Annotated in this window: 54 protein-coding genes and 1 riboswitch (1 of these 55 only partly in view); of the genes, 11 read left to right on the top strand and 43 right to left on the bottom strand. The window is 72.4% G+C overall.

Annotated elements, in window-relative coordinates:
• The 14 genes from ACZ3UD_RS18520 to pyrR form a co-directional block, all read right to left on the bottom strand.
• Positions 1–1405, bottom strand: partial view of a primosomal protein N' gene (locus ACZ3UD_RS18520; protein WP_465588227.1) — the 5' portion only. 680 nt of this gene lie to the left of the window's left edge; 1405 of the gene's 2085 nt are visible here — the first part of the coding sequence; the start codon lies at positions 1403–1405; its stop codon lies beyond the left edge, outside the window.
• Between the two features lie 88 nt (positions 1406–1493).
• Entirely contained in the window at positions 1494–2717 is a 1224-nt protein-coding gene (gene metK, locus ACZ3UD_RS18515) for a methionine adenosyltransferase (protein WP_465588224.1), read from the bottom strand.
• 150 nt (positions 2718–2867) lie between these two features.
• Positions 2868–4103, bottom strand: coding sequence for a bifunctional phosphopantothenoylcysteine decarboxylase/phosphopantothenate--cysteine ligase CoaBC (gene coaBC, locus ACZ3UD_RS18510; RefSeq protein WP_465588222.1), 1236 nt, complete (start codon positions 4101–4103; stop codon positions 2868–2870).
• Positions 4104–4273: 170 nt separating this feature from the next.
• Positions 4274–4540, bottom strand: coding sequence for a DNA-directed RNA polymerase subunit omega (rpoZ, locus tag ACZ3UD_RS18505; RefSeq protein WP_030240625.1), 267 nt, complete (start codon positions 4538–4540; stop codon positions 4274–4276).
• Between the two features lie 37 nt (positions 4541–4577).
• Positions 4578–5135, bottom strand: a complete 558-nt coding sequence (gene gmk / locus ACZ3UD_RS18500; protein ID WP_465588219.1) for a guanylate kinase — start codon at positions 5133–5135, stop codon at positions 4578–4580.
• Positions 5136–5184: 49 nt separating this feature from the next.
• Positions 5185–5511, bottom strand: a complete 327-nt coding sequence (gene mihF, locus ACZ3UD_RS18495) for an integration host factor, actinobacterial type (protein ID WP_030290269.1) — start codon at positions 5509–5511, stop codon at positions 5185–5187.
• A 383-nt stretch (positions 5512–5894) separates the two neighbouring features.
• Positions 5895–6728, bottom strand: a complete 834-nt coding sequence (gene pyrF / locus ACZ3UD_RS18490; protein ID WP_465588215.1) for an orotidine-5'-phosphate decarboxylase — start codon at positions 6726–6728, stop codon at positions 5895–5897.
• A gap of 53 nt (positions 6729–6781) precedes the next feature.
• Positions 6782–7885 carry a quinone-dependent dihydroorotate dehydrogenase gene (locus ACZ3UD_RS18485; RefSeq protein WP_465588212.1) on the bottom strand — a complete coding sequence of 368 codons (1104 nt, stop codon included), beginning with the start codon at positions 7883–7885 and terminating at the stop codon, positions 6782–6784.
• Positions 7886–8023: 138 nt separating this feature from the next.
• Positions 8024–11335 (bottom strand): carbamoyl-phosphate synthase large subunit, encoded by a 3312-nt coding sequence (gene carB / locus ACZ3UD_RS18480; RefSeq protein WP_465588209.1) that lies wholly within the window; start codon positions 11333–11335, stop codon positions 8024–8026.
• Positions 11328–12485, bottom strand: coding sequence for a glutamine-hydrolyzing carbamoyl-phosphate synthase small subunit (gene carA / locus ACZ3UD_RS18475; RefSeq protein ID WP_465588206.1), 1158 nt, complete (start codon positions 12483–12485; stop codon positions 11328–11330). Before carA ends, carB begins: the two co-directional genes overlap by 8 nt.
• A complete protein-coding gene (locus ACZ3UD_RS18470; protein WP_465588203.1) occupies positions 12482–13054 on the bottom strand; it encodes a PH-like domain-containing protein in 573 nt (190 codons plus the stop codon). The genes carA and ACZ3UD_RS18470 overlap by 4 nt, the downstream gene beginning before the upstream one ends.
• Entirely contained in the window at positions 13051–14385 is a 1335-nt protein-coding gene (locus tag ACZ3UD_RS18465; protein ID WP_465588200.1) for a dihydroorotase, read from the bottom strand. Before ACZ3UD_RS18465 ends, ACZ3UD_RS18470 begins: the two co-directional genes overlap by 4 nt.
• Positions 14382–15365 (bottom strand): aspartate carbamoyltransferase catalytic subunit, encoded by a 984-nt coding sequence (locus ACZ3UD_RS18460; protein ID WP_465588197.1) that lies wholly within the window; start codon positions 15363–15365, stop codon positions 14382–14384. Before ACZ3UD_RS18460 ends, ACZ3UD_RS18465 begins: the two co-directional genes overlap by 4 nt.
• Before the next feature lie 5 nt (positions 15366–15370).
• Complete coding sequence (pyrR, locus tag ACZ3UD_RS18455) at positions 15371–15994, bottom strand: bifunctional pyr operon transcriptional regulator/uracil phosphoribosyltransferase PyrR (RefSeq protein ID WP_380614063.1); 624 nt, start codon at positions 15992–15994, stop codon at positions 15371–15373.
• 331 nt (positions 15995–16325) lie between these two features.
• On the opposite strand from pyrR, the gene bldD reads away from it, so the two are divergent.
• Positions 16326–16829, top strand: a complete 504-nt coding sequence (gene bldD, locus ACZ3UD_RS18450; protein WP_030056198.1) for a transcriptional regulator BldD — start codon at positions 16326–16328, stop codon at positions 16827–16829.
• A 116-nt stretch (positions 16830–16945) separates the two neighbouring features.
• On the opposite strand, the gene ACZ3UD_RS18445 is transcribed toward bldD, so the two are convergent.
• The 5 genes from ACZ3UD_RS18445 to ACZ3UD_RS18425 form a co-directional block, all read right to left on the bottom strand.
• Entirely contained in the window at positions 16946–17866 is a 921-nt protein-coding gene (locus ACZ3UD_RS18445; protein ID WP_465588192.1) for a hypothetical protein, read from the bottom strand.
• Positions 17867–18025: 159 nt separating this feature from the next.
• The gene (locus tag ACZ3UD_RS18440; RefSeq protein WP_465588189.1) at positions 18026–18853 is read right to left on the bottom strand and encodes a thioesterase family protein; all 828 of its coding nucleotides are present in this window, start codon (positions 18851–18853) and stop codon (positions 18026–18028) included.
• Between the two features lie 123 nt (positions 18854–18976).
• Positions 18977–19414 carry a transcription antitermination factor NusB gene (gene nusB / locus ACZ3UD_RS18435; protein ID WP_030290257.1) on the bottom strand — a complete coding sequence of 146 codons (438 nt, stop codon included), beginning with the start codon at positions 19412–19414 and terminating at the stop codon, positions 18977–18979.
• A 4-nt stretch (positions 19415–19418) separates the two neighbouring features.
• Positions 19419–19982, bottom strand: a complete 564-nt coding sequence (efp, locus tag ACZ3UD_RS18430) for an elongation factor P (protein ID WP_355669804.1) — start codon at positions 19980–19982, stop codon at positions 19419–19421.
• A gap of 79 nt (positions 19983–20061) precedes the next feature.
• The gene (locus ACZ3UD_RS18425) at positions 20062–21168 is read right to left on the bottom strand and encodes a M24 family metallopeptidase (protein ID WP_465588184.1); all 1107 of its coding nucleotides are present in this window, start codon (positions 21166–21168) and stop codon (positions 20062–20064) included.
• 224 nt (positions 21169–21392) lie between these two features.
• Between ACZ3UD_RS18425 and rpmG the strand changes: the two genes are divergently transcribed.
• Both rpmG and ACZ3UD_RS18415 read left to right on the top strand, forming a co-directional pair.
• Positions 21393–21557 (top strand): 50S ribosomal protein L33, encoded by a 165-nt coding sequence (rpmG, locus tag ACZ3UD_RS18420; RefSeq protein WP_465588181.1) that lies wholly within the window; start codon positions 21393–21395, stop codon positions 21555–21557.
• Positions 21554–21862: a type B 50S ribosomal protein L31 gene (locus ACZ3UD_RS18415; RefSeq protein WP_465588715.1), complete on the top strand. Its 309-nt coding sequence runs from the start codon at positions 21554–21556 to the stop codon at positions 21860–21862. Before rpmG ends, ACZ3UD_RS18415 begins: the two co-directional genes overlap by 4 nt.
• 62 nt (positions 21863–21924) lie before the next feature.
• Here the strand turns inward: ACZ3UD_RS18415 and ACZ3UD_RS18410 are convergent, their stop codons facing one another.
• Positions 21925–22497 (bottom strand): helix-turn-helix domain-containing protein, encoded by a 573-nt coding sequence (locus tag ACZ3UD_RS18410; protein WP_465588178.1) that lies wholly within the window; start codon positions 22495–22497, stop codon positions 21925–21927.
• Positions 22498–22648: 151 nt separating this feature from the next.
• On the opposite strand from ACZ3UD_RS18410, the gene ACZ3UD_RS18405 reads away from it, so the two are divergent.
• Positions 22649–23500, top strand: coding sequence for an EamA family transporter (locus ACZ3UD_RS18405; protein WP_465588175.1), 852 nt, complete (start codon positions 22649–22651; stop codon positions 23498–23500).
• 8 nt (positions 23501–23508) lie between these two features.
• Here ACZ3UD_RS18405 and nicT read toward each other — a convergent pair whose 3' ends face one another.
• Positions 23509–24618: a Nickel transporter NicT gene (gene nicT, locus ACZ3UD_RS18400; protein ID WP_465588172.1), complete on the bottom strand. Its 1110-nt coding sequence runs from the start codon at positions 24616–24618 to the stop codon at positions 23509–23511.
• A 32-nt stretch (positions 24619–24650) separates the two neighbouring features.
• Positions 24651–24843, bottom strand: a riboswitch (cobalamin riboswitch).
• An 81-nt stretch (positions 24844–24924) separates the two neighbouring features.
• On the opposite strand from nicT, the gene ACZ3UD_RS18395 reads away from it, so the two are divergent.
• On the top strand, positions 24925–25308 hold the full coding sequence (locus ACZ3UD_RS18395) for an ArsR/SmtB family transcription factor (protein WP_465588169.1): 384 nt from the start codon (positions 24925–24927) through the stop codon (positions 25306–25308).
• 70 nt (positions 25309–25378) lie between these two features.
• On the top strand, positions 25379–27052 hold the full coding sequence (locus tag ACZ3UD_RS18390; protein ID WP_465588166.1) for a hypothetical protein: 1674 nt from the start codon (positions 25379–25381) through the stop codon (positions 27050–27052).
• Here the strand turns inward: ACZ3UD_RS18390 and ACZ3UD_RS18385 are convergent.
• From ACZ3UD_RS18385 to mltG (ACZ3UD_RS18345), 9 genes are all read right to left on the bottom strand, one after another.
• Complete coding sequence (locus tag ACZ3UD_RS18385) at positions 27049–29040, bottom strand: AAA family ATPase (RefSeq protein ID WP_465588164.1); 1992 nt, start codon at positions 29038–29040, stop codon at positions 27049–27051. The two genes, ACZ3UD_RS18390 and ACZ3UD_RS18385, sit on opposite strands and share 4 nt — an antisense overlap.
• Before the next feature lie 88 nt (positions 29041–29128).
• Positions 29129–29938 (bottom strand): Fpg/Nei family DNA glycosylase, encoded by an 810-nt coding sequence (locus ACZ3UD_RS18380; RefSeq protein ID WP_465588161.1) that lies wholly within the window; start codon positions 29936–29938, stop codon positions 29129–29131.
• Positions 29939–30020: 82 nt separating this feature from the next.
• Positions 30021–30890: an AAA family ATPase gene (locus tag ACZ3UD_RS18375; protein ID WP_465588712.1), complete on the bottom strand. Its 870-nt coding sequence runs from the start codon at positions 30888–30890 to the stop codon at positions 30021–30023.
• 275 nt (positions 30891–31165) lie between these two features.
• Positions 31166–31594, bottom strand: coding sequence for a type II 3-dehydroquinate dehydratase (gene aroQ / locus ACZ3UD_RS18370; RefSeq protein ID WP_465588710.1), 429 nt, complete (start codon positions 31592–31594; stop codon positions 31166–31168).
• 8 nt (positions 31595–31602) lie between these two features.
• Positions 31603–32694: a 3-dehydroquinate synthase gene (gene aroB / locus ACZ3UD_RS18365; RefSeq protein WP_465588158.1), complete on the bottom strand. Its 1092-nt coding sequence runs from the start codon at positions 32692–32694 to the stop codon at positions 31603–31605.
• Complete coding sequence (locus tag ACZ3UD_RS18360; RefSeq protein WP_465588155.1) at positions 32687–33208, bottom strand: shikimate kinase; 522 nt, start codon at positions 33206–33208, stop codon at positions 32687–32689. Before ACZ3UD_RS18360 ends, aroB begins: the two co-directional genes overlap by 8 nt.
• Complete coding sequence (gene aroC / locus ACZ3UD_RS18355) at positions 33205–34389, bottom strand: chorismate synthase (RefSeq protein ID WP_465588152.1); 1185 nt, start codon at positions 34387–34389, stop codon at positions 33205–33207. Before aroC ends, ACZ3UD_RS18360 begins: the two co-directional genes overlap by 4 nt.
• Before the next feature lie 164 nt (positions 34390–34553).
• The gene (locus ACZ3UD_RS18350; protein WP_465588149.1) at positions 34554–35384 is read right to left on the bottom strand and encodes a shikimate dehydrogenase; all 831 of its coding nucleotides are present in this window, start codon (positions 35382–35384) and stop codon (positions 34554–34556) included.
• 34 nt (positions 35385–35418) lie between these two features.
• The gene (mltG, locus tag ACZ3UD_RS18345) at positions 35419–37038 is read right to left on the bottom strand and encodes an endolytic transglycosylase MltG (RefSeq protein WP_465588147.1); all 1620 of its coding nucleotides are present in this window, start codon (positions 37036–37038) and stop codon (positions 35419–35421) included.
• Here mltG (ACZ3UD_RS18345) and ACZ3UD_RS18340 point away from each other — a divergent pair.
• On the top strand, positions 37024–37266 hold the full coding sequence (locus tag ACZ3UD_RS18340; RefSeq protein WP_465588144.1) for a hypothetical protein: 243 nt from the start codon (positions 37024–37026) through the stop codon (positions 37264–37266). The two genes, mltG (ACZ3UD_RS18345) and ACZ3UD_RS18340, sit on opposite strands and share 15 nt — an antisense overlap.
• A 186-nt stretch (positions 37267–37452) precedes the next feature.
• Here ACZ3UD_RS18340 and mltG (ACZ3UD_RS18335) read toward each other — a convergent pair whose 3' ends face one another.
• The 5 genes from mltG (ACZ3UD_RS18335) to ACZ3UD_RS18315 all read right to left on the bottom strand — a co-directional run bounded on the left by mltG (ACZ3UD_RS18335) (position 37453) and on the right by ACZ3UD_RS18315 (position 42938).
• Positions 37453–38685, bottom strand: a complete 1233-nt coding sequence (gene mltG, locus ACZ3UD_RS18335) for an endolytic transglycosylase MltG (protein WP_465588142.1) — start codon at positions 38683–38685, stop codon at positions 37453–37455.
• Between the two features lie 186 nt (positions 38686–38871).
• The gene (ruvX, locus tag ACZ3UD_RS18330) at positions 38872–39354 is read right to left on the bottom strand and encodes a Holliday junction resolvase RuvX (protein ID WP_465588139.1); all 483 of its coding nucleotides are present in this window, start codon (positions 39352–39354) and stop codon (positions 38872–38874) included.
• Positions 39354–42023 (bottom strand): alanine--tRNA ligase, encoded by a 2670-nt coding sequence (gene alaS, locus ACZ3UD_RS18325; RefSeq protein WP_465588136.1) that lies wholly within the window; start codon positions 42021–42023, stop codon positions 39354–39356. Before alaS ends, ruvX begins: the two co-directional genes overlap by 1 nt.
• Positions 42023–42454 (bottom strand): DUF6167 family protein, encoded by a 432-nt coding sequence (locus ACZ3UD_RS18320; RefSeq protein ID WP_465588133.1) that lies wholly within the window; start codon positions 42452–42454, stop codon positions 42023–42025. Before ACZ3UD_RS18320 ends, alaS begins: the two co-directional genes overlap by 1 nt.
• 4 nt (positions 42455–42458) lie before the next feature.
• Positions 42459–42938 carry a DUF948 domain-containing protein gene (locus ACZ3UD_RS18315; RefSeq protein WP_465588130.1) on the bottom strand — a complete coding sequence of 160 codons (480 nt, stop codon included), beginning with the start codon at positions 42936–42938 and terminating at the stop codon, positions 42459–42461.
• 221 nt (positions 42939–43159) lie between these two features.
• On the opposite strand from ACZ3UD_RS18315, the gene ACZ3UD_RS18310 reads away from it, so the two are divergent.
• Both ACZ3UD_RS18310 and ACZ3UD_RS18305 read left to right on the top strand, forming a co-directional pair.
• Entirely contained in the window at positions 43160–45373 is a 2214-nt protein-coding gene (locus tag ACZ3UD_RS18310) for an ATP-binding protein (protein ID WP_465588127.1), read from the top strand.
• Positions 45374–45421: 48 nt separating this feature from the next.
• Positions 45422–45739: a tetratricopeptide repeat protein gene (locus tag ACZ3UD_RS18305; protein ID WP_465588124.1), complete on the top strand. Its 318-nt coding sequence runs from the start codon at positions 45422–45424 to the stop codon at positions 45737–45739.
• A gap of 83 nt (positions 45740–45822) precedes the next feature.
• Here ACZ3UD_RS18305 and rpsD read toward each other — a convergent pair whose 3' ends face one another.
• The 8 genes from rpsD to ACZ3UD_RS18265 all read right to left on the bottom strand — a co-directional run bounded on the left by rpsD (position 45823) and on the right by ACZ3UD_RS18265 (position 54287).
• On the bottom strand, positions 45823–46437 hold the full coding sequence (gene rpsD / locus ACZ3UD_RS18300) for a 30S ribosomal protein S4 (protein ID WP_270148363.1): 615 nt from the start codon (positions 46435–46437) through the stop codon (positions 45823–45825).
• A gap of 307 nt (positions 46438–46744) precedes the next feature.
• Positions 46745–48208, bottom strand: a complete 1464-nt coding sequence (locus tag ACZ3UD_RS18295) for a replication-associated recombination protein A (RefSeq protein ID WP_465588120.1) — start codon at positions 48206–48208, stop codon at positions 46745–46747.
• Between the two features lie 86 nt (positions 48209–48294).
• Positions 48295–48912 (bottom strand): hypothetical protein, encoded by a 618-nt coding sequence (locus ACZ3UD_RS18290; RefSeq protein ID WP_465588118.1) that lies wholly within the window; start codon positions 48910–48912, stop codon positions 48295–48297.
• Positions 48913–48982: 70 nt separating this feature from the next.
• Positions 48983–49801: a polyphosphate kinase 2 gene (gene ppk2, locus ACZ3UD_RS18285; RefSeq protein ID WP_465588115.1), complete on the bottom strand. Its 819-nt coding sequence runs from the start codon at positions 49799–49801 to the stop codon at positions 48983–48985.
• Between the two features lie 91 nt (positions 49802–49892).
• Positions 49893–50423 (bottom strand): GNAT family N-acetyltransferase, encoded by a 531-nt coding sequence (locus ACZ3UD_RS18280; protein WP_465588113.1) that lies wholly within the window; start codon positions 50421–50423, stop codon positions 49893–49895.
• A gap of 95 nt (positions 50424–50518) precedes the next feature.
• Complete coding sequence (aspS, locus tag ACZ3UD_RS18275) at positions 50519–52309, bottom strand: aspartate--tRNA ligase (protein WP_465588110.1); 1791 nt, start codon at positions 52307–52309, stop codon at positions 50519–50521.
• Positions 52306–53568, bottom strand: coding sequence for a histidine--tRNA ligase (gene hisS / locus ACZ3UD_RS18270; RefSeq protein WP_465588108.1), 1263 nt, complete (start codon positions 53566–53568; stop codon positions 52306–52308). Before hisS ends, aspS begins: the two co-directional genes overlap by 4 nt.
• 11 nt (positions 53569–53579) lie before the next feature.
• The gene (locus ACZ3UD_RS18265) at positions 53580–54287 is read right to left on the bottom strand and encodes an MBL fold metallo-hydrolase (protein ID WP_465588106.1); all 708 of its coding nucleotides are present in this window, start codon (positions 54285–54287) and stop codon (positions 53580–53582) included.
• Between the two features lie 235 nt (positions 54288–54522).
• Between ACZ3UD_RS18265 and ACZ3UD_RS18260 the strand changes: the two genes are divergently transcribed.
• Positions 54523–55356 (top strand): peptidylprolyl isomerase, encoded by an 834-nt coding sequence (locus ACZ3UD_RS18260; protein WP_465588103.1) that lies wholly within the window; start codon positions 54523–54525, stop codon positions 55354–55356.
• A gap of 265 nt (positions 55357–55621) precedes the next feature.
• Entirely contained in the window at positions 55622–56851 is a 1230-nt protein-coding gene (locus tag ACZ3UD_RS18255; RefSeq protein WP_465588100.1) for a DUF349 domain-containing protein, read from the top strand.
• Positions 56852–56985: the final 134 nt, after the last annotated feature.

Raw genomic sequence — 56985 nt, 5'->3', positions numbered from 1 at the left:
GCAGCCGGAAGGAGCCGCACTCCGGACAGTGCCAGTCGCCCTCCGCCTCCCCGCACCAACCGCACTGCAAGGAGGCGTCCGCCGCGGGCGCCTCCAGCGGCCCCTCGCAGCGCCGACAGCGGGCGGGGGTGCGGCAGCGTCCGCAGGCCAGCCGGGGCACGTAGCCGCGCCGGGGCACCTGGATGAGCACCGGATGCCCGGCCGCGAGCGACTCCCGGGCGGCCTCCCAGGCCACCGAGGGCAGCCGGGCGGCCTGTGCGGCGGCGTCCCGGTGCTGGTCCTGGTCGGTGACGGTACGCACTCTCGGCGCGACCTGCCGCACCGTCTCCCGGTCCGCGACCAGCGGGCGCGCCCAGCCGGTGCTGACCAGCTGCGCGCCCTCCACGGTCACCGTGTGCCCGCCGAGCAGCACCGCCGCGCCCTCCTCGGCCGCGCGCAGCAGCGCGACCTCGCGGACGTGCGGATGCGGGGCGCGCGGATCGCTGTGGCTGCCGTCGCCGTCGGACCAGACCACCACCAGCCCGAGGTCGCGCACCGGCGCGAACATGGTGGCCCGGGTGCCGATCGCGGCGTGCACCGAGCCGCGGCTGACCGCGAGCCAGCGCCGGTAGCGCTCGCGCGGGCCGAGCTCGGCCTCCAGCGCCATGTGCATCCCGGGCCCGAGCAGCTCGGTGAGCGCCTGGTCCATCCGGGCCACCGACCGCCGGTCCGGCAGCACCACCAGCGCGCCGCGCCCGCTCGCCAGGGTCGCCGCCACCGCCCGGGCGATCTCGTACGGCCAGCCGGGCCCCGGCAGCGCCGCCCACACCGCGCGCGGCGAACCGCCGCCGGCCAGCGAGGACAGGAAGTCGGGGCCGGCCGGGTAGCGCTGCCAGCCGCCCGGCGCCGGGGGCTGGGGGCGCGCCAGCGGCGGCGGCGAGGGTTCGGCCTCGGCCTTGGCGTGTCGGGGCGGCACGGCCAGTTGCAGCACGTCGGCCAGCGTCCCGGCGTAGCGGTCGGCGACGGTGCGGCACAACCGCAGCAGCTGCGGCGAGAGCACCGGCTCGGGCGAGAGCACCTGGGCGAGCGGCGCGAGCGGACCGGCGAAGTCGCTCTTCTCCAGCCGGGCGACGATGAACCCGTCGTGCAGCTCCCCGCCCTCGCGCTGGCCCTTGACCACCCGAGCCCCGAAGCGCACCCGCACCCGGACGCCCGGCTGGGCCTCCTCGGCCATGGTGGCCGGGACCTCGTAGTCGAAAAGCTTGTCGATGGTGAGCACGCCCTTGTCCACCACGACCCGGGCCACCGGCAGGTGCTCGGCCCGCTTGGCACCCTTCCACGTCCGGGGTTTGGCCCGCTTGACCGTCTCCCGGATGAACGCCAGCTGCTCCGGCTCGGCGGCCCCGTTCTCCCCTGTGCTGCTCATCGCTCCCAAGTACTACCAGGTCACACCGACACGACGCACAAAGCGGCGCCCACCCCGCACCGGGGTGAGCGCCGCTTCGAGGGACAGGTCAGTCCTGGACGGCAGCCTTCAGCTGGTCCACCCGGTCGGTGCGCTCCCAGGTGAAGTCCGGCAGCTCGCGGCCGAAGTGGCCGTAGGCGGCGGTCTGGGCGTAGATCGGGCGCAGCAGGTCCAGGTCGCGGATGATCGCGGCCGGACGCAGGTCGAAGACCTCGGAGACGGCCTTCTGGATGTTCAGCACCGGCACGGTCTCGGTGCCGAAGGTCTCGACGAACAGGCCGACCGGCTCGGCCTTGCCGATCGCGTACGCGACCTGCACCTCGGCGCGGCGGGCGAGACCCGCGGCGACGATGTTCTTGGCGACCCAGCGCATCGCGTAGGCGGCCGAGCGGTCCACCTTGGACGGGTCCTTGCCGGAGAAGGCGCCGCCGCCGTGGCGGGCCATGCCGCCGTAGGTGTCGATGATGATCTTGCGGCCGGTCAGGCCGGCGTCGCCCATCGGGCCGCCGATCTCGAAGCGGCCGGTCGGGTTGACCAGCAGCCGGTAGCCGTCGGTGACCAGCTTGATGCCCTGGTCGGCCAGCGCCTTCAGCTCCGGCTCCACGACGAACTCGCGGATGTCCGGGGTGAGCAGCGACTCCAGGTCGATGTCACTGGCGTGCTGGGTCGAGACGACCACGGTGTCGAGGCGGACGGCCTTGTCGCCGTCGTACTCGATGGTGACCTGGGTCTTGCCGTCGGGGCGCAGGTACGGGATGGTCCCGTTCTTGCGGACTTCGGTCAGACGGCGGGAGAGCCGGTGCGCCAGGGTGATCGGCAGCGGCATCAGCTCGGGCGTCTCGTCGGACGCGTAGCCGAACATCAGGCCCTGGTCGCCGGCACCCTGCTTGTCCAGGTCGTCGGCCTCGTCCCCCTGGGCGGACCCCTCGACCCGGGCCTCGTACGCGGTGTCGACGCCCTGCGCGATGTCGGGCGACTGCGCGCCGATGGACACCGAGACGCCGCAGGAGGCGCCGTCGAAGCCCTTCTTGGAGCTGTCGTAGCCGATCTCCAGGATCTTGTCCCGGACGAGCTGGGCGATCGGCGCGTACGCCTTGGTCGTCACCTCACCGGCCACGTGCACCTGGCCGGTGGTGATGAGCGTCTCCACGGCGACCCGGGACGTCGGGTCCTCCCGGAGGAGAGCGTCAAGGATCGTGTCGCTGATCTGGTCAGCGATCTTGTCGGGGTGTCCCTCGGTCACGGACTCCGAGGTGAACAGGCGGCGAGACACAGCGCTCCCTGGGGTTGCAGCGGCTGCTGACTGAAGGCCCCCGGCGAACCGGGGACATCCGGAAAGACTTGATTCCTGGAGTGTAACGGTCTGGTTCCGCCGAACGTGACCCAGTTCCACAAATCAAGACCGCATCTGAACGCTACTCGATCAGATGCCAACCGATCCGAGACGCTCCGCAACCAGGTCCCAGACCACGTCCGCCAAGGCCTCCTTCGGGCCCACCGGGATCGGCGTCTCACTGCCGTCCGAGCCCAGTACGACGGCCTCGTTGACGTCCGTCCCGAAAGCCTTGCCGTTGCCCACCTCGTTGACGACCAGCAGGTCACAGCCCTTGCGGGCGAGCTTGGCGCGGCCGTTGGCGAGCACGTCGTCGGTCTCCGCCGCGAAACCCACGACCAGTTGGCCCGGACGGGGGCGGTGGGCCGACAGCTCGGCCAGGACGTCCGGGTTGCGGACGAGGGCGACCGGCGCCGGTTCGACCCCCTCGACCTTCTTGATCTTGCCGGTGGCGTACTCGGCGGGCCGGAAGTCCGCCACGGCCGCGGCCATCACCACGGCGTCCGCGTCCTCGGCCGCCTTCAGCGCCGCCTCGCGCAGCTCCAGGGCCGTCCCGACGTGCACCACGTCCACCCCAGCCGGGTCGGGCAGCTCGGCGTTGGCCGAGACCAAAGTCACCCGGGCGCCGCGCGCCGCGGCGGTGACGGCGAGCGCGTAGCCCTGCTTGCCGGAGGAGCGGTTGCCCAGGTAGCGCACCGGGTCCAGCGGCTCCCGGGTGCCGCCGGCCGAGACCACCACGTGCCGACCGGCCAGGTCGGTCGGCACCGCCCCGCCGCGGCGCAGCACGGCCCGGCAGGCGTCGAAGATCGCGGACGGCTCGGGCAGCCGGCCCTTGCCGGTGTCCTTGCCGGTCAGCCGCCCGACGGCCGGCTCCAGCACGATCACGCCCCGGCGGCGCAGGGTGGCGACGTTGTCCCGGGTGGCGGGGTGCTCCCACATCTCGGTGTGCATGGCGGGCGCCAGCACGACCGGACAGCGGGCGGTGAGCAGGGTGTTGGTCAGCAGGTCGTCGGCGAGCCCGTGGGCGGCCTTGGCGATCAGGTCGGCGGTGGCGGGGGCGACCACCACCAGGTCGGCCTGCTGCCCGATCCGCACGTGCGGCACCTCGTGCACGCGCTCCCAGGTCTCGGTGGCGGCCGGGCGGCCGGACAGCGCGGCCCAGGTGGCCTCGCCGACGAAGTGCAGCGCCGCGGCGGTCGGCACCACGGTGACCTGGTGGCCGGACTCGGCGAACCGGCGCAGCAGCTCGCAGGCCTTGTAGGCGGCGATCCCGCCGCTGACGCCGAGGACGACGCGAGGAGCGTCCGCGTCCGCGTTCGCACTCATGTACCGACGACCTTTCTCAGGATCTGGAATCCGCCCACCCTACGACCCCTCAGCTGCCACCCGCACGGTGCCCCACCCCACAGCGCCCAGCCCCCACCCCCCGGCGGAGACGCCGGAGGGCCCGGCGGAAACGATTCCGCCGGGCCCTCCGGGAAAGGGACGGGACTGCCTCAGGCAGCCTCGATCGCCTCGGCGGTCAGCATGCCCGCGTTGATCTCGCGCAGCGCGATCGACAGCGGCTTCTCGTGCACGTGGGTGTCGACCAGCGGGCCGACGTACTCCAGCAGGCCCTCGCCGAGCTGGGAGTAGTACGCGTTGATCTGGCGCGCGCGCTTGGCGGCGTAGATCACGAGGCTGTACTTCGAGTCGGTGGCCTCAAGCAGCTCGTCGATCGGCGGGTTGATGATGCCCTCGGGCGCGGTCATGGAAGAGGACACGCTAAAACCTTCCGAAAGGGTGGAAAAGACAGACAGGTCAGGCTACACCGAGCAAGGCTAGCAGTTCGGCCGCTACCTGCTCGACGGAGGTGTTGACAAGAGTCGTGTCGAACTCGGGCTCGGCCGCGAGCTCGACCTTGGCCGCCTCCAGTCGCTTCTCGATCACGTCCTGCGGCTCGGTGCCCCGGCCGGTCAGCCGGCGGACCAGCTCGTCCCAGCTCGGCGGGGCCAGGAAGACCAGCTGGGCCTCCGGCATCGACTCGCGCACCTGACGGGCACCCTGCAGATCGATCTCCAGCAGGACGGGCTCGCCGCGCTCCAGCTTCTCCAGCACCGCCGCGCGCGGGGTGCCGTAGCGGTTCCCGGCGAACTCGGCCCACTCCAGCAGCTCACCGTTGGCGATCAGCTTGTCGAACTCGTCGTTGTCGACGAAGTGGTACTGGACCCCGTTCTTCTCGCCCGGCCTCGGGTGGCGGGTCGTCGCCGACACCGAGAGCCAGACCTCGGGGTGCATCTTCCTCATATGAGCGACGACCGTGCTCTTGCCGACCCCCGAAGGGCCGGAGAGCACGGTCAGCCGCGGACGCTCACTCATGCACCGATTATCCCGGATCGCGGACGATCCCGGGACCACGGGGGCACGGTCAGGCGGCGCCACCGCCGAACTCCCGCTCCAGGGAGGCGATCTGGTTCGTGCCGAGGCCGCGGACTCGCCGGCTCTCGCTGATGCCGAGGCGCTCCATGATCTGCTTGGCACGGACCTTGCCGACGCCCGGAAGGGACTCGAGCAGGGCCGACACCTTCATCTTGCCGATGACGTCGTTGTCGTTCTTGCCGGCCTTGATCACCTCGTGCAGGGAGGCGCCGGAGTGCTTGAGCCGGTTCTTGACCTCGGCGCGCTCCCGGCGAGCCTCGGCGGCCTTGGCGAGCGCGGCGGTGCGCTGTTCAGGGGTAAGGGGCGGAAGAGCCACGCCGTTCACCTCAGGGTGTGGAAGGAAGGGATTGAGCTATGACTGGTTCGGTACCGAGGACACCGTCCGCAATAGGAGCCCAATGGGGAACCACAGGGCCCTGACCTGCGGGAGCTACAGGTTTCGCAACTCGCCGGTGACCTATCGCCGGACACTACCCGCATTGCGGCGCCACGTCAGGAAAAGAACACGAAAAGTCCTGGTCAGCCAAGGCCGACCAGGACTTTCCGGGGCAAAATGACCGCGATTGCGAGACTTTGACGGGGTCGATGTGACGGCGCTCACGTCGACTCCGGTGCCGCCCCGCCGTCCTGCGGACACTGCGGACGGTCACCGTCCGGCTACCCGGCGAACGGCTCCCGTCGCACACCGGCCACCGTCCGCTACTTGACGGCGTCCGCGAACTCGCCCACGAAGCGGTCCGCCGCGCCCCGCAGCGCGGCCACCGAGGGGCCGTGCTTGAGGACGTCCCGGCTGACGCTCGGCACCACGTTGATCACCGAGGCGCCGAACACCCGCGGCAGGTCCGCCATGGTCGCGCCCTGGGCGCCGATCCCGGGGGCCAGCAGCGGGCCGTTGATGGCCAGCTCCACGCCCGCGTCGGCCAGCGTCGCGCCGACCACCGCGCCGAAGGAGCCCAGCGGCGCGGCGCCCGCGTTCTCGGCCGCCAGCTGCCGCAGCACCGCGGCCGCGACCGGCTCGCCGTCCGCGCCGACCGCGCGCTGCACCTCGGCGCCCTCCGGGTTGGAGGTGAGCGCCAGCGCGAACACGCCGCAGCCCTGCTCCCGGGCCAGGTCCAGGGCCGGGCGCAGCGAGCCGAAGCCCAGGTACGGGCTGACCGTCACGGCGTCCGAGAACAGCGGGCTGGCGGGCGACAGGAAGGCCTCCGCGTAGGCGGCCATGGTGGAGCCGATGTCGCCGCGCTTGGCGTCCATCAGGACCAGCGCACCGGCCGCCCGGGCCTCCTCGACGCTCTTCTCCAGCACCGCGACGCCCTTGCTGCCGAAGCGCTCGAAGAAGGCGGCCTGCGGCTTGAGCACGGCCACCCGGTCGGCCAGCGCCTCGACCACGGTGCGGCTGAAGGTCTCCAGCCCGGCGAGGTCGTCGCCGAGCCCCCAGGCGGCGAGCAGGGAGGCGTGCGGGTCGATGCCGACGCAGAGCTGGCCGCGGGTGTCGAGGGCCTGGCGCAGCCGGGCGCCGAACGGGGCGAGGGTCATGTCGTCCTTTCCAGACTTTCCAGAACCGATCAGGCCGGAACCGATGAAGGGGGTCACGAGCTGCGGACGGCGCTGCCGACGGCCGCCGCGAGGTCGCGGAAGCCGGCCGCGCGGATCCGGGCGGAGAGGCCCTTGTGGATCCTGCGGCACCAGAACGGGCCCTCGTAGATGAAGGCGCTGTAGCCCTGGACCAGGTCGGCGCCGTGGACGATCCGCTGCCAGGCGTCCTCGGCGGTCTCCACGCCGCCCACCGAGACCAGTGTCAGCCGGCCCTCGGTGCGGGCGCGCAGCCGCTGCAGGACCTCCAGGGCGCGGGCCTTGAGCGGGGCGCCGGACAGGCCGCCCATGCCGATCTCCGCGACCCGCTGGGCGTCGGCCCGCAGGCCCTCGCGGCCGATCGTGGTGTTGGTGGCGATGATGCCGTCCAGGCCCAGCTCCAGGGCGAGGTCGGCGACCTCGTCGATGTCCTCGTCGGCCAGGTCGGGGGCGATCTTGACCAGCAGCGGCACGCGGTGCGCGGTGGTGCGGTCGGCGGCCTCGCGGACGGCGGCCAGCAGCGGGCGCAGGTGATCGACGGCCTGCAGGTCGCGCAGCCCGGGGGTGTTCGGCGAGCTGACGTTGACCACCAGGTAGTCGGCGTACTTGGCCAGCCGCTCGGTGGACTTGACGTAGTCGGCGACGGCGTCGGCCTCCTCGACCACCTTGGTCTTGCCGATGTTGACGCCGATCACCGGGGTGGAGCTGGTGTGCGGGCGGGCGGCCAGCCGGGCGGCGACCCGGGCCGAGCCCTGGTTGTTGAAGCCCATCCGGTTGATCAGCGCGCGGTCCTCGACCAGGCGGAACAGCCGGGGCGTCGGGTTGCCGGGCTGGGGCTCGCCGGTGATGGTGCCGATCTCGACGTAGTCGAAGCCGAGCATCGCCAGGCCGTCGATGCCGACGCCGTTCTTGTCGAAGCCGGCCGCGAGCCCGAACGGGCCGGGCAGGTCGAGGCCGAGGGCCCTGGTGTGCAGCGCCCGGTCACGCGGGGCGAGGACCAGCCGCACCAGGGTGCGCAGCCCCGGCACCGAGGAGGCGAGCCGGATCCAGAAGAAGGCGAGGTGGTGCGCCTTCTCGGGGTCCATCCTCTTGAAGACGAGGTCGAACAGGAGCTTGTACAAGGTGGTTCAACTCCGAGGGCAGGTAGCGGAATTCAGGGTGCGGGCGCGGCCCGTCGAAGGAAGGGCGGTGGCGGGCGACGGGCGGGCATGGAAGTGGGGGGCACCAATCCGGCTCCGGTGCCCCCCACTGCGGTGGTGCTACTTGCTGCGGCCGGCGTTGATCAGCTCGGCGTGCTCCTGGAGCGACATCACCCCGACCTCGTCGCGCAGCTGCGCGTCCATGCCCTGGACGGCCGCGCCCATCGCCTGGACGGTGGTCAGGCACGGGACCCCGCGCGAGACGGCCGCGGTGCGGATCTCGTAGCCGTCGAGGCGACCGCCGGTGCCGTACGGCGTGTTGATGATGAGGTCGACCTCGCCGTCGTGGATCAGCTGGACGATGGTCTTCTCGCCGTTCGGGCCCTCGCCCTCGCTGTGCTTGCGCACCAGCGTGGACGGGATGCCGCCGCGCTGGAGCACCTCGGCGGTGCCGGCGGTGGCGAGCACCTCGAAGCCGAGGCCGACCAGCGCCCGGGCCGGGAAGACCAGGTTGCGCTTGTCGCGGTTGGCGACCGAGACGAAGACCTTGCCCTTGGTCGGCAGCGCACCGTACGCGCCGGCCTGCGCCTTGGCGTAGGCGGTGCCGAAGACCTTGTCGATGCCCATGACCTCACCGGTCGAGCGCATCTCCGGGCCGAGCACGGTGTCCACCCCGCGGCCGTGGATGTCGCGGAAGCGGCTCCACGGCATCACGGCCTCCTTGACCGAGATCGGGCAGTCGGCGGGCAGCGTGCCGCCGTCGCCCTCGGCCGGGAGCATGCCCTCGGCGCGCAGCTCGGCGATGGTGGCGCCGAGCGAGATCCGGGCGGCGGCCTTGGCCAGCGGCACCGCGGTCGCCTTGGAGGTGAACGGGACGGTACGGGAGGCGCGCGGGTTGGCCTCCAGCACGTAGAGGATGTCCCCGGCCAGCGCGAACTGGATGTTGATCAGGCCGCGGACGCCGACACCGCGCGCGATGGCCTCGGTGGAGGTGCGCAGGCGCTTGATGTCGTAGCCGCCGAGGGTGATCGGGGGCAGCGCGCAGGCGGAGTCGCCGGAGTGGATGCCGGCCTCCTCGATGTGCTCCATGACGCCGCCGAGGTAGAGCTCGGTGCCGTCGTAGAGCGCGTCGACGTCGATCTCCACCGCGTCGTCCAGGAAGCGGTCGATCAGCACCGGGTGCTCGGAGATCAGACCGGCGTGCCGCTCCAGGTAGGAGGCGAGCGAGGCCTCGTCGTAGACGATCTCCATGCCGCGGCCGCCGAGCACGTAGGACGGGCGGGCCAGGACGGGGTAGCCGATCTCGTCCGCGATCGCCTTGGCCTCCGCGAAGGAGAACGCGGTGCCGTGCTTGGGGGCGGGCAGACCGGCGTCGCGCAGCACGCGGCCGAAGGCGCCGCGCTCCTCGGCGAGGTCGATCGCCTCGGGCTGGGTGCCGACGATCGGCACGCCGTTGTCCTTGAGCGCCTGGGCCAGGCCGAGCGGGGTCTGGCCGCCGAGCTGGACGATCACACCGGCCAGCGGGCCGGCCTGCTGCTCGGCGTGGACGATCTCCAGCACGTCCTCCAGGGTGAGCGGCTCGAAGTAGAGCCGGTCGGAGGTGTCGTAGTCGGTGGAGACGGTCTCCGGGTTGCAGTTGACCATCACGGTCTCGTACCCGGCGTCGGCCAGCGCGAAGGAGGCGTGGACGCAGGAGTAGTCGAACTCGATGCCCTGGCCGATGCGGTTCGGGCCGGAGCCGAGGATGATCACGGCGGGCTTGGTGCGCGGGGCGACCTCGTTCTCCTCGTCGTAGGACGAGTAGAAGTACGGGGTCTTGGCGGCGAACTCGGCGGCGCAGGTGTCGACGGTCTTGAACACCGGGCGGATGCCGAGCGCGTGGCGCACCTCGCGGACCACGTCGGGGCGCAGGCCGCGGATCTCGCCGATCTGCTGGTCGGAGAAGCCGTGCCGCTTGGCGTGGCGCAGCAGCTCGGGGGTGAGCTCGGCGGCCTCGGCCAGCTCGCCGGCGATCTCGTCGAGCAGGAAGAGCTGGTCGACGAACCAGGGGTCGATCTTGGTGGACTCGAACACCTCCTCCGGAGTGGCACCGGCCCGGATGGCGTCCATCACGGTGTTGATCCGGCCGTCGGTCGGCACGGCGGCCTTGACCAGCAGCTCCGCCTTGTCGCCGACCGGGGTCGTCCAGCTGAACTGGGAGCCCTTCTTCTCCAGCGAGCGCAGCGCCTTCTGCAGCGCCTCGGGGAAGTTGCGGCCGAGGGCCATGCCCTCGCCGACGGACTTCATGGTGGTGGTCAGCGTCGCGTCGGCGCTCGGGAACTTCTCGAACGCGAACCGCGGCACCTTGACCACGACGTAGTCGAGGGTCGGCTCGAAGGAGGCCGGGGTCTCCTCGGTGATGTCGTTGGGGATCTCGTCCAGGGTGTAGCCGACGGCCAGCTTGGCTGCGATCTTGGCGATCGGGAAGCCGGTGGCCTTGGAGGCGAGCGCCGAGGAGCGGGAGACGCGCGGGTTCATCTCGATGACGATGACCCGGCCGTCGACGGGGTTGACGGCGAACTGGATGTTGCAGCCGCCGGTGTCGACGCCGACCTCGCGGATGACGGCGATGCCGACGTCGCGCAGGATCTGGTACTCGCGGTCGGTGAGGGTCATCGCCGGGGCGACGGTGATCGAGTCACCGGTGTGCACGCCCATCGGGTCGAAGTTCTCGATGGAGCAGACGACCACGACGTTGTCGTTCCGGTCGCGCATCAGCTCCAGCTCGTACTCCTTCCAGCCGAGGATGGACTCCTCCAGGAGCACCTCGGTGGTCGGCGAGAGGGCCAGGCCCTGGCCGGCGATGCGGCGCAGGTCCTCCTCGTTGTGGGCGAAGCCGGAGCCGGCGCCGCCCATGGTGAAGGAGGGGCGCACTACGACCGGGTAGCCGCCGAGCGTGTCGACGCCGGCCAGCACCTCGTCCATGGTGTGGCAGATGACCGAGCGGGCGGACTCACCGTGGCCGATCTTGGCGTTGACGGCCTCGACGACGGCCTTGAACAGGTCGCGGTCCTCGCCCTTGTTGATCGCCTCGACGTCGGCGCCGATCAGCTCGACGCCGTACTTCTCCAGCGTGCCCGCCTTGTGCAGCGAGATCGCGGTGTTCAGCGCGGTCTGGCCGCCCAGGGTCGGCAGCAGCGCGTCGGGGCGCTCCTTGGCGATGATCTTCTCGACGAACTCCGGGGTGATCGGCTCGACGTAGGTGGCGTCGGCGATCTCCGGGTCGGTCATGATCGTGGCCGGGTTGGAGTTGACCAGCACGACCCGCAGGCCCTCGGCCTTGAGAACGCGGCAGGCCTGCGTGCCCGAGTAGTCGAACTCGGCGGCCTGGCCGATGACGATCGGGCCGGAGCCGATCACCAGGACGGACTTGATGTCAGTGCGCTTAGGCACGCTGGCCCTCCATGAGCTTCACGAAGCGGTCGAACAGGTAGGCGGCGTCGTGCGGGCCGGCGGCCGCTTCGGGGTGGTACTGCACGCTGAAGGCGGGCACGTCGAGCGCCTGCAGGCCCTCGACCACGTCGTCGTTGAGGCAGACGTGGGAGACCTCGACCCGCCCGTAGGGGGTGTCGCTCACCTTGTCCAGCGGCGCGTTCACGGCGAAGCCGTGGTTGTGGGCGGTCACCTCGACCTTGCCGGTGGTGCGGTCCTGCACCGGCTGGTTGATCCCGCGGTGGCCGTACTTGAGCTTGTAGGTGCCGAAGCCCAGGGCGCGGCCGAGGATCTGGTTGCCGAAGCAGATCCCGAAGAACGGGGTCTTGCGCTCCAGCACGCCCTGTGCGACGGCGACCTGGTGGTCGGCGGTGGCCGGGTCGCCCGGGCCGTTGGAGAAGAACACGCCGTCCGGGTTGACGGCGTAGACGTCCTCCAGGGTGGAGTTGGCCGGCAGCACGTGCACCTCGATGCCGCGCTCGGCCATCCGCTGCGGGGTCATCGCCTTGATGCCGAGGTCCAGCGCGGCGACGGTGAACCGCTTCTCACCGATCGCGGGCACGATGTACGGCTCGGTGGTGGCCACCTCGGCGCACAGGTCGGCGCCCTTCATCTCGGGCGACTGCTGCACCCGGGCGAGCAGGGCGGCCTGGTCGGCCAGCGCCTCGCCGGAGAAGATGCCGCAGCGCATCGCGCCGCGCTCGCGCAGGTGGCGGGTCAGCGCGCGTGTGTCGATGCCGCTGATGCCGACGATGCCCTGGCGGACCAGCTCGTCGTCCAGCGAGCGGCGGGAGCGCCAGTTGGACGCCACCCGGGCGGGGTCGCGCACGATGTAGCCGGCGACCCAGATCTGCTGGGACTCGTCGTCCTCGTCGTTCCAGCCGGTGTTGCCGATCTGCGGGGCGGTCATCGCGACCACCTGGCGGTGGTACGACGGGTCGGTCAGGGTCTCCTGGTAGCCGGACATGCCGGTGTTGAAGACCGCCTCGCCGAAGGTCTCGCCGACGGCGCCGTAGGCCTGGCCGCGGAAGGTCCGGCCGTCCTCCAGGACGAGCACGGCCGGGATGCGCTCCCGCCGTTGGCGCTGCGTGGTGGGGGCAGGTGCGGTCATTGCGCGGCCTCTTCCGTCTTCTTCGTCTTCGTACGTGTTGCGAGCTGGGTGATCGCCTCGACCCAGGCGGTGTGCTCATCGGGGTGGTCGGCCCGGAAGCCGGAGTCCAGCTCGGTGCCCTCGTGCGTCCAGGTGACGACGAGCAGCCCGGAGGGGACGACCTTGCCCGCGATCCCGGAGTCCGTCCGGGCGCCCGACAGGAGCTCGGCCGGGATCCAGAAGTCCACGTCGCCGGGGCGCTGCACCAGCAGGCCGTCCTCGCCGAGGGTGAGGTCGGCACGGCTGCGGGTGCCCAGGCCGTGCGCGACGACCCGGTCGAGCCAGTTCCCGGCGGTGGTGGTGCCGTGGTACCGGCCGCTGGTCTCCAGGATGGTCCGGCCGGCGCGAGCAGGCACGGCGGGCAGCGGCGGGATACCGGACTGCAGGGTGCGCCGCCAGTTCCAGCCCTGGCGCATCAGCCAGTAGACCAGGCCGATGATGATCAGCAGTCCGATCGACCAGCCGATGTACCCGGGCCAGTTGGTGACCTTCGCCTGCTCCTTGGCGAGCAGGATCGTCGCGCTGGTCACGCCGGGCCGCCCTGCTCGGCCAGCTCACCGGCCAGCACGGTGGCGCGACCGCGCAGGAAGGTGGCGTGCACCCGTCCGGGCAGGTCCATGCCCTTGTAGGGGGTGTTGCGGCTGCGGGTGGCGAAGCTGTCCGGGTTCACGGCACCACGGTACGCGGGATCGAACAGCACCAGGTTGGCGGGCTCACCAGCCGAGATCGGCCGGCCGTGCCCGGTGAGACGGCCGATCCGGGCCGGGCGGTGCGACATCCGGTCCGCGACGCCCTCCCAGTTCAGCAGGCCGGTGTCGACCATGGTCTGCTGGACGACCGACAGCGCGGTCTCCAGGCCGACCATGCCCATCGCGGCCACGGCCCACTCGCAGTCCTTGTCCTCGGCCGGGTGCGGCGCGTGGTCGGTGGCGACGGCGTCGATGGTGCCGTCGGCGAGCGCCTCGCGCAGCGCCTGGACGTCCTCGGCGGTGCGCAGCGGCGGGTTCACCTTGTACACCGGGTCGTAGGAGCGGACCAGCTCGTCGGTGAGCAGCAGGTGGTGCGGGGTGACCTCGGCGGTGACGTCCCAGCCCTTGGCCTTGGCCCAGCGGACGATCTCGACCGAGCCGGCCGTGGAGAGGTGGCAGACGTGCAGCCGGGAGCCGACGTGCGCGGCGAGCAGCACGTCGCGGGCGATGATCGACTCCTCGGCGACGGCCGGCCAGCCGCCGAGCCCGAGCTCGCCGGAGACCTGGCCCTCGTTCATCTGGGCGCCCTCGGTCAGCCGCGGCTCCTGGGCGTGCTGGGCGACGACGCCGTCGAAGGCCTTGACGTACTCCAGGGCGCGGCGCATCAGCACCGCGTCGTCCACGCACTTGCCGTCGTCCGAGAAGACCCGGACGGAGGCGGCGGACTCGTGCATCGCGCCGAGCTCGGCGAGCTTCTTGCCTTCCAGGCCGACGGTGACGGCGCCGACCGGCTGGACGTCGCAGTAGCCGGCCTCCTGGCCGAGCCGCCAGACCTGCTCGACCACGCCGGCGCTGTCGGCCACCGGGGTGGTGTTGGCCATCGCGTGCACGGCGGTGAAGCCGCCCATCGCGGCGGCCTGGGTGCCGGTGAGCACGGTCTCGGCGTCCTCGCGGCCGGGCTCGCGCAGGTGGGTGTGCAGGTCGACCAGGCCGGGCAGGACGATCATGCCGGTGGCGTCGATCTCGATGTCCGCCTCGACCGCCAGGCCGGTGCCGATCGCCTTGATGACACCGTCGGCGAGGTGGAGGTCCTGCGGGGCGCCGCCCAGGATCTTGGCGTTGCGGATCAGGTAGCTGACCTTGTTGTCGGTTCGCTCGCTGCGCTCGTTCACTGGGCGGTCTCCACGGAGTCGGTGCGGGGGGCGGCGGCGTCGGCCAGGGTGACGCCGCCGAGCAGCAGGTAGAGGACGGCCATCCGGACGGAGACGCCGTTGGCGACCTGCTCGACCACGGTGCAGCGCGGCGAGTCGGCGACCTCGGCGGTAATCTCCATGCCGCGGACCATCGGGCCGGGGTGCATCACGATGGCGTGCTCGGGCAGCTGGGCCATCCGGATGCCGTTCATGCCGTAGCGGCGGCTGTACTCGCGCTCGGTCGGGAAGAACGCGGCGTTCATCCGCTCGCGCTGCACCCGCAGCATCATCAGCGCGTCGGTCTTGGGCAGCACGCTGTCGAGGTCGTAGCTGATCTCGCAGGGCCAGTTCTGGATGCCGATCGGCAGCAGGGTCGGCGGGGCGACGAAGGTGACCTGGGCACCGAGGGTGGTCAGCAGGTGCACGTTGGAGCGGGCGACCCGGCTGTGCAGGACGTCGCCGACGATGGTCACCCGACGCCCGGCGAGGTCCTTGCCCAGCCCGGCGTTGAGGTGGCGGCGCATGGTGAAGGCGTCGAGCAGCGCCTGGGTGGGGTGCTCGTGGGTGCCGTCACCGGCGTTGATCACGCTGCCGTGCAGCCAGTCGGACTGGGCCAGCCGGGCCGGCGCGCCCGAGGCGTGGTGCCGGATGACGACCGCGTCGGCGCCCATCGCCTGCAGGGTCAGCGCGGTGTCCTTGAGGCTCTCGCCCTTGGAGACCGAGGAGCCCTTGGCGGAGAAGTTGATGACGTCGGCGGAGAGCCGCTTCTCGGCGACCTCGAAGGAGGTCTTGGTGCGGGTGGAGTCCTCGAAGAAGAGGTTGACGACGGTGCGGCCGCGCAGCGTGGGGAGCTTCTTGACGGCCCGGCCGGAGAGCTGGGCCAGCTCCTCGGCGGTGTCCAGGATCAGCAGCGCGTCGTCGCGGCTGAGATCGGCGGCGGAGACGAGGTGGCGCTTCACGCGGGCTACTCCGGGAGGTGCGGTTCGGTGGGCTGGGAGGCCAGGGCCTGCGAGCTGCGGGCTGCGTAGTCGCGGTCGCCGACCAGGACGGCGTCCACGCCGTCGGTGTCGGACAGGCGCACCTGCACGGCCTCGCGCAGCGAGGTGGGGAGGTTCTTGCCCACGTAGTCGGCCCGGATCGGCAGCTCGCGGTGGCCGCGGTCGACCAGGACGGCGAGCTGGACGGCGCGCGGGCGGCCGATGTCGCTCAGCGCGTCGAGCGCGGCGCGGATGGTGCGGCCGGAGAAGAGCACGTCGTCGACCAGGATCACCAGCTTGCCGTCGATGCCGCCGGGCGGGATCTCGGTGTGCTCCAGGGCGCGGGCCGGCTTCAGCCGCAGGTCGTCCCGGTACATGGTGATGTCCAGGGTGCCCAGCGGGATCTCGCTCCCGGTGATCTGGGCCAGCCGGGCGTGCAGGCGGCGGGCGAGGTGGACGCCTCTGGTGTGGATGCCGAGCAGCACGACGTCCTCCGCGCCCTTGGCGCGCTCGACGATCTCGTGCGCTATCCGGGTGACGACCCGGGCGATGTCCGTGCCGTCCAGCACCTGGTGCGGCGGCCGCGGCGTCGGTTCTTGGTGTGTGGTCATGCCGAAGCGGACCTCCTTCCCCGCCTCACGGGACGGGCCTTAAAGGATGTCTGGGATCTGCCCCCGCCGAACCGGGCGTGGGCTTCGGGTCATCCTATCAGCGCCCCCGGAGGCAAGTGGACGTCCATCATTCCGCTTCACCGGGTTAACGCCCCGGATGCGCCGACGATGCGAGCTATTCGCACGACTGCCCCATTCGGCTTGACGCAACACCTTACTCTACGTAACCTCACAGTGAGTTACGAGACGCGCGTCGAACCCACCGGTAACGACGTCGGCAATCGCCCGTGACCCACCACTGAACGCGAAGCAATCTCGTCCGGGGAGATCAATGTCCAGCGACTACGCGAAGCAGCTCGGAGGCAAGCTCCGAGCGATCCGCACTCAGCAGGGTCTCTCCCTGCACGGTGTCGAGGAGAAGTCCCAGGGGCGCTGGAAGGCAGTCGTCGTCGGCTCGTACGAGCGCGGCGACCGTGCGGTCACCGTGCAGCGGCTGGCCGAGCTCGCCGAGTTCTACGGCGTTCCGGTGCAGGAGCTCCTGCCCGGCGGTACGCCGGGCGGCGCGGCCGAGCCGCCGCCGCGCCTGGTCCTCGACCTGGAGAGACTGACCCAGGTTCCGTCCGAGAAGGCCGGCCCGCTGCAGCGCTACGCGGCGACCATCCAGAGTCAGCGCGGCGACTACAACGGCAAGGTCCTCTCGATCCGCCAGGACGATCTGCGGACGCTGGCCGTGATCTACGACCAGTCGCCGTCGATCCTCACCGAGCAGCTGATCTCCTGGGGTGTGCTCAACCCCGACGCGCGCCGCGCGGTGCGCGAGGAGGACGCGAGCTGACGCTCGCCGCACCGGCTCCCATCGGTGAGCAACACCGAGTAGTACCAAGCAGAAACGTCACGGCGCGGTCCCGGGGGTTCGGGGGCCGCGCCGCGGTGTCTCCCGGCGACGTCCGGTCAGCAGACCGTGCCCAGGCTGTAGCCCGGCTGCGCCGCGACGCCGTCCAGCCGCACCGGCCGGGCGGCCGGCGCCCAGTCCGGCCCACCGCTGGACCAGGCCCAGGCGGCCGGCAGGTACTCGCCGCAGGAGGCGGCCGAGCCCTGCGAGCCGTGCAGCACCGCGACGCCCGGCAGCTCCAGCGCCAGCCCGGCGCAGAGCACTGCGCAGACCAGCTCCAGGTCCTCGTCGTTGATCCGCACCACGCCGTCCTCCCACTGCAGCACCCGGGCCGCGGCGGTGAGCTTGCCGTCCGGCGCGTCCACCCGCAGGCGCAGCTCGTACACCCCGGCGCCCGCGCCGACCAGCATCCGGCGGAACACCTCGCCCCCGCGCTGGTAGGCGGCGCGCACCCAGCGGTCCTGCTCCTCGTCGACCTCGCCCGCGCCCCCGTACAGGCCGCCGTCGAGCAGCAGGTCGACGTGGCAGAGCGTCAGCCCGCTCTCCCGGGCCCGGACCAGGCGCGGCACGAAGTCCCCGGCCAGTTCCTCGCCCCGGTAGGCCAGCAGCTGGGTCCGCAGCGGCGGGTTGACCAGGTAGCGGTCGCGCGCGGCGGGCTCGGCCGGGTCCAGCCGGTGCAGCAGGCAGAACTCCTCGAAGTCCTGCGGGTGGAACATCCGGGCCCGGACGGTCTCGAACCGCTCCAGCGCGTCGGCCAGCAGCTCGGCGGTGTCGGCCAGGTAGCGCTCGAAGTCGGGGGCGTCGCACACGCCCCAGGCGCGGGCCCGCTGGAAGTCCGCGGCGTTGGTGAGCACCCCGATGACGAACGCCTGCTCGGCCCCCTCGGCCGGCCGCGGCCGGTGCGGCGCCCGCAGCGCGGGCCGCAGGCCGCCGGCGGTGCAGTCGGAGTTACGGCGGGCGCGGCCCTTGCGGCTGGTCATCGAGGCTCCTGGCGTCGGCGGGCGACCGTCGGCGGTGTGACGGTCAGCGGCGGGGGCTCGCCGCTGACCGTGTTACTCCCCAGTTCCGCGCGCCACACACGTACGGCGTGTCACAGGAATGTAACCATCGGTAATACCGGTCGTCGCCTCCGAGTCACCTCACGCCGAACGCGGCACCCGGGCCAGCTGGCGGGACTGGGCGACGAGGCGGCCGGCCTCGTCCCAGATCTCGGCGTCCTCCTCGAAGTAGCCGCCGGCCAGGTTGCGGGTGGCGTGGGTGACCCGCAGCCAGCCCGGGACCGGCCTGGCCCGCAGGTGGACGGTCAGTTCGACGGTCGGGGCCCAGCCGGGCAGGCCGAGGTCGAAGGTGACCGGCGGCAGCGCGTCGGCGACCAGCAGGAGCAGCAGCGGGTCGGGCTCGCGGCCGTCGCGGAGCCGGAACCAGCCCTGGATCCGCCCGTTGCCGGAGGGCTGCCCGAGCGCCCATCCGACGGTGGCCGGGTCGAGCCGCAGGTCGAAGCGCTCCAGCAGGGCGGCCTGCTCGATCAGCTGCCGCGGCGCGTGCTCGACGCCGATGCACTGGTCCGGCGGCGGCAGTTGCGGCGGGGCGGCGCTGGTGCGCACCTCACCGTCGGCGGCGGCGAGGTCGCCGTGGCTGGCCACCACCCGCAGCCGCTCGACGCCGTCCTGACTGAGCGAGGCGGTGCCGGTGGACAGGCCGCGGCCGGTGCGCAGCACCTCGGTGCGGACGGTGGCCGGGCCGGGGGTCGAGGCGGACAGGTAGTAACCACTGATCGACACCGGGTCGGGGTGCTCACCGTGCTCCAGCGACAGCGCGTGTCCGGCCACGGCGAGCAGCAGCCCCCCGTTGACCCCGCCGCCGATCTGCCAGCCGGCACCGAGCTCGGCGTCGTAGCGGCCGGCCTCGTCGGGGTGTCTGGTCAGGGCGATGCCCTGGTCGAACTCGCTGCGGGTCGCAGTGGTCATGGGGGTGGCCTGCCCTTCAAGTTACTGGCGAGTAGGGCTCCACATTACGCCTGCCGGGTGAAACGCGGAACGGCCGTCGGATCCGAGATCTCGGATCCGACGGCCGTCCGCAGGGCATGACCGCTACCGGCGGATGCTCGGCTTCAGCTCCAGGAAGCGGGCGAGCATGCCGTTCACGAAGGCCGGGGAGTCGTCCGTGGAGAATTCCTTGGCGATCTCGACGGCCTCGTCCAGGACGACCGCGTCCGGGACGCCGTCCTCCCAGATCAGCTCGTACGCGCCGAGCCGCAGGACGTTGCGGTCCACGATCGGCATCCGGTCGAGGGTCCAGCCCACCGCGTACTGCTCGATCAGGTCGTCGATGCGACGGGCGTGCTGGACGTACCCCTCGATCAGCTCCATGGTGTACTCGCCCACCTGCGGGGTGCCCTCGTCGGGCTTCGGCTCGCGGGCGCGGGCCACCCAGTCGGCGAGGACCTGCTGCGGGTCGACCCCGCGGTGGTCGGCCTCGAAGAGGATCTGGAAGGCGCGGGTACGGGCCTTGCTACGTGCGGCCGACACGGACTTACTTCACCCGGCCGAGGTAGCTGCCGTCGCGGGTGTCGACCTTGACCTTCTCGCCGGTGGTGATGAAGAGCGGGACCTGGATCTCGGCACCGGTCTCCAGCGTGGCCGGCTTGGTGCCACCGGTGGAGCGGTCGCCCTGGACGCCCGGCTCGGTCTCGGCGATGACCAGCTCGACGGCGGCCGGGAGCTCGATGTACAGCACCGCGCCCTCGTTGGTGGCGACCAGGGCCTCGAAGCCCTCCAGCAGGTACTTGGCCGCGTCGCCGACGACGGCCGGCTCGACGGTCAGCTGGTCGTAGGTGTCCATGTCCATGAACACGAAGTTCTCGCCGTCCTTGTACGAGAACTGCATGCCGCGCTTGTCGACGTTGGCGGTCTCGACCTTGGTGCCGGCGTTGAAGGTCTTGTCGACGACCTTGCCCGTCAGGACCTCCTTGAGCTTGGTCCGAACGAAGGCCGGGCCCTTGCCGGGCTTGACGTGCTGGAACTCGACGACGGACCAGAGCTTGCCGCCCTCCAGCTTGAGGACCATGCCGTTCTTGAGATCGTTCGTGGAAGCCACGGGCGCACTTACTCCTGGATATAGCTGTCAAGGAACCAAGGGTTTGCGTCCTGCCGCCGACGGCCTTCGGGGGCCGCCGTCACAGGGCGAGGAGCTCCTTGGTGGTGATGGTGAGCAGCTCGGGCCCGCCCTCTTCGAGGGGGCGCACGACGAGCGTGTCCTCGATCCGGACCCCGCCCTTGCCCGGGAGGTGGACCCCTGGGCCGACGGTGACCGGCACGCGGCTGTCCAGTTTACCCATGTCCGACGGACCGAGGCGCGGCGCCTCCCGGATCTCCAACCCGATGCCGTGGCCCACCGGGTGCGGCGAGGTCTCGCTGTGGCCCGCCGCCTCCAGGACCTGCCGCGCGGCCCGGTCGGGTACGCACTGCTCCACGCCCGGTCCGAGCGCCTCCCGGCCGGCCCGCTGGGCACGGAAGACCAGCCGGTGCAGCTCGACCTGCCAGGGCGCGGGGGCGGCGCCGATCACGAAGGTCCGGGCGGTCGAGACGCGGTAGCCGCGGTACTGGGCACCCATCACCACGGTGAGGAAGTCGCCCTCCTCCACGCGGCGGTCGGTCGGCTGGTGGGCTGGCTGGCCGGAGTGGCTGCCGGTGCCGACCGAGACCGGGAAAGCGGCCCGGTCGGCGCCGTGGTCGATCATCCGGCGCTCCAGCTCCATCGCCAGGTGCCGTTCGGTGCGGCCGACCAGGATCGACTCCAGCAGCTCGCCGAGCGCCTGGTCGGCGATCTCGGCGGCGATCCGCAGGTCGGCGATCTCGTGCTCGTCCTTCACCACCCGCAGCCGCTCCACCACCTGGCCGAGGTCCGCCAGCCGGGCACCCTCCGCCAGGCTCCCCACCGCCCGGTGCCGGGTGACGGTCAGGTCGTGTTCCTCCACCGCCAGGTCCCGCACCCCCAGCCGCGCGGCCGCGGCCGTGGCGGCCAGCGCGGTGTCCGCCCCGGCCGACACCGGCATCTGGGTGACGTCGGCGGCGATCAGGTGCTCCCCCGAGTCGTCCGGCGGCAGGTCGTCCGGCACCGCCAGCAACGCCCGCTCCCTGGTCAGCAGCAAGGTCGCCCCGCAGGGCGCGCAGCCCGTCAGATACCGCACGTTCGCCGCCCGGGTGACCAGCGCCGCATCGGCCCCGGCCGCACTGCAGTGCTCCCTCACCCGCTCCCGCCGCCCCGTGTACGCATCGGCCATGCGTCGAGCCTACGAACCCCCGGCCCGAACCGCCCGCCGAGCACCCCCGGGGGAGGGCGACGGTCGCACGCCGCTGCTCGTTCTCGGCCATCGGGCCCCCGCGCACGCCTGCGGGAATGGGCGGGACGGAGTTCACGTTGAGGCAAGATGAAAACGACTTCCATTTCGGTGTACGGTTTCGACCCAGCCCCCGAACCCGACACCCGAGGCCCAGGAGGACCCCCATGGCCCGCAGCGAACTACGCCCCGTGATCAAGCTCCGCTCCACCGCCGGCACCGGCTACACGTACGTGACCCGCAAGAACCGCCGGAACGACCCGGACCGGATGGTCCTGCGCAAGTACGACCCGGTCGTGGGCCGGCACGTCGACTTCCGCGAAGAGCGCTGAACGAACGCACCGCAACCACCCGGCGGAGCCCAGCCAGGAAGTCCGGAATCCACCCCGGCTACCGCCCGGTCGCCTTCCGTGACAAGGTCGGCGGCCTCGCCTTCCTCACCCCGGCCTTCGGCCGGGGGACCCCCACGACGGTCACCGGTGACCGCACCGTCGAGTGGGAGGACGGCAGCACCTATCCGGTGATCGGCGTCGAGAGCTCCTCGGCGAGCCACCCCTTCTACACCGGCCAGTCCCGGGCGCTCGACACCGCCGGCCGGGTCGAGCAGTTCCGCCGCCGGTACGGCGACCGGCACTGACGACGAACGAAACGGCGCCTCCCCGCCCGGGGGAGGCGCCGTTTCGGCGTACGGAAGCGGCCTCAGCGCGGCGGCGGGACCGACACCACCATGGTCAGCCGCAGCGCCCGCTCCCCCGCATTGCGGTAGACGTGCGCGTACGAGGCGTCGAAGGAGACCGTGCTGCCGGCCGGTACCGGGTGGTCCGTACCGTCGTGCACCAGGGTCAGCTCGCCCTCGTCGACCCGGACGATCTCCACCGTCCCGGCCGGATGCGGATCGGAGGAGTACTCCTCGCCCGGCTCCATCCGCCACTCCCACAGCTCCAGCGGCCCGGGCGCCTCGATCCCGTGCAGCAGGGTGCCGGTCCCGCCGCTCACACCGGTCCAGAGCGGCACGGCCTGGTCGCCGGGGATGATCCGGACGTCCGGGCCCTCCTCGTAGTCGAGCAGCGTGGCGATGGAGACGCCGAGCGCGTCGCCGAGCCGGACCACGGTGGCCACGCTCGGGTTGGTGCGGCCCTGCTCGATCTGGACGATCATGCCGCGGCTCACCCCGGATCGGGCGGCGAGGGCGTCCAGGGTGTGGCCGCGCTCGGCGCGCAGCCGCTTGAGGTTCCGGGCGAGGGCCTGGGAGACGAGGTCGGGGTCCGGCACGCGGGCAGTCCTCCGGTGTCCACAGTACGGAAAGTGCAGAATATTGTTCGGCGAAGTCCAACTTGGTGAACTACGCTGCCTTCTCGGCAACGAGTCCATCCGACTGTACTTCGGAGTGCATTGTGCTGTCCTCGATCTCCTGGCACCTCCAGTGACCGTCCTGCTCGCCCTCTGCGCCAGTCTGCTCACCGGCCTGGGCGACTTCGGCGGCGGCGTCCTCACCCGCAGACTGCCCGCACTCGCCGTCGTGGTCATCTCCCAGGCCGCGGCCACCGTCGTCCTCCTCCTCGCGGTCCTGGCCACCGGCGGCTGGGCGGACGCCTCCCCCGCCCTCTGGTACGCCGTCGCCGCCGGGGTGATCGGCCCGTTCGCGATGCTCGCCTTCTACCGGGCGCTCGCGCTCGGCCCGATGGGCGTGGTGTCCCCGCTGGCCACCGTCGGCGTCGTGGTGCCGGTCGGCGTCGGGCTGGCGCTCGGCGAGCGACCCGGTCTCGGCCAGGTGGCCGGGATCGCGGTGGCCGTGGCGGGCGTGGTGCTGGCCGGCGGCCCCGAGCGCGGCGGGCCGACCGCCGCCCGTACGGCCCTGCTGCTCACCCTGGCCGCCGCGTTCGGCTTCGGCACCAACATGGCCCTGCTCGCCCAGGCCTCGGCCGGAGGAGGGCTGCTGCTCATGCTGTGCGTCCAGCGGCTCGTCAACGTCGCCGTCGGCGGCACCGCGCTGCTGATCGGCCTGCGCGGTACCGACACCTCCGGGCTGCTGCCCGAGCTGCGCGCCCGGCTGCCCCTGCTCACCGCCGTCGGGCTGGCCGACGTCGCCGGCAACGCCACGTACGCGATGGCCTCGCACAGCGGCTCGGCGGCGGTGGCCGCCGTGCTCGCCTCGCTCTACCCCGTCGTCACCGCGCTGCTGGCGCGCGGAGTGCTCAAGGAGCGGCTGCGCCCGGTCCAGGTGGTCGGCGCCGGGCTCGCCGTCGCGGGCACGCTGCTGCTCGCGGCAGCGTGACCGACGGGCTACTCCGCGGGCGTCCAGCGCTTCTCGACCCCGGCCAGCTTCCAGTAGGCGATCGCGATCGCCCACACCACCACGAACAGCCCGGCGATCGCGTACCCGACGTTGTCCAGCGAGATGTCCGCGATGAACCCGGTGACCGGGTCGGTCAGGTCGAGCTTCTCGTGCAGCACCCCGACCAGCTCGATGGTGCCGATGATGAAGGCCACCGCGATCGACAGCCCGGTGATGGTCAGGTTGTAGTACACCTTGCGCACCGGGTTGGAGAACGCCCACTGGTACGCGAAGTTCATGAAGGTCCCGTCCAGGGTGTCGAACAGGCTCATCCCCGCCGCGAACAGCAGCGGCAGGCAGACGATCGCGTACCAGGGCAGCCCGGCCGCCGCACCCGAGCCGGCCATCACCATCAGGGTGACCTCGGTCGCGGTGTCGAAGCCCAGGCCCAGCACCATGCCCACCGGGAACATCTGCCCGGGCCGGGTGATCGAGCGGGTCGCCCGGTTCAGCACCCGGGCCATAAGGCCGCGCGAGTTGAGGTGCTCCTCCAGCTGAGCCTCGTCGTACTTCCCGGCCCGCATCGAGCGGAACACCTTGAGGATGCCGAGCAGCGCCGCCAGGTTGAGCGCGCCGATCAGGTAGAGGAAGGCGCCGGAGGCCGTGGTGCCGACCAGCCCGAGCCACTTGTGGGTGGCCGAGTCGTCGTCCATCAGCGTGTTCGCCAGCTGCGCGCCGCCCGCCACCAGGGCGGCCATGATGACCACCATCGAGGAGTGCCCGAGGGCGAACCAGAAGCCGACCGAGACCGGCCGCTTGCCGTCCGCCATCAGCTTGCGGGTGGTGTTGTCGATCACCGCGATGTGGTCGGCGTCGAAGGCGTGCCGCATGCCGAGGGTGTACGCGGTGATGCCCAGGCCCACCCCGAAGACCTGGGTGCCGACGGCGTAGTTGTGCGGCGCGACCAGGAAGACGAGCGTCCCGAAGGCCACCACGTGCATGGCCAGGATCACCCCCATCAACCCGGCCGTGCGGAGGGTGTCCTCGCGCTTCCATCTGAAGGTGGGCAGGACGGAGGGGGCCGCCTCGACGGGCGCGGCGGTTTCGGGCAGGGTCATCTTCGGATCACGCTCCAGCACCTCGTGGAATGACTTCGTGAGATGCCGTGGCCGGTCTCCTGGCTTACGGGGCTTCCGGACCCGCCTTCCCAAGCGCACGAGGCGCCCAGTGGCACGTGGGTACGGACAACTCTCCCCCGATCACAGTGGCGAGGGCCGCTCCGGACTGGGACCCCTGAGGTTCCGTCACCGGTCTTCCCGAGCACCACGGCGGGGAACACCGTAGGGCTCCGGCACCACCCTCGCAAGGTTGCGCACCTGTGCAGGTGTCCAGGATCACAGGCCACTGCCTGCAAGAATGTCCGCATGCATCTCGTACCGGCCGACCGCGCGGGCCACCGCACCATCGACGGCCACCGGGTCTGCGAGGCCATCGCCGCGATCGGCGACACCGCGCACGTCCGGTCCTGGGCCGAGCGGTTCTCCCTGCTCGCCGACCCCGGACGGCTCGCCCTGCTGCTCGCCCTGCACCGAGCCGGCCCGCTCGCCGTCACCGACCTGGCGGTTGCCACCGGCATGCGCGACCCCGCCGTCTCCCAAGCCCTGCGACTGCTGCGCACGGCGGGCGTGGTCACCGGGGACAAGGACGGACGCGTGGTGCGCTACCGGCTCGCGGACAACAGCATGCGCCCCCTCCTCGACGAGTGCGCCGCCGGAGAGCACCACGAACCCACCGCAGCGGCGGGCTGACCGACACTCGGGCCCGGCCGTCTCTCGCAAGGGGCACCCCGGGAGCGGCCCGGATGAGTACGATCATGAGGTGCCGTCCCACCCCCACGTCTGGCCCGCCGACCGCTGGAACACCCGCCCGGTCAAGGCCCGCGTGCTGGCGGTCGCCCGCACCCTCACCTCGGCGACCCGGGTCCTGGACGTCCTCACCCTGCTGAACCAGGACGGCATCGAACGGTACTTCACCGTCAACCCCGGCTCCGCCTTCGCCGACCGCGGCCTCACCGACTACCTGCGCGGCCTGCCCGGCTACACCGTGCTGGAGTGGGAGGACGCCGTCCGCCGCCGCTTCGACCTGGCCGTCGCCTGCGCCGTCCACGCCTCCATGCACCGGCTGGACGCCCACCTGGTCGTTCTCCCGCACGGCGCCGGCTACAACCGCCTGGTCACCGAGTCCACCGGCGACACGGTCAGCGCCGCGGGCCTGTCCCGCAACGAACTCACCCACCGGGGGCGGGTGTTCGTGGACGTCCTCGGCCTCTCCCACCCCGAGCAGCTGGATCGGCTGCGGGTCTCCTGCCCCGAGGCCCTGGACGTCGCCCGGGTGGTCGGCGACCCGTGCTTCGACCGGATCCTCGGCAGCGAACGCTCCCGGGACGCCTACCGCGCCGCACTCGGCGCCGTCGACGGCCGCCGGCTCGTCGTCGTCAACTCCACCTGGAGCGGGCACTCGTTACTCGGCCGCCGCCCCGACCTGCCCCGCCGCCTGGTCCGCCGGCTGCCCGCCGACGAGTACACGGTGGCCGTCGTGCTGCACCCCAACATCTGGAGCCGGCACGACCCCGAGGCCCTGCTCGACGACGCCCGCCGGATGGGTCTGCGGCTGATCCCGCCGCACCAGGGCTGGCAGGCCGCGCTGGTCGCCGCCGACTGCCTGATCGGCGACCACGGCTCGGTCTCCGTCTACGGCGCCGCCCTGGGCCGCCGCACCCTGCTGGTCGCCACCGGCGCCGCCGAACTCGACCCGCACTCCCCCAGCTACGCCTTCGGCCAGGCCGCGCCCGTCCTCGACCCGGACGGCGACCTCGCCGCCCAGCTCGAACAGGCCCTGGCCCGGGACCCGGCCGACCTCAGCGACATCACGGACCGCTCGCTCGCCCACCGCGGCGAATCCGCCCGGCTGCTGCGCCCGCTGCTCTACTCCTTCCTGGAGCGCCTGGACGAACCCGAGGGCGAACCCGTCCTTCCGCCCTACCCCAAGCCCGTCCCGCGCCCCGGCGGCACCGACCGGCCCACCGCGTACGACGTCGAGGGCAAGAGCGAGGGGACGGAGGTCAGCCTGCGGCGCTACCCCTTCGACCCGAACGACCCCGCCCCGCGCGGCTTCCACGCGCTCACCGACGACCACCCGGGCGACGCCCTGCGCTACACCGCCGAGGTCCTCGCCCGCACCGAGCCGCACGCCGAACACCCCGCCGCCCACTGGCTCGCCGACACCGCCGCCGAACTCCCCGGCCTCGCCGTCGCGGTGGCCGCCCTCGGCCCGGCCCGCCACCTGCTCAGGCTGCACACCGGCCAGCTGCTGGAGGCCCTCGCCGAACGGGACTTCGGCCGCGCCGAGCCCGTCCTCGACCCGCTGCTGCTCGGCTCCGCCGTGGCCTCCTGGCTCGCCGACGGCGGCGACCCGGCCGGCCTCCCCGAACACGGCCTCACCGTCCGCACCGGCGAGCACCGCACCCGGGTGTCCTTCCGGACCGGTCCTTAGGCCCGCAGCTCCCGCAGCCGGGCGCGGCTACGCTCCGCCAGCTCCGGGTCGTGCAGCTCCTCGGCCAGGGCGACCAGCAGGGTGTGGGCCTGGGCCTCCTTGGGGTACTGCTTGCGCTCCCCGGCCCGGCGGGCGCAGTCGCCCGCGGCCGCGACGGCGAGGTCGAGCTGCCCGAGCGCGCGGTGGGCCCGGGCACGGACCAGCGGCAGCTTCATCAGCATGTCGTGGTCCGCGGTGGCCTCGGCCCGCGCGGCGGCCCCGGCCAGCACGGTCAGCGCCTGCTCCGGGCGTCCGTCCGCGATCAGCGCCTGCGCCAGGTTGTAGCTCTGCACGATCTCGCCGTGAGCGTCGCCCCGGTTCTCCGCCAGGGCTCGGGTGAACCGGTCCACCGCCTCGCCCGGGCGGCCGTCGGCCAGGCAGAGCAGGCCGTCCGTCTCGAGCAGCACCCCCACCACCCGGCGCTCGGCCACCAGCGGCAGCTGCGCCTCGGCGAGCGCCAACTGCTCGGCGGCCGGCCCGTACTCCTTGCGCTCGTAGTGGGCGCGGGCGAGCTGGTTGCGCATCCGGACCACGGCGTCCGGCTGGTTGTCCCACTGGGCCGACTCGACGCCGAGCCGGTGGGTGGCGATCCAGTCCTGGTAGAGCTTGCGGCCGTGGTAGAGCGGCCACAGCGACTCGCAGAGCCGCCACACCTCGCCGTGCCAGCGCTGCTCGGCCGCCGCCTCCACCACCGCGCGCAGGTTGGCCCGCTCGGCGTGCAGCCACTCCAGCGCCGCCGCCCCGGAGGCGAAGCCGGGCAGCCCCTCGCCGCCGGCCTCCTGCAGCCGCAGCCTCGACCCCATCGCCCGGTCGGCCAGCGAGGACCGGCCCCGGTAGTACGCCACCACCCTGGCCAGCAGCTCGGCCCGGCCCGGGAGTTCGCGGGTACGGCCGTAGGCGTGCAGCCGCACCACGTCATGGGCGCGGAAGCGCTCCTCGGAGTCGTCGGCGTCCAGCACCTCGTCCACCAGGTGCACGGCCCGCAGCTCCGCCAGCGCCTTGGCGGCCTGCTCGACGCCCGTCGCGCGCGCGAGTTCGGCCGACACGAAGGGGCCGGGGTGCACACCGATCAGCCGGTAGAGCGCCCGGCCCTGCGGCGACAGCCGCTCGTACACCGCGTCGTAGGTCGGGCCGAGGTCGCTCCCCTCGTCGTCCAGCATGGCCAACCCGCCCTCCCGGTCGCGCAGTTCGGCCACCACCCGGCCGACCGGCAGGTGCTCCCGGTCGAGCAGCTGGCTGCCGACCGCGTTCAGCGCGAGCGGCAGCCCGCCGCACTCCTCGACCAGCGCCGCCAACTCCGCCTCGGTGCCCCGCCCGGCGCCCAGCCACCGGCGCACCAGCTCGGTTCCGGCCGCCCCGCTCAGCGGCCCGAGCTGCCGCACCTCGGCGCCGTCCATCCGCAGCGCGGGCAGCCGCCGCCGGCCCGCGACCACCACCAGCCCGCTGGACGGGAGCAGCGCCCTGACCTCGGCGGCGTGCTCGACGTTGTCCAGGAAGAACAGGCAGCGGCGCTCGGCGGTGACGGTCCGGAACTTGGTGAACCGCTCCGCCTCCACCGCCGGGGGCTCGGAGCCGAGCGCGCGCAGGAAGCCGGCCAACAGTTCGGGCAGGTCCACCCCGCCCTGGTGCCGGTAGGCCAGCAGGTCCGCGTAGAGGTCTCCGTCCGGGAACCTGGCCCGGTGCTCCTCGGTGAACTTGGCGATCAGCTCCGTCTTCCCGACCCCGCCGAGGCCGGTGAACACCACGATCCCGAGCCCGCCCGCCTCCACCCGTCCCAACGCACCGGTCAGCGCGGCGAGTTCCGGCTCGCGGTTGACGAAGGGGCCGTGCGGCGGCCGGACCTGACGGGGCCTCGGCACCGGATCCGACTGGTGGAAGTGCACCGCCCCGATGCTGCCGGCCTGCACCACGTGGCCGCCCACCGTGGCGCCTGACACGGTGTTCGTCACCTCGCGCCGATCCATCCGCGTGCTCCCTCCGGCCGGTCGGGGCCCAGCCTACGGGGCCGGGCGTGCGGCCGGTGGGTGGATCAGCCGTTCAGGCCGCTTGGCAGGTCGGGCACCAGAACAGGTTGCGGGCGGCGTGCTCCTCGGTCCGGACGTCCGTGCCGCACACCAGGCAGGGCATCGCGGCGCGGCGGTAGACGTACACCTCGCCGCCGTGGTCGTCCACCCGGGGCGGGCGGCCCATCGCCTCGGGGGTGTGCTCGGGGCGGACGGTGTCGATCCGGCCGGCGGCGACGCCCTCGCGCATCAGGGCTACCAGGTCGGCCCAGATCGCGTCCCACTCGCCGCGGGTGAGGTCGCGGCCGGCCCGGTGCGGGTTGATGTGGTGCCGGAACAGCACCTCGGCGCGGTAGACGTTGCCCACCCCGGCCAGCACCTTCTGGTCCATCAGCAGCGCGGCGACGGTCGTACGGCTGCCCGATATCCGGCGCCAGGCGGCCTCCGGGTCGGCGTCGGCGCGCAGCGGGTCCGGGCCGAGCCGGGCGGCGACGGCGGCCTTCTCGGCACCGGTGATCAGCTTGCAGGTGTTGGGGCCGCGCAGGTCGGCGTAGCCGTCGTCGTTGGCCAGCCGCAGCCGGACCAGCCCGACCGGGTCGGGCGCGGGGCCGGTGCCGAAGGTGAGACCGCCGTAGAGGCCGAGGTGGATATGCACCCAGGCGCCTTCCTCGAAGCCGAGAAAGAGGTGCTTGCCGGTGGCCTCCGCGCCCGTGAGCAGCTGCCCGTCGATCACCTTGGCCTCGTCGGCGAACCGGCCCTGCGGGCTGGAGACCGCGACCGGGCGGTCACCGAAGGCCTTGCGGTTCTCGGCGGCGAGGCGGTGGATGATGTGGCCTTCCGGCACGGGCGTCAGCTCCCCGAGAGGTGGTACGGCAGGACAGGGTCCATCATCGCAGCCGCGACCGACAGCTCCACGACTGCACAGGTCAGCGGACCGGCATGCCCATCAACCGGGCCAGGATGACCCGGTCCAGCTCGGCGGCCGTACCGGCGACGTCCAGGTAGGAGTTGTCGATGATCGGCAGCCCGGAGTTGTACCAGCCGGCCATCCGCCCGTGGATCCGCGCCACCTCTTCGTCGCCGAGCCGCCGGGTGCCGCTGCGGCGGGCGTTGCGGCGCAGCACCGAGTCCAGGCTGGGCAGCAGGACGACCGGGATCATGCCGGGGCCGATGTGCCGCTTCCAGCCGCCGAGGCCGATCGCCGGGCGGTCCGGGAAGACGGCGTCGTCGATGATGCAGGAGATGCCGTTGGCCAGGTAGTTGCGGCAGGCGAAGCCGCAGGTGCGGCGGGCCAGCCGGTACTGGGCCTCGGAGGCGTTGTTCCAGCCGGACTGCGGGTTGGCGAAGCCGGACTGCACCCACTCCCGGACGTCGTCCAGGCTGATGTGCGCGGTCGGGGTGGCCCGGCGCTCGGCCCAGTACCGGGCGACGGTGGTCTTGCCCGCCCCGGCGGGGCCGATCAGCAGCACGGCGATCGGACCGGCGGGCGCGTGCCGCTGCGGCGGGTGGACGGGGAGCTGGACGGGCGCGCCGGTGGGCAGCACGAAGTGCCCGGTGCCTCCGGCCGGAACGGGCGCGCTCGGCGCGGGCGCGGGCGCCACGGCCGGAGCGGGTGCGGGAGCCACGACCGGAGCGGGTGCGGGCACAACAGCCGGAGCGGGTGCGGGAGCCGGAGCGGGCACCGCACCGCTGGAAGACGCAGGAGCGGCGGCCGGCCGAACCGGCGGCGGCGGAGGCTGAGGCGGCGGAACCGACGCCCCCGACGGGGACACCCCCGCACCGCCCCCCGGTGGCACCGGCGGAGCGGCGGGACGCGGCGGGACCTGCCCACCTCCGGCGTACTGCGTCACGGCACCTCCCGACACTTTCTCAGCGGGGACACTACACGGCGGCCCGGCGGCGGGCACAGTCCGCCACCGGGCCGCCGGTTCGCCCCCTTCGCTCCGACCTCGGCCGACATCAGCTCAGGTCAACCCGCAGGCGGCTCGGGGCAACTCAGATCCGGTCAGGTCGGTTCGGGTCGGTTCGGATCAAGTCCGGTCGTCCCACGCCGTTTCAGATCGGTCGCGGCTCACCGCGAGGTGAGCCGCTCCGCCAGCGCCCGCAGCGCCAGCTCGTACGAACCGATCCCGAACCCGGCGATGGTGCCGGAGGCCACCGCGGCGATCACCGAGTTGTGCCGGAAGGTCTCCCGGGCGTACGGGTTGGAGATGTGCACCTCGATCAGCGGCGCGGTGCGCTGCGCGGCGGCGTCCCGCATCGCGTACGAGTAGTGGGTGAACGCGCCCGGGTTGATCACCACGGGCACCTTCCCGTCGGCCGCCTCGTGCAGCCACTCCACCATCTGCTGCTCGGAGTTGGTCTCGTGCACCTCGACCTCGAAGCCGAACTCCTTGCCCAGCGCGGTGCAGCGCTCGACCAGTCCGGCGTACGAGGTGGCGCCGTAGACGTCCGGCTCACGGCTGCCCAGCCGACCGAGGTTGGGGCCGTTGAGCACCATCACCCGGGTCACGCCGAGACCTCCGCGTACGCGGCGACCAGCAGGGACGGGTCCGGGCCCTCCAGCACGGAGGTCTTGCCGAGGCCGTCCAGGACGACGAAGCGGATCAGGTCGCCGCGCGACTTCTTGTCGATCTTCATCGCGTCGAGCAGCTTCGGCCAGGCGTCCGCCCGGTAGCTCAGCGGCAGGCCGACCGAGGCCAGCACGGTGCGGTGCCGGTCGGCCGTCTCGTCGTCCAACCGCCCGGCCAGCCGGCCGAGTTCGGCGGCGAAGACCATGCCGATGGAGATCGCCGCGCCGTGCCGCCACTTGTAGCGCTCGTTGCGCTCGATGGCGTGGCCCAGGGTGTGGCCGTAGTTGAGGATCTCCCGCCGGCCGGACTCCTTGAGGTCCCCGGAGACCACGTCGGCCTTGACCTGGATGGCGCGGCGGATGAGCTCGACGGTGTGCGGGCCGGCCGGGGTCTTCGCTCCCTCCGGGTCGGCCTCGATCAGGTCGAGGATGGCCGGGTCGGCGATGAAGCCGCACTTGATGACCTCGGCGAGGCCGGAGACGTAGTCGTGCTTGGGCACGGTCTCCAGGGTGCCGAGGTCGGCCAGCACGCCCACCGGCGGGTGGAAGGCGCCGACCATGTTCTTGCCCTCGGCGATGTTGATGCCGGTCTTGCCACCGACGGCCGCGTCCACCATGCCGAGCAGAGTGGTGGGCATGGAGATCCAGCGCACCCCGCGCAGCCAGGTCGCGGCGACGAAGCCGGCCAGGTCGGTGGTGGCGCCGCCGCCGAGGCCGACGATGACGTCACTGCGGGTGAACCCGGTCTGCCCGAGCACCGACCAGCAGTACGCGGCGACCTCGGCGCTCTTCGCGTCCTCGGCGTTGGGCACCTGGAGCGCGATCGCCTCGTACCCCTCGCCGGCCAGGTCGTCCCGGATGGCGTCGGCGGTGGCGGCCAGCGCCTCCGGGTGGATGATCGCGACCCGCTTGGCACGGCCGCCGATCAGCGGCGCCAGCTCACCGAGCAACTGGTGCCCGATCAGCACGTCGTACGGGTCGTGGCCGGCGCTGCCGCCGACGTGGATCCTGACGATGTTGTCAGTCATGGGGGGTCTTCAGCTCCAGTGCTTCCAGTACGGCGTCCGCGACCTGCGCGGGGGTGCGGCCGGCGGTGTCGACCACGGCGGTGGCCACCTCCAGGTAAAGGGGGCGGCGCGCCTCCATCAGCTCGCGCCAGCGGGCCCGCGGGTTGACGGCCAACAGCGGGCGCGGGGCGTCCAGGCCGACCCGCTTGACCGCGTCGCCCAGCGGGACCTCCAGGAAGACCACCGGCAGCTCGCGCAGCAGCTCACGGGTGGCCTCGGCCATCACCGCGCCGCCGCCGAGCGCCAGCACCCCGCCGTGCTCGGTGGCGGCGGCCCGCACGGCGGCCACCTCCAGCTCGCGGAAGTGCGGCTCGCCCTCGTCGATGAAGATCTCCGGGATCGGCTTGCCGGCCAGCGCCTCGATGTCGGCGTCGGTGTCCCGGAAGCCGACGCCCAGGCGCTCGGCCAGGGCCCGCCCGACGGTGGACTTGCCGCTGCCGGGCGGGCCGACCAGCACCACGACGGGGTTGGTCATCGGATGATCAGGTGGTCGAGGTAGTTCTCCACGTTGCGACGGGTCTCCGACACGTTGTCACCGCCGAACTTCTCGTTCACCGCGTCGGCCAGCACCAGAGCGACCATCGCCTCGGCGACGATCCCGGCCGCCGGCACCGCGCAGACGTCCGAGCGCTGGTGGTGCGCCTTGGCCGGCTCGCCGGTGCGCACGTCCAGGGTCTGCAGCGCCCGCGGCACGGTGGCGATCGGCTTCATCGCGGCGCGCACCCGCAGCACCTCGCCGGTGGACAGGCCGCCCTCGGTGCCGCCGGAGCGGCCGGAGGTGCGCTTGACGCCCTCGGGGGTCGGGACGATCTCGTCGTGCGCCTTCGAACCCGGCACCCGGGCCAGCTCGAAGCCGTCGCCGACCTCGACTCCCTTGATCGCCTGGATGCCCATCAGCGCGGAGGCCAGCCGCGCGTCCAGGCGGCGGTCCCAGTGCACGTGCGAGCCGAGGCCCACCGGCACGCCGTACGCGAGCACCTCGACCACGCCGCCGAGGGTGTCGCCGTCCTTGTGGGCCTGGTCGATCTCGGCGACCATCGCCTTCGAGGCGTCCGCGTCCAGGCAGCGCACCGGGTCGGCGTCCAGCCGGGCCTCGTCCGAGGGCAGCGGCAGCACGCCGGCCGGCGCCTTGGCGGCGGCCAGTTCGACCACGTGGCTGACGATCTCGATCCCGCAGGTCTCCTTCAGGTACGAGCGGGCGACCGCGCCCAGCGCGACCCGGGCGGCCGTCTCGCGGGCGCTGGCGCGCTCCAGGATCGGCCGGGCCTCGTCGATCGAGTACTTCTGCATGCCGGCCAGGTCGGCGTGGCCGGGCCGGGGGCGGGTCAGCGCCTCGTTGCGGGCCAGGCCGGCCAGCACCTCGGGGTCGACCGGGTCGGCCGACATGACCTGCTCCCACTTCGGCCACTCGGTGTTGCCGACCATGATCGCCACCGGGCTGCCCATGGTCAGGCCGTGCCGGACGCCGCCGAGGAAGGTCACCTCGTCCTGCTCGAACTTCATCCGCGCCCCGCGGCCGTAACCGAGCCGACGGCGCGCCAGCGCGTCGGCCACCACGGCGGTGGTGACCGGTACACCGGCGGGCAGGCCTTCCAGCGTCGCGACGAGTGCGGGGCCGTGCGACTCCCCCGCCGTCAGCCAGCGCAACGTACCCAACGGAGCTCCTTCATCAGCGGACCGGTCCACGGCACCGCCGCGGCCCGCCCCGGGCGTGCCTTGTGCCTGAATCCTTTCATGCCCCGGCGGCACCCGGGGTCACAGTCCGCGTGACGGACAGCAACCGGTCACCATCCGGCCGTGGGGTGGCCGCAAGCTGCGACTCAGCGCCCCGCCAACGCCTTCTCGCCCGCCTCGCGCATCGCCGCCAGCGGCCCGGGCCCGCGCCCGGTGAAGGCCTCGCTCTGCAGCACCGCCTGGTGCACCAGCAGGTCCAGCCCGCCCAGGACGGTCGCCCCGCGCGCGGCGCAGGCGGCGGCCAGCGCCGTCGGCCACGGGTGGTAGAGCACGTCGAACAGCGCCCCCGGCGCGGCGGGCAGGACGGCCGCGAAGCCATCCGTCGCGCCGACCGGCGTGGTGGAGACGGTCAGCGGCCGCTCCAGCGCCTCGGCCCCGCGCTCCCAGTCGGCGGTCCGGACGACGACGCCGAGCCGCTCGCCCAGCTCGGCCATCTCCCGGGCCCGCTCGGCGCTGCGCACGTAGACCGTCACCTCGCCGGTGCAGATCGGGGCGAGCGCCGCCAGCGCCGAGGAGGCGGTGGCCCCGGCGCCCAGCACCGCGGCGGCGGACACCTCGGTGATGCCGCGCTCGCGCAGCGCGTTGACCAGCCCGGGCACGTCGGTGTTGTCCCCGGTGCGCCGGCCGTCGGCGGTGAACACCACGGTGTTGACCGCGTCCACCGAGCGGGCCGTCGCGCTGACCTCGTCCAGCAGCGGGATGACCGCCCGCTTGAGCGGCATCGTCAGCGACAGCCCGGCCCACTCGGCCTCGTCCAGTCCGGCGATGAAGCCGGGCAAGCCGGCCTCGTCGATCTCGAAGCGGTCGTAGCGCCAGTCGTCCAGCCCGAGCGCCGCGAAGGCGGCCCGGTGCAGGTCCGGCGAGAGCGAGTGGGCGATCGGCGAGCCGAGGACGGCCGCCCGGTGCTTGCTGGTCAACGCTGCCCCTCCGTGGGCGGGTTACCGGTGCGGACTACTTGGTGGTGCAGTGGCCGCGGGCCTCGTCGAAGCCCTGGCCGGCCGCCTGGCAGTACTCCTTGACGTTGGCGTAGTGCTCCTTGGCCGTCTCGGCGAAGCGGGTCTCGGTCGGGGACATCGCGATGAAGTACAGCCACTTGCCGTCCGCCGGGTGCAGCACCGCGTTGATCGCGTCGTCGCCGGGGTTGGAGATCGGCGTCGGCGGCAGGCCCGGGTTGAGGTAGGTGTTGTACTTGTTGGACGCGTTGTCCATGTCGCTCTTGTTGAGGTCCTTGCGGCCCAGCGAGTACTGCAGCGTGGTGTCCATGCCGAGGCGGTGATGGGTCTCGGGCTCGTTGGCCAGGCGGTTCTGGATGGTCTTGGCCATCTTGGCGAAGTCCGCGGTGTTGTTGCCCTCGCGCTGCAGGATGCTCGCCTCGATGATCACCTCGTAGCCGTTCTTGAGGCCCACCGAGGCGGCCTGGCCGTCCAGGCTCGCGTACTTGTCGGTGGCGTTCTTCACCATCTGCTTGAGCAGGTCCTCGGGCTTCATGCCGTCGGCGATGTTGTAGCGGGTCGGCCAGAGGAAGCCCTCGACGTTGCCGCCCGCGTACGCCGGCAGGCCGAGCTCGTTCACCTGGGCCTTGGCGACACCCGCCGTGGTGCCCTTCTGCAGCTTCAGCTTGGTGTCGATCGCCGTGTAGATCTCGGAGGAGTTCTTGCCCTCCGGGATCACGATGGCCGCGCCGCCCGCCTGGTCGAGCAGCTCCTTGACCGCGGCGGCCGCCGACATCTCCTTCTTCATCCCGTAGAAGCCGTACTGGATGGTGCCGCACTTGGGCTCGGCGTTGCAGGCCTTGGTGAAGGCGTCGACGCTCTTGACCACGCCGGCGTTCTTGAGCACGAGACCGATCTGCCCGCCGACCGCGCCCTGCTTGACCTCGACCTGGACGGAGCCGGTGCCCTCGCCGGTGAAGTCCGGCGGCGGGCCGAAGTGGTCCTGATAGAAGCCGTAGCCCCACCAGCCGGCGCCGCCCATGGCACCGAGCAGCACCAGCGCGACCAGCAGGCAGGCGCCGCCGTTGCGGCGGCCCGCCTTCTTGCCCTTCTCCTTGCGCTTCTTCTGCGCCTCGCGCGAGTCGTCCTGCGCGCCGAGGAAGCCGTCCTCCTCGGCCTCGGCGTGCTCCTCGAGGTACCCGTCCTCCTCGTGGTGGCCGTCCTCGTGGCCGTCCCACTCCTCGACCGCGGGCTCGTGCGCCGCCCCGACCGGGTCGGCACCGGACTCCAGTGCGGCGGCCTCGGCCTCCCAGTCGATCCCGTCCGGACCGGGGCCGGAGACGGGCGCGGCCGGCTGGGCCTGCTGCGGCGCCTGCTGCTGAACGGGCGGCTGCTGGACCTGCTGCTGCGGCATGCCCTGCTGCGTCGGCATCTGCTGCTGGGCCGTCATCTGCTGGGGGTGGCCCTGCTGCATCTGCTGCATCTGCTGCATCTGCTGCATCTGCTGCTGGGGCATGCCCTGCTGCGGCATCGGCATCTGCTGCTGGGGGTAGCCCTGCTGGGGCATCTGCTGCTGGTAGCCCTCGGCCGCCATCATCTGCTGCGGCGCCATCATCTGCTGGGGGTGGCCCTGCTGCATCTGCTGCTCGTACCCCTGAGGGTATGCCTGCTGCTGCATCTGCTGCTGGTACGCCTGCGGCTGCACGTCACCGTACGGCTGCTGGACCTGCTGGCCCTGCTGCGGGTACTGCTGCTGCCACTGGCCGTCCTGCTGGCCGGGGACCGGCTGCTGGCCGCCGTACCCGGGATCACCGGGGTGCCACGGCTCGCCCTGGGGGCCGTAGCCCCGACCCAGATCGGTCATTGATCCCCTTAACCGACGGTGACGACCGGAGGATCGGACCGGCCGTCCGGGACGACGCCGTCCCGGCTGATTCTCGAACCGGCGTGCTAGCGCAGCGCCTGGGAGGAGACGTTACCGTACCGCAGCCGCGCCCCGGCCCGAACGGGACGTACCGTCAGTGAGCGACCTCACCCTCGGCGCACGGGCCCGTCACGGCGTCGCCGCGCCCGTGGCCGAGGGCGTCGCGGCGGCCGGACCGGAGGGCGTGGCGCTCGGCTTCGCCGAGGCCCGGGCGGCGTTGAACTCCGCCACGTTGCGCTGCTGCACCTCGAAGCTGTCGGTGAAGCGGGTGTCCCCCGGCTTCACGGTGACGAAGTACACCCAGTCCCCCGGCGTCGGGTCCAGGGCCGCCATGATCGCCTGCCGCCCCGGGTTGGAGATCGGCGACGGCGGCAGCCCGGGGTGCAGGTAGGTGTTGTACGGGGAGTCCAGCTTGGTGTCGGTGACGGTGGTGTTCAGGGTCGAGCGGCCGAGCGCGTAGTTGATCGTGGAGTCCAGCTGCAGCGGCATGCCCTTGGCCAGCCGGTTGTAGATGACCCGGGCCACCTTGCCCATGTCCTCGGTGTTGTCGGCCTCGCCCTGGACCATGCTGGCCACGGTGACCAGCCCGTACAGGCTCTGGCCGAGGGTCTGCGCCACGACGTCGGCGCCGTCCCGGCTGAACTCCTTGCCGGCCCGCTCGACCATCTGCTTCAGCAGGTCCAGCGCGGTGGTCCCGGCGGTGACGCTGTACGTCGCGGGGAACAGGTAGCCCTCGGGGCTGCCCTTGGCGAAGTCCGGCAGGCCCAGTTCGGCGGCCTGCTCCTGGGCGGTCTTCCGGCTGGTGCCCTCGGGCAGGTTCAGTTTCTTGTCGATCGCCGCGAAGATCTGGTAGCCGCGCCAACCCTCGGGAATGGTGAGGCCGTTGGCGTTGGCCGGGTCGATCAGGATGGCCAGTGCCGCGACCGCCGACATCTTCTGCTTCAGGGTGTACGTCCCGGGCTGGATCCGCCCGGCGGCGGCCGCGCTGCCCTTCGCCGCCCTGGTGAAGGCGAGCGAGCTGGCCACCACCCCGTTGCGGACCAGCGCGGAGGCGATCTGGGCCAGGCCCGCACCCTCCGGCACCGAGACCTGGACGCTGCCGGTGCCCTGCCCCGCGTAGTCGGCGGCGGCCGGGGGTTTGCGCTGCCCCTGGAGCCAGGTGTAGCCGGTCAGCCCGATCCCGCCGAACACCGCGATCAGCGCGAGCGCGGTGAGCCCGCAGGCCAGTTCGTTGCGCCGTCGGTGCGGATCCGGCGCATCGAAGCGCGGCCGGGGCGCGCCCGGGGGACGGCCCTCCGGCTCCAGTACCGGAGCACCCAGGTGTCCGGGCGTGAGCCCCGGGTGGAAGTCCTGGTCGGTCATGGCTCGCGCCCCCTCGGCGGTCCCGAATCGCTTCGAAGCGGTCCGAACCGATCCGAGTCACTCACATCGATCTGCATTGATCTGCATCGATCTGGACCGACCCGAAACGGACACGGAATCGAACGAAAAGGGGTCCGTGCGGACGCGTCCGCACGGACCCCTCAACGGGACGTTAGAGCAGGCCGATCAGCCGACCGCCTCGACGCTCTCACCGGGCGGGCGTCCGCTCACCCGTTCGGACTCAAGGGCGGTCTGCAGGATCACCACTGCGGCGGCCTGGTCGACCACCGAGCGGCCCTTCTTCGCCTTGACCCCCGAGGCACGCAGCCCATGGGTCGCGGCGACGGTCGACATCCGCTCGTCCACCAGCCGTACCGGCACCGGGTAGAGCCGGTTGGCCAGCCGGGCGGCGTACGCGCGGACCTTCTCCGCCGCCGGGCCCTCCTTGCCACTGAGCGAGCGCGGCAGCCCGACGACCACCTCGATCGCGTCGTACTCCTCGACGATCGCGGCGATCCGGGCCTGCGACTTCACCCCGGCCGGGACGGTCTCCACGGGCGTGGCGAGCACCCCGTCGGGGTCGCAGGACGCGACCCCGATCCGGGCGTCGCCGACGTCGACGGCGATCCGCCGCCCACGCCGGAAGGGCCTCGGCTCCTGCTCGGTCATCAGGAGGCGCGCTCCGCGACCAGGCCGCGCACCGCGGCGATGGCCTCGCCGACCGCGGCCGGGTTGGAGCCGCCGCCCTGGGCGACGTCGTCCTTGCCGCCACCGCCGCCGCCGAGGGTCTTGGCGGCGGTCCGGACCAGCTCGCCGGCCTTGATGCCGCGGCCGCGGGCGTCCTCGTTGGTGGCGATCACGGTCAGCGGACGGCCGCCCGCCACAGTGAACGCGGCGACCACGGCCGGGCGCGAGCCCAGCCGGCCGCGCACGTCCAGGACCAGCTTGCGCAGCTCGTCCGCACCGACGCCGTCGGCGACCTGGGCGGCGACCACGGCGATGCCGTGCACGTCCTCGGCCGATTCGACCAGGCCAGCCGCGGCGGCCAGCACCTTCTCGGCGCGGAAGCGCTCGATCTCCTTCTCGGCGTCCTTGAGCTTGGCGAGCATGCCCGAGATCTTCTCCGGCAGCTCCTCCGGGCGGCCCTTGACCAGCTCGGTGAGCTGGGAGACCACGGTGTGCTCACGGGCCAGGAACTTGTACGCGTCGACGCCGACCAGCGCCTCCACGCGGCGCACGCCGGAGCCGATCGAGGACTCGCCGAGCAGCTTCACCAGGCCCAGCTGGGCGGTGTTGCCGACGTGCGTGCCACCGCACAGCTCCTTGGAGAAGTCGCCGATCGTGACGACCCGGACCTCGTCGCCGTACTTCTCGCCGAACATCGCGATGGCGCCGGCCTTGCGCGCCTGGTCCATCGTCATGACCTCGGCGGTGACGTCGAGCTCCCGGCCCAGCACGTCGTTGATCTTCTGCTCGACGTCCACCAGCACGCTGCCCGGAACGGCGGCGGGCGAGCCGAAGTCGAACCGGAAGCGGCCCGGGGCGTTCTCGGAGCCGGCCTGGGCGGCCGTCGGGCCGAGCGCGTCGCGCAGCGCCTGGTGGGTCAGGTGGGTGGCCGAGTGGGCGCGGGCGATCGCCCGGCGGCGCTCGGTGTCGATGGTGGCGTACGCCGAGGCGCCGAGGACGACCTCGCCGAACAGCACGCCGCCCGAGTGCACGATGACGCCCGGGACGGGCTGCTGCACGTCGCGGATCTCCACCACCGCACCGGACTCCAGCCGGATCCGGCCGTGGTCGGCGAGCTGGCCGCCGCCCTCGGCGTAGAAGGGGGTGCGGTCGAGGATGATCTCGACCTCGTCGCCCTCGGTGGCGGCCGGCGAGGGAACGCCGTCGACCAGCAGGCCGACCACGGTGGCCTCGCCCTCGGTCAGGGTGTAGCCGGTGAAGACGCTGGCGCCGGACTTGTCGGCGACGTCGCGGTACGCGGCGACGTCGGCGTGGCCCATCTTCTTCGCCTTGGCGTCCGCCTTGGCGCGGTCCCGCTGCTCCTGCATCAGGCGGCGGAAGCCGGCCTCGTCCACCTGGAGGCCCTGCTCCTCGGCCATCTCCAGGGTGAGGTCGATCGGGAAGCCGTAGGTGTCGTGCAGCTTGAACGCCTGCTCGCCGGAGAGCACCACGCCGCCGGACTGCTTGGTCTCGGTGACCGCGACGTCCAGCAGGTTGGTGCCCGCCTTCAGGGTCTGCAGGAAGGCCGACTCCTCGCCGATGACGACCGTCTCGATGCGCTTGCGGTCGGTCTCCAGCTCGGGGTACTGCGGGGCCATCGCCTTGATCGCGACGTCGATGAGCTCCTTGGCCACCGGCTCGGTGGCGCCCAGCAGGCGCATGTTGCGGATGGCGCGGCGCAGGATGCGGCGCAGCACGTAGCCGCGGCCCTCGTTGCCGGGGGTGACGCCGTCGCCGACCAGCATCAGCGCGGTGCGGATGTGGTCGGTGACCACGCGCAGCGACACGTCCGACTTGTGGTCGGCGCCGTAGGTGTGGCCGGTCAGCTCGGCGGCGCGGTCGAGGATCATCCGGCTGGTGTCGATCTCGAAGAGGTTGTCGACGTCCTGCAGGATGGCGGCGAGGCGCTCCAGGCCGAGGCCGGTGTCGATGTTCTTGCTCGGCAGGTCGCCGAGGATCTCGAACCCGTCCTTGCCGTCGCCGTGGCCGCGCTCGTACTGCATGAAGACCAGGTTCCAGATCTCCAGGTAGCGCTCGCCGTTGACGGCCGGGCCGCCCTCCTCGCCGTACGCGGGGCCGCGGTCGTAGTTGATCTCCGAGCACGGGCCGCACGGGCCGGGGACGCCCATCGACCAGAAGTTGTCCTTCATGCCGAGGCGCTGGATCCGCTCGGCGGGCACGCCGATGACGTCACGCCAGATCTGCTCGGCCTCGTCGTCGTCCTTGTAGACGGTGATCCAGAGCTTCTCCGGCTCCAGGCCGTAGCCGCCGTCCGCGACGGGAGTGGTGAGCAGCTCCCACGCGAACTTGATGGCGCCTTCCTTGAAGTAGTCGCCGAAGGAGAAGTTGCCGCACATCTGGAAGAAGGAGCCGTGCCGGGTGGTCTTCCCGACCTCCTCGATGTCCAGGGTGCGCACGCACTTCTGGACGCTGGTGGCGCGCGAGAACTGCGGCTTGACCTCGCCCAGGAAGTAGGGCTTGAACGGCACCATGCCGGCGTTGACGAGCAGCAGGGTGGGGTCGTCGGCGACCAGGGACGCCGACGGAACGACGGTGTGGCCGCGCTCCTCGAAGAAGCGCAGCCAGCGGCGGCGGATCTCAGCCGACTCCATTAGTGGTCCTTCCGGTTCGTTCCGCCCCGCGGCAGGGCTCGGCGGGGCGTCTCTTCAATGGTCTGTGGGGTGGTGCGGCCCCCGCCGTTAGGCAGGGCGCGAGCGGGAGGCAGGGCGGCGGCCGGGCGACCGGGCGCCGCCGAGATAGCTCGGTACTGCGGCTCGCCGCGCAGCACCCGGCGGGTGCTGCGGGGCTCGACGACGGCGGTGCCGCGCAGTCCGAGGTCGTCCTTCAGCTGCTCCTCGCGCTCGGCCATGCCGGCCCGCACGTCCTGGGCGAACTGCTTGGCGAGGTCGCCCAGGTGCAGCGCACCGCGCGCGGCGGTGCCGGAGAGGCTGTCCGGGGTGAGCCGGTGGACGGCCGCGTTGGCCTTCTTCATGGCCCAGACGGTGGCGCCGGCGCCGACCGCCATCCAGAAGATGCGTGCCATGCCGTCAGCCCCTCACCGCGCGCCGGACCCTGGAGAGCAGGCCGTTCCTGGGCGCGGTCGCGGCGCGCACCTCGGCCCTGATCAGCCGGGCGAGTTCCTCGCGGTCACCGGCCTGGGTCGGCACGGCCGGCAGACTGCCCTGCTGCTTGGCGACGGCCTTGCGGACGCCGTAGCTGAAGGCCGCGACCTTCACCAGCGGTCCGCCCAGCGTGGCGGCCACGGTGGAGGACAGCGCGTTGGCGTTGGCGGCGGCGTCCTGCACGTTGGCGGTGATCTCGTCCACCCGCTCCAGCTGCTCGTTGGCGCTGCGGACCGCGGCGCCCGCCTCGGTCAGCAGCGGCACGGCCTGTTCGGTGACGGCGCAGACCAGGACGGCGGCCTCCTTCAGCACCCGCGAGAGACGGACCAGCACCACGGCGAGCAGGGTGACCAGGACCGCCCAGAACACGGCGACGAGCAATCCGGCCAGCTCTCCCACGGACACTTCTGCGCGCTCCCTCGCCTTGCTGTTCTCCAAGCCGAACCCTATCGCGCCCACACCCGGTTTCCGGACCGGGCCGTCGCCGGTGGCCTCGCCCGGGTGTGCGAACCGCGCGCGTAACCTACCGGCCGGTCACCTCGTTCTGCCAGGCGGGCCGTCGCCCGTACGGCCCGACGCACGTCCGGACCGCGACGGTCCGGGCCCGGAACGACGGGGAGCAGCGCTTGGCCGGCGACTGGACAGCACAGCCCGCGGCGTGGCCGCGCGAGCCGGAGCCCGGCCGGCTGCCGGCCGAGGTGACCGGCTTCGTCGGGCGGCAGCGGGAACTGGCCGAGCTGGCGGGCCTGCTCGCCGGCGCCCGGCTGGTGACCGTGACCGGGCCCGGCGGGGTGGGCAAGAGCCGGCTCGCGCTGCGCGCCGCGGCCCGGGCGGCCGGCGCCTTCCCGGACGGCACCTGGCTGGTGGACGTAGCCCCGGTGCAGGACCCGCTGCTGCTCGGCCACGCCGTGCTGGAGGCGTTGCGACTGACCGACGGCACCGCCCGCCCGCCGCTGGACGTGCTGGTCGAGCGGCTGGCCGGGCGCCGCCCGCTGCTGGTGCTGGACGGCTGCGAGCACCTGGTGGAGGCGTGCGCCGAGCTGACCGACGCGCTGCTGCGCGCGCTGCCCGGGCTGCGGGTGCTGGCCACCAGCCGCTCCGCTCTGCGGGCCTCGGGCGAGCACGTGCTGACCCTGGCCCCGCTGCCGGTCGACCCGCTGCCGAACAGACCGACGGGCGTGCTGCCGGACGCGGTGCGGCTGTTCGCCGACCGGGCCCGGGCGGTGCTGCCCTCCTTCGAGGTGACCGCGGCCAACGCGGAGGCGGTCGGCCTGCTCTGCCGCCGGCTGGACGGCATCCCGCTGGCCGTGGAGCTGGCCGCCGGGCGGCTGCGGGCGCTGTCGGTGGAGCAGATCACCGCCCGGTTGGACGACCGCTTCCGGCTGCTCACCGGGGGCAGCCGAACGGCGCTGCCCAGACACCAGACCATGCGCACCACGATCGGCTGGAGCCATGAGCTCTGCACGGTGCAGGAACGTTTACTCTGGGCCCGCCTGTCGATCTTCGCCGGCGGCTTCGACCTGGAGGCCGCCGAGTACGTCTGCGCCGGCGACGGCATCGAACCCGAGGACGTGCTCGACCTGCTCGACGAACTCATCGCCAAGTCCGTCGTCCTGCGCGAGGACAGCACCTTCGGCGTCCGCTTCCGCCTGCTGGACACCCTGCGCGAGTACGGCGGCCACTGGCTGCGCGCCGCCGGCGAGGAGCAGCGGCTGCTGCGCCGCCACCGGGACTGGTACCTGGGCGTCGCCACCTGGGGCGAGGTCGAGTGGTTCGGCCCCCGGCAGGCCGAGACCGCCGAACGCACCGGGCTCGCCCACACCAACCTGCGGGCCGCGCTGGAGTTCTGCCTCGCCGAGCCCGGCGAGGAGCAGATCGCCCTGCTGCTGGCCGGCACCCTGTGGTTCTACTGGGTCGGCTGCGGCCACCTCGGCGAGGGCCGGCACTGGCTGGACCGGGCGCTCACCCTGGACCGCGAACCCACCGAGGCCCGCGCCAAGGCCCTCTGGGTAACCGGTTACATGGCCACCCTGCAGGGCGACCTCGGCGCCGCCCGCCCGGCGCTGGAGGAGTGCCGCCGCCAGGCGCTGGACACCGGCGACGACCGGGCCCTCGCCTACGCCGTCCACCGCCAGGGCTGCGCCGCTCTGATCGGCGACGACCCGGAGCGCGCCGCCGAGCTGTTCGAGGAGGCGCTCTGGCACTACCGGACCATCGGCGAGCTCAACAGCAACGTCGTGATGGGCATGATCGAGCTGGGCCTCGCCTACCTGTTCCAGGGCGACCAGGACAGCGGCGCGCTCTGGTTCGGCCAGGCCCGCGAGGTGTGCGAGGAGCACGGCGAGCAGTGGGCGTACGCCTACGTGCTGTACGCGACGGCGTACTCGCACTACCTGGACGGCGCGGTCCAGCCGGCCCGCGCCATGGCCCGGGAGTGCGTGCGGCTGAACCACCTCTTCCACGACCTGCTCGGCATCGTGCTGGGGATCGACCTGCTGGCGCTGCTGGAGACCGAGCCGGCCGGCCCGGGCGAGCCCGCCGACCTGTGCGAGGCCCGGGTACTGCAGGGCGCCGCGCACCGGATCTGGCGGACGGTCGGCAACCCCTTCCTGGGCTCGCGCTCCTTCTTCGGCACCCACCAGGAGTGCGCCGAGCGGGCCCGGGCCGGGCTGACCGAGCAGGAGTACGAGGAGTGCTACCGGGCCGGCACCCGGCTGGACCTGGACGCCGCCGTCTCCCGGGCGCTCGGCGGCGGGGGCTCGGCGGACGGCCCGGAGCCGGGCCCCCACCCCTGCTCGGCGCCGCCCGCGCCGGCGCCCTCGCCGGTACGGAATAGTTGAAACTTGTCCATTGCTTGAGGAGGCAAGGAACCACCCGGAAGGAACACCATGGCCGTCCACGACGAGTACCGCCTCGCGAACTTCCACTTCGAGTCCAAGGCGTACGCCGATGCCGCCCGCATGCTCGAAGGCGTGCTGGCCGAGGAGCCGGCCAACCTCTCCGTCCGGCTGCTGCTGGCCCGCAGCTACTACCACTCCGCCCAGCTCGGCCGCGCCGAGGCCGAACTGCGCCGGATCCTCGACCTCGACCCGGCCGAGGACTACGCCCGGCTGATGCTCGGCCGCACCCTGGAGCGCCAGGGCCGCGCCGCGGAGGCCCGCCCGCACCTGCGGCTGGCCGCCGCGATGACCGGCGAGAGCATCTGACCGCACCGAGCAGCGAGCCCCCGCCGCCTCGAAAGGCGACGGGGGCTCGCTGTGGTTTCGCGAACTGCGGAACCGAGCGCGGGTCAGCGCGAGTAGTACTCGACGACCAGCTGCTCGTCACAGATCACCGGGACCTCCTTGCGCTGCGGCGCACGGTCCAGGCGGAAGGCCAGGGCCTTCAGGTTGACCTCGAGGTACTTCGGGGTCTGGCCCTCACCCGCGTAGCCACCCTCACGGGCGACCTGGAAGGGGACCTTCTCCTTGCTGCGCTCGCGGACGGTGACCACGTAGCCCGGCTTCATCTGGAACGACGGCTTGTTGACCTTGCCACCGTTGACCTCGATGTGGCCGTGGACGACCATCTGGCGGGCCTGGTAGATGGTGCGGGCGATGCCCGAACGCAGCACCAGCGAGTCCAGACGGGTCTCCAGCTCGGCGACGAGCGCCTCACCGGTCTTGCCCTCGGCCTTCTTCGCGCGGTCGAACGCGCGCGACAGCTGCTTCTCGCTCAGGTCGTACTGGGCGCGAAGACGCTGCTTCTCGAGCAGACGGACCTTGTAGTCCGAGTTCTGCTTGCGGCCACGGCCGTGCTGGCCGGGCGGGTACGGGCGGGCCTCGAAGTACTTGACGGACTTCGGGGTCAGCGGCACGCCGAGCGCACGCGCGATCTTGACCTTGGGACGCTTCTGGTTCGCCATGAACCAAACCTTCCTTGCTTACGAATACGGCTTTCACCAGGTGTTGACGGAGGTCGCATGTCGCGACCCGGAGAAAACCCACCGCCTGCGCGAGGGTCAGCCGCTCTCCGGAGCCGGGCACGAAAGTGCTGGTCACACGAAGGGCCCGGAAGCCGGGCCGTCCGCGACACCGAAACGGTGCGCGACGCTCCTGGTGCGGGCCTCCTGACGGAGGCCTACGGCCGGTGCCCCGCTGGTGCGGCCGGTCGGTGGGGTCTCCCCCGCCGCCGTCCCGGGACACGGCACTCCGACGTAGTATACCGGCGGATCAGTCGCCCATTCCCCCGGGCTGCCGATCGGGCTTCTTCTCAGTCTTGTCGGCCTTGTCGGCCTTGTCGACCTTGTCGGCCTGCTCCACCTTCTCCGCCTTCTTCTCCACCCTGCGCTCCCCCCGCAGCCGCCCGCGCGTCCACTCCACGGTGTCCGCGTACCGGACCTCGCCGCCGCGCCGGTTCGGCCGGTAGTACTCCCTGCCGTGCACCGCGTCCGGCGCGTACTGCTGGGCCGCGATGCCCTCCGGCAGGTCGTGCGGGTACTGGTAGCCCTTGCCGTGGCCGAGCTTGCCCGCACCGCCGTAGTGGGCGTCGCGCAGGTGCGGCGGCACCGCGCCCGCCAGGCCCTGCCGGACGTCCGCCAGCGCCGCGTCGATCGCCAGGTAGGCCGAGTTGGACTTCGGCGCCAGCGCCAGCGCGATCGCCGCCTGGGACAGGATGATCCGGGCCTCCGGGAAGCCGATCAGCGCCACCGCCTGGGCCGCCGCCACCGCCGTCTGCAGCGCCGTCGGGTCCGCCAGGCCGACGTCCTCGCTGGCCGAGATCATCAGCCGCCGGGCGATGAACCGCGGGTCCTCCCCCGCCTCGATCATCCGGGCCAGGTAGTGCAGGGTGGCGTCCACGTCGCTGCCGCGGATCGACTTGATCAGCGCGCTGGCCACGTCGTAGTGCTGGTCGCCGTCCTTGTCGTAGCGCACCGCCGCCTGGTTGACGGCGGTCTCGGTGGTGGCCAGCGTGATGCTCGCCTCGCCCTTCTCCAGCGCCGCCCCGGCCGCCGCCTCCAGCGTGGTGAGCGCCCGCCGGGCGTCCCCGCCGGCCAGCCGCACCAGGTGGTCCTCGGCCTCCGCGGTCAATTCCAGGGCGCCCTCCAGGCCGCGCTCGTCGGCCACCGCGCGGCGCAGCAGCGCCCGGATGTCCTCGTCGGTCAGCGACTCCAGGGTGAGCAGCAGCGAGCGGGACAGCAGCGGGGAGATCACCGAGAAGTACGGGTTCTCGGTGGTCGCCGCGATCAGGGTGACCCAGCGGTTCTCCACGGCCGGCAGCAGCGAGTCCTGCTGGGCCTTGGAGAAGCGGTGGATCTCGTCCAGGAAGAGCACCGTCTCCCGGCCGGACATGCCGACCGCCCGCCGGGCACCGTCGATCACCGCCCGGACCTCCTTGACCCCGGCGGTGATCGCGGACAGCTCGACGAAGCGGCCCTCCACGGCCTGGCTGATCACATGGGCGAGGGTGGTCTTGCCGGTGCCGGGCGGCCCCCAGAGGATCACCGAGCTGGTGGCCGCCGGCCCGCGCGAGTTCGCGACCAGCCGCCGCAGCGGGGACCCGGGCTTCAGCAGCTGCCGCTGCCCGGCCACCTCGTCCAGGGTGCGCGGGCGCATGCGTACGGCCAGCGACGCCCGCCCGGGCTCCTTGCTCTGGCGTTCCTCGGCGGCGGCGGTGAAGAGGTCCGGTTCGTCCACACCGGAAGCCTAGTTGAGGCCGCCGACACCAGGGCCTGTCTCCCGGGTCCTCGCCGGGTCCGCCAAAGCTGCCGGAGACAGGCCCTCTATCCCTGCGGGGTACGGCGGTCCAGCAGGACCACCTCGAACTCCTCCACCGACCGCACGGTGGCGCCCAGCGCGCCCACCACCTTCGCCCGGACGTCGGCCTGCGGCCCCCGCGAGGCCGCGAAGCTCGGCTGGTCCACGTAGATCGAGCCCACGGACAGACGGCCGGTCGCGCGGTCGGCCAGCATCGTGCCGGTCACGAATCCGGGCGACTTCTCCAGCACCGGCAGCACCTCGTCCCGGAAGATCCGGGCAGCCTCGTCCACCTTGGCCGGGTCGACGTCGGTCCGGGTCAGCCGGAACCCGGCGCCCGGTCCGGCCACACCGGGCGGGGCCGTCGCCACGGCCTCCCAGACGTCGCTGGTCGCGGTGCCGGCCAGCGGCGCCAGCAGGTCGCGGCAGCGCTCACCCAGCGCCGCGTCACTGTCGCGCTCGGCCTGGGCGGACTCCCACCACAAGCCCATGACGATCTTGCCGAGGCCCCGGTCGGCGAACAGCCCGTAGCCGCGGTAGCCGGGCTGCCCGGAGAGCAGGTCGATCGCCTCGGTGCTGAGCCCATCGAGGGTCTGGCCGATCCGGTCCGGGTTGCCGGTGGCGTAGACCGTACGAACGAACATGAGCGCGCCTCCAGTGGAGTCCGGGCGCCACGCGGGGCCGTTCTCGGTAGCAGCGCCCGGCGGGCCCCGTCTACTCCAGTCTGGCAGCGTGGTCCGGAACGTACTTCTGCAGATCGCGCGGGGGCCGCTGGTAGCCGCGCGGGGCCGGGCGGGGCGGCAGCTCGATCCTGGGCGGGGTGATCTCGCGGTACGGCACGGTGGAGAGCAGATGGGCGATCATGTTGATCCGGGCCCGGCGCTTGTCGTCGCTCTCCACCACGTGCCAGGGCGAGTCCGGGGTGTCGGTGTGCAGGAACATCTCGTCCTTGGCGCGCGAGTAGTCCTCCCAGTGCTTGATGGACTCGACGTCCATCGGGGAGAGCTTCCAGCGCTTCATCGGGTCCTCCAGCCGGTCCCGGAACCGCCGCTCCTGCTCCGCGTCGCTCACCGAGAACCAGTACTTGCGCAGCAGGATGCCCGCCTCGATCAGCATCTGCTCGACGATCGGGCACTGGTGCAGGAACTGCCGGTACTCCTCGTCGGTGCAGAAGCCCATCACCCGCTCGACCCCGGCCCGGTTGTACCAGCTGCGGTCGAACAGCACGATCTCCCCGGCCGCCGGCAGGTGTTCGACGTACCGCTGGAAGTACCACTGGGTCTTCTGCCGCTCGGTCGGAGTGGGAAGCGCCGCGACCCTGGCGATGCGCGGGTTCAGGTACTCCGTCACCCGCTTGATCGCGCCGCCCTTGCCGGCCGCGTCCCGCCCCTCGAAGACCACCACCAAGCGGGCCCCCTCGACCCGCACCCACTCCTGGAGCTTCACCAGCTCCTGCTGCAGCCGCAGCAGCTCCCGCTCGTACGGCTTCCTCGCCAGTCGCTCCGGCTTCGCGGTCCGCTGCTCGGTGGTCACCCTCGGGTCCTCCGTCCGACTGCTGCCGATGACCCTTCACCGTAGGCGCACAACGGTGACCTCGCAGGTCGGCGCGGAGCGAAAAGGGCGGTCAGACCCCGACGAAGGGCTCCGGATAGCGACAGAGCCCGCGCGGACCGCCGTCGTACGCCGCCAGCGGCAGCACCTGGAAGTACGCGTCCGGCACCTCGAACGGGCCGGTGACCTCGTGCCGCCCGGCCGGGGTGAAGCCGAACCTGCCGTAGTACTCCGGATCGCCGAGGACGACCACCAGCTTCTCCCCCGCCTCCTCGGCCGCCGACAGCGCGGCCCGGACGACGAGTTCGCCGATGCCCTTGCGCTGCCACTCCGGCGCGACCGCGACCGGCGCGAGCGCCAGCGCGTCACCGCCGCCGCCACCGCCGTCGCCGACCGGCAGCCGGGTCAGCAGGGCGTGTCCGATCACCAGCCCGGACTCGTCCACGGCGACCACCGACAGCCCGGGCAGCCAGGCCGGATCGCGGCGCAGCGCGTCCACCAGGTCCGCTTCGTCCGGGCCGGGGAACGCGGCCATGTGGACCCGTCTGGTCGCCGGGGCGTCCTGCGGGCTTTCGACCCTCGTAGTGACCTGAGTGACCTGCATGAGTCAACCCTCCCTGTGTCACACGTCGTTGTGGACCGGCCCCGGACGGTGGGCGGACCGTCCGGGGCCGTTGAAGGTTAGCGGATGACGCGGCGTCAGCCCTTGGGCTGCGCCTCCGGCTTGGCGTCCTCACGGACCTTCGGCTGGGCGTCGACGCCGGCCTCGCGGCGCTGCGCCGGGGTGATCGGGGTCGGGGCGCCGGTCAGCGGGTCACCACCGGTGGACGTCTTCGGGAAGGCGATGACGTCGCGGATGGTGTCGTACCCGCCCAGCAGGGTGACGATCCGGTCGAGGCCGAAGGCGACACCACCGTGCGGCGGCGGGCCGTAGTTGAAGGCGTCCAGCAGGAAGCCGAACTGCGAGGCCGCCTCCTCCTCGGAGAGGCCGATCGCGTCGAACGCCCGCTTCTGGACCTCGCGCTGGTGGATACGGATCGAACCGCCGCCCAGCTCCGAGCCGTTGAGGACCAGGTCGTAGGCGTTGGACAGGGCCGAGCCCGGGTCGGTGTCGAAGGTGGCCAGCGACTCCGCGGTCGGGGCGGTGAACGGGTGGTGCACCGCGTGCCAGCCCTGGAACGCGCCCTTGTCGTCCTCGATCGGCTCGAACATCGGGAAGTCGACGACCCAGAGGAAGGCCCACTCGGACTCGTCGATCAGCTCGCAGCGGCGGCCGATCTCCAGACGGGCGGCGCCCAGCAGCTCCTGCGAGGCGCGCTCCTTGCCGGCGGCGAAGAAGACCGCGTCGCCGTTCTTGGCGCCGACCGCGGCGGCGAGGCCGGCCAGGTGCTCCTCGGAGAGGTTCTTGGCGACCGGGCCGCGCAGCTCGCCGGTCTCGGCGTCGATCAGCACGTAGGCGAGGCCCTTGGCACCGCGTGCCTTGGCCCAGTCCTGCCAGGCGTCCAGCTGCTTGCGCGGCTGCGAGGCGCCGCCCGGCATGACCACGGCGCCGACGTACGGGGCCTGGAAGACGCGGAACTCGGTGCCCTTGAAGTACTCGGTGAGGTCGGTGAGTTCCTGGCCGAAGCGGACGTCCGGCTTGTCGGAGCCGTAGCGGCCCATGGCGTCCGCGTAGGTCATCCGCGGCAGCGGGTTGGGGATCTCGTAGCCGTGCACCTCGCGCCAGACGGCGCCGATGATCTTCTCGCCGAGGGCCAGGATGTCCTCCTGGTCGACGAACGAGGCCTCGATGTCCAGCTGGGTGAACTCCGGCTGGCGGTCGGCGCGGAAGTCCTCGTCGCGGAAGCAGCGGGCGATCTGGTAGTAGCGCTCCATGCCGGCCACCATCAGCAGCTGCTTGAACAGCTGGGGCGACTGCGGCAGCGCGTACCAGTGGCCGGGCTGCAGGCGGACCGGGACGAGGAAGTCGCGGGCGCCCTCGGGGGTGGAGCGGGTGAGGTACGGCGTCTCGATGTCGAGGAAGTCGTTCTCCTCCATCACCCGGCGGATGATGTTGTTGACCTTGGAACGCAGCCGCAGCCCCTTGGCCGGGCCCTCGCGGCGCAGGTCCAGGTAGCGGTAGCGCAGCCGGACCTCCTCGTTGACCGTGCCGGGCTCGTACTCGGCGACCGGGAACGGCAGCGGGGCGGCCTCGGAGAGCACCTCGATCCCGCTGACGACGACCTCGACGGCGCCGGTCGGGATGTCGGGGTTCTCGTTGCCCTCGGGGCGGACCCGGACGTCGCCGACGACCTTGACGCAGTACTCGGCGCGAAGGCCGTGCACCGAGTCCAGGTCGCGGACCACGATCTGCACGGTGCCGGAGGCGTCGCGCAGGTCGATGAAGGCCACGCCGCCGTGGTCGCGGCGGCGGGCGACCCAGCCGGCCAGGGTGACGGTGGTGCCTGCGTGCTCCGGGCGGAGCGTGCCCGCGTCGTGCGTGCGGATCACAGCTGCTTCTCCTTCAGGGTGGTGACGAGTGCGTCGAGGGCGACGGGGGTCTGCTCGCCGGTACTCATGTCCTTGAGCTGGACGACGCCCTCGGCGAGGTCCCGGTCACCGGCGATCAGGGCGAAGCGGGCGCCGGACCGGTCGGCGGACTTCATGGCGTTCTTGATGGTCTTGACGCCGAAGGCGAGGTCGGTGGCGACGCCGGCCCGGCGCAGCTCGACCACCTTGGCGAACAGGACGTTCTTGGCCTCCTCGCCGAGCGCGACGGCGTAGACCGAGGTGGCGGCCGGCAGGTCGAGGACGACGCCCTCCGCCTCCAGCGCCAGGTAGGTGCGGTCCACGCCGAGGGCCCAGCCGACGGACGGCAGCGTCGGGCCGCCGATCATCTCGGACAGGCCGTCGTAGCGGCCGCCGCCGCCGATCGCGGACTGGGCGCCGAGGCCGTTGTGCACGAACTCGAAGGTGGTGCGGGTGTAGTAGTCCAGGCCGCGGACCAGCTTCGGGTCGTCGACGAAGGCCACGCCGTTGGCGGTGAGCAGCTCGCGGACCTTCTCGTCGTACGCCTTGCAGTCCTCGCACAGGAAGTCGCGCAGCATCGGGGCGCCGACCAGCTGCTCCTGCACCGACTCGCGCTTGTCGTCCAGGACGCGCAGCGGGTTGATCTCGGCGCGGCGGCGGGTCTCCTCGTCGAGGTCCAGGCCGGACAGGAACTCGATCAGGGCGGTGCGGTAGACCGGGCGGCACTGCTTGTCGCCGAGGCTGTTGAGCAGCAGCGAGTAGTTGCTCAGGCCCAGCGAGCGGAAGGCGTCGTCGGCCAGGATGATCAGCTCGGCGTCCAGCGCCGGGTCCTCGGCGCCGATCGCCTCGGCGCCGACCTGGGAGAACTGGCGGTAGCGGCCGGCCTGCGGGCGCTCGTAGCGGTAGTACGAGCCGGAGTACCAGAGCTTGACCGGCAGGTTGCCCGCCTTGTGCAGGTTGGCCTGGAGCGCGGCGCGCAGCACCGAGGCGGTGCCCTCGGGGCGCAGCGCGAGGTCCTCCTTGCCGCGCTTGGTGAGGGAGAACATCTCCTTGGTGACGATGTCGGTGGACTCGCCGACACCGCGCGAGAACAGCTTCACGTCCTCGAAGACCGGGGTCTCGATGTAGCCGTAACCGGCCCGGCGGGCGGGCGCGGCGATGCGCTCGCGGATCGCCAGGAAGGTCGCGGAGCTGGGGGGCAGCAGGTCGTAGGTGCCCTTGGGGGCGGTGAAGGTGCTCAACTTCTCTTCCGTCACATTCCTCGTCGCGGGAAAGCCGGGGCGCCGGCCGCCCCCGCTGCCTGTCGGAGGTAGGGGTTGGTGGCGCGCTCGCGGCCGATGGTGGTCTGACCGCCGTGGCCGGAGAGGACCACGGTGGAATCGTCGAGGGGCAGGCACACCCGGGCCAGCGAGCTCATGATCGCCTCGCTGTCCCCGCCCGGGAGGTCGGTACGCCCGATGGAGCCGGCGAACAGCAGGTCGCCCGAGAACAGCACCGGGGGGAGGTCCTCGGCACCGGGCGTCCGGAAGGTCACCGACCCCCCGGTATGGCCCGGGGCGTGGTCCACGGTGAGCTTCAGGCCGGCCAGCTCCAGCACGCTGCCGTCGGTGAGCTCGCGCACGTCGTCGGGCTCGCCGACGGTGAGCTCGCCCATCAGCTGGGTGCCCAGGGAGCGGCCGAGTGCCTTCTCCGGGTCGGACATCATGTACCGGTCCTCGGGGTGGATCCAGGCCGGGACGCCGCGGGCGCCGCAGACCGGGACCACCGAGGCGACGTGGTCGAGGTGGCCATGGGTGAGCAGCACGGCGACGGGCTTCAGCCGGTGCTCGCGGACGAGCTCCTCGACGCCGCGGGCGGCCTGGTGGCCGGGGTCGACGATGACGCACTCCTCGCCCGCCGCCGGCGCGACCAGGTAGCAGTTGGTGCCCCAGGCTCCAGCGGGGAATCCGGCGATGAACACGCGCGTCCTTCGGGTGTGCGGCGACAAGCTGCGATGGCTACCAGTAGTGATGTGTAAGGGCAGCCTACCGGCGGGCCGGGTCCGGTTGCGAACCAGATGGCAGTGGCGGGCCGGGCCGTCGGGGCGGTTCACCGCGTTCTTACGGGCCCGGTCCCTACACTTGGCCGCCGATGGATGCGATGATCCGCTACGGAATCCATCCACTCTTTCCGCACATCCTCAGGAGACACGGCCGGTGGTCAGCAGCGAACAGCGGCGGCGGCAGCTCGCCCGCGAGAAATTCGAGCGCCAGGAGAAGCGCCGCGCCGAGGCGGCGGCCGCCCGCAAGCGCCGCAACACGATCATGGGCACCTCGCTCGCCGTCGTGGTGCTGGCGGGCGGCGGCACGCTGTTCGCCACCGGCGCGTTCGACTCGGACAAGGACAAGACGGCTTCGGCCGCCTCCTCCCCCCAGGCCGCCCCCACCAAGCCGGCCACCCCGACCCGCAAGCCGGTCGAGGGCTGCGCCGACCCGGCGCCGGGCGCGCCCAACGGCAAGCAGTTCAAGACCGAGCCGGCCATGACGATCGACCCGAGCGGCTCGTACACCATGGCGCTGGACACCAACTGCGGCAAGGTGACGGTCGCGCTGGACGCGGCCAAGGCCCCGCACACCGTGAACTCCTTCGCCTTCCTGGCCGGTGAGCAGTTCTTCGACCACACCAAGTGCCACCGTCTCACCACCGACGGCATCTTCGTGCTCCAGTGCGGAGACCCGACCGCCAGCGCGACCGTCCCGGGCGGCATGGGCGGCCCCGGCTACAAGTTCAAGGACGAGAACCTGACCGGCGCCGCCTACCCGGCGGGCACCGTGGCGATGGCCAACTCCGGCCCGGACACCAACGGCAGCCAGTTCTTCCTGGTCTACAAGGACACCCAGCTGCCCCCGAATTACATCCCCTTCGGCAAGATCACCGGCGGCCTGGACGTGGTTCAGAAGATCGCCGCCGCGGGCACCCTGGAGGGCGCCTCGGACGGCCACCCGATGGCCGACGTCACCTTCAACTCGGTTACCGTGTCGAAGGGTTGACAGGCCCCGAGGCCGTCGGCGGCGGGCGCCCGGGGCGCCCCCCGCCGGGCCCCGGAGCGAAATCGCCCGGCCCGGATGCGGACAGCACCGGGCCTGGTCGCCTATGTTGGCGTTGTATAGGGTGCCCGGACCCGCCTAGCCGTCACCCGCGGCAGCAAGGCACGGCGGACGGGGACGGCGGACTCATCGGTCCGCCGCACATCAACTGTGGACGACGGACGCGCGCCGCCCCGGCGCGGGCGCGACGTCATGTGGAGGACGCGCTATGAGCAGCGACCCGTGGGGCCGTGTGGACGAGCAGGGCACGGTGTACGTCAGGACGGCCGACGGCGAACGCGTCGTCGGTTCCTGGCAGGCCGGCTCGCCCGAGGAGGCCCTCGCCTACTTCGAGCGCAAGTACCAGGGCATCGAGGTGGAGATCGGCCTGCTGGAGAAGCGGGTGCGCACCACCGACCTGGCCGCCAAGGACGCCCAGACCGCGCTGGAGCACCTCCGCGCGCAGGTGACCGAGGGGCACGCGGTGGGTGACCTGGACGCGCTGGCCAAGCGGCTGGACACGCTCGCCGGTGAGATCGAGAGCCGGCGGGAGGAGCGCAAGGCCGCCCGCGCCAAGGCCCAGGACGAGACCCGCTCCGCCAAGGAGGCCCTGGTCGCCGAGGCCGAGCAGCTCGCCGAGTCCACCCAGTGGCGGGAGGCCGGGGACCGGCTGCGCGCCCTGGTGGAGACCTGGAAGGGCCTGCCGCGGCTGGACCGCAAGAGCGACGACGAGCTGTGGCACCGCTTCTCGCACGCCCGCTCGGTCTTCTCCAAGCACCGCAAGGCGCACTTCGCCACCCTGGACGCCGAGCGCGACCACGCCCGGCAGACCAAGGAGGCGCTGGTCGCCGAGGCCGAGGCGCTGTCCTCGTCCACCGACTGGGGCAGCACCGCGGCCGCCTACCGCGACCTGATGGCGCGCTGGAAGGCCGCCGGCCGGGCGCAGCGGGACGTCGAGGACGAGCTGTGGGCGCGGTTCCGCGGCGCGCAGGACGTCTTCTTCCAGGCCCGTTCCGCGGTGTTCAGCGAGCGGGACGCCGAGCAGGTGGGCAACCAGAAGCTCAAGGAGGCGCTGGCCGCCGAGGCCGAGGCGATCCTGCCGATCACCGACCTGAAGGCCGCCAAGGCCGCGCTGCGCGACGTCAACGAGCGCTGGGAGGCGATCGGACACGTGCCGCGCGACGTCCGTCCGAAGCTGGACGGCCGGCTGAACGCGGTCGAGCGGGCGATCCGCGAGGCCGAGGACGCCGAGTGGAAGCGCTCCAACCCGGAGGCCAAGGCCCGCGCGGCCGGCATGGTGGGCCTGTTCCAGGCGAAGGCCGACAAGCTGCAGGCCGACCTGGACAAGGCCCGCGCGGCCGGCAACGCCTCCAGGGCCGCCAAGCTGGAGTCCGAGCTGGCGGGCGTGCAGACCCTGCTGGAGCAGGCACACAAGAGCCAGGAGGAGTTCAGCGGCTGATCCCGGCCGGCTGAACGGCGAAGGCCCCCCGACCCGCTCCTTGGGTTCTAACGGTCCCCGCAACACCCGCGATCTGTGGGAGTTGCGAGGACCGTGGGCGTTAGGCGTAGTGATCTTGCTGGATTGCGGGAGCG

It is taken from the genome of Kitasatospora sp. NPDC023118 (assembly GCF_055560875.1).
This window is presented reverse-complemented; position numbering and strand designations above follow the sequence as displayed.

Bases quoted from the DNA above. Each gene is read 5' to 3' on its own strand.
- ACZ3UD_RS18440 (WP_465588189.1), bottom strand. From the start codon at position 18,853: ATGACCACTGCGACCCGCAGCGAGTTCGACCAGGGCATCGCCCTGACC.
- bldD (WP_030056198.1), top strand. From the start codon at position 16,326: ATGTCCAGCGACTACGCGAAGCAGCTCGGAGGCAAGCTCCGAGCGATC.
- rpsD (WP_270148363.1), bottom strand. From the start codon at position 46,437: ATGGCGAACCAGAAGCGTCCCAAGGTCAAGATCGCGCGTGCGCTCGGC.
- mltG (WP_465588147.1), bottom strand. From the start codon at position 37,038: ATGCAGCAGGGCCACCCCCAGCAGATGATGGCGCCGCAGCAGATGATG.
- ruvX (WP_465588139.1), bottom strand. From the start codon at position 39,354: ATGACCGAGCAGGAGCCGAGGCCCTTCCGGCGTGGGCGGCGGATCGCC.
- ACZ3UD_RS18290 (WP_465588118.1), bottom strand. From the start codon at position 48,912: ATGTTCGTTCGTACGGTCTACGCCACCGGCAACCCGGACCGGATCGGC.
- alaS (WP_465588136.1), bottom strand. From the start codon at position 42,023: ATGGAGTCGGCTGAGATCCGCCGCCGCTGGCTGCGCTTCTTCGAGGAG.
- ACZ3UD_RS18280 (WP_465588113.1), bottom strand. From the start codon at position 50,423: ATGCAGGTCACTCAGGTCACTACGAGGGTCGAAAGCCCGCAGGACGCC.
- pyrR (WP_380614063.1), bottom strand. From the start codon at position 15,994: ATGACCACACACCAAGAACCGACGCCGCGGCCGCCGCACCAGGTGCTG.
- aroQ (WP_465588710.1), bottom strand. From the start codon at position 31,594: ATGGTGCTCAACGGCCCCAACCTCGGTCGGCTGGGCAGCCGTGAGCCG.
- coaBC (WP_465588222.1), bottom strand. From the start codon at position 4,103: ATGAGTGCGAACGCGGACGCGGACGCTCCTCGCGTCGTCCTCGGCGTC.
- mltG (WP_465588142.1), bottom strand. From the start codon at position 38,685: ATGACCGACCAGGACTTCCACCCGGGGCTCACGCCCGGACACCTGGGT.
- carA (WP_465588206.1), bottom strand. From the start codon at position 12,485: ATGACCGCACCTGCCCCCACCACGCAGCGCCAACGGCGGGAGCGCATC.
- nicT (WP_465588172.1), bottom strand. From the start codon at position 24,618: ATGACCCTGCCCGAAACCGCCGCGCCCGTCGAGGCGGCCCCCTCCGTC.
- pyrF (WP_465588215.1), bottom strand. From the start codon at position 6,728: ATGACCCTCGCCCCGTTCGGCGCCCGGCTGCGCCAGGCCCTCGACACC.
- ACZ3UD_RS18395 (WP_465588169.1), top strand. From the start codon at position 24,925: ATGCATCTCGTACCGGCCGACCGCGCGGGCCACCGCACCATCGACGGC.
- ACZ3UD_RS18445 (WP_465588192.1), bottom strand. From the start codon at position 17,866: ATGACCAGCCGCAAGGGCCGCGCCCGCCGTAACTCCGACTGCACCGCC.
- rpmG (WP_465588181.1), top strand. From the start codon at position 21,393: ATGGCCCGCAGCGAACTACGCCCCGTGATCAAGCTCCGCTCCACCGCC.
- ACZ3UD_RS18305 (WP_465588124.1), top strand. From the start codon at position 45,422: ATGGCCGTCCACGACGAGTACCGCCTCGCGAACTTCCACTTCGAGTCC.
- gmk (WP_465588219.1), bottom strand. From the start codon at position 5,135: ATGAGTGAGCGTCCGCGGCTGACCGTGCTCTCCGGCCCTTCGGGGGTC.
- ACZ3UD_RS18425 (WP_465588184.1), bottom strand. From the start codon at position 21,168: ATGGCCGATGCGTACACGGGGCGGCGGGAGCGGGTGAGGGAGCACTGC.
- aroB (WP_465588158.1), bottom strand. From the start codon at position 32,694: ATGACTGACAACATCGTCAGGATCCACGTCGGCGGCAGCGCCGGCCAC.
- ACZ3UD_RS18360 (WP_465588155.1), bottom strand. From the start codon at position 33,208: ATGACCAACCCCGTCGTGGTGCTGGTCGGCCCGCCCGGCAGCGGCAAG.
- ACZ3UD_RS18255 (WP_465588100.1), top strand. From the start codon at position 55,622: ATGAGCAGCGACCCGTGGGGCCGTGTGGACGAGCAGGGCACGGTGTAC.
- ACZ3UD_RS18320 (WP_465588133.1), bottom strand. From the start codon at position 42,454: ATGGCACGCATCTTCTGGATGGCGGTCGGCGCCGGCGCCACCGTCTGG.